General features: G+C 68.2%; 39 protein-coding genes (1 of these 39 running past the window's edge). 18 read left to right on the forward strand and 21 right to left on the reverse strand.

What is annotated here, in order from left to right; translation table 11 throughout:
• The 5 genes from ACIBI9_RS41670 to dnaB form a co-directional block, all read right to left on the reverse strand.
• On the reverse strand, nt 1–1,678 hold the 5' portion of the coding sequence (locus ACIBI9_RS41670; protein WP_397230951.1) for a TniQ family protein. It extends 1,070 nt beyond the left edge of the window; 1,678 of the gene's 2,748 nt are visible here — the first part of the coding sequence; it begins with the start codon at nt 1,676–1,678; the stop codon falls past the left edge of the window.
• Complete coding sequence (locus tag ACIBI9_RS41675) at nt 1,675–2,826, reverse strand: ATP-binding protein (RefSeq protein ID WP_397230953.1); 1,152 nt, start codon at nt 2,824–2,826, stop codon at nt 1,675–1,677. Before ACIBI9_RS41675 ends, ACIBI9_RS41670 begins: the two co-directional genes overlap by 4 nt.
• On the reverse strand, nt 2,823–4,973 hold the full coding sequence (locus ACIBI9_RS41680) for a helix-turn-helix domain-containing protein (RefSeq protein ID WP_397230955.1): 2,151 nt from the start codon (nt 4,971–4,973) through the stop codon (nt 2,823–2,825). The genes ACIBI9_RS41675 and ACIBI9_RS41680 overlap by 4 nt, the downstream gene beginning before the upstream one ends.
• Nucleotides 4,970–5,749 carry a TnsA-like heteromeric transposase endonuclease subunit gene (locus tag ACIBI9_RS41685; RefSeq protein ID WP_397230957.1) on the reverse strand — a complete coding sequence of 260 codons (780 nt, stop codon included), beginning with the start codon at nt 5,747–5,749 and terminating at the stop codon, nt 4,970–4,972. The genes ACIBI9_RS41680 and ACIBI9_RS41685 overlap by 4 nt, the downstream gene beginning before the upstream one ends.
• A gap of 134 nt (nt 5,750–5,883) precedes the next feature.
• On the reverse strand, nt 5,884–7,239 hold the full coding sequence (gene dnaB, locus ACIBI9_RS41690) for a replicative DNA helicase (RefSeq protein ID WP_397230959.1): 1,356 nt from the start codon (nt 7,237–7,239) through the stop codon (nt 5,884–5,886).
• Between the two features lie 282 nt (nt 7,240–7,521).
• On the opposite strand from dnaB, the gene ACIBI9_RS41695 reads away from it, so the two are divergent.
• Both ACIBI9_RS41695 and ACIBI9_RS41700 read left to right on the forward strand, forming a co-directional pair.
• Nucleotides 7,522–8,823 carry an MATE family efflux transporter gene (locus tag ACIBI9_RS41695; RefSeq protein ID WP_397230961.1) on the forward strand — a complete coding sequence of 434 codons (1,302 nt, stop codon included), beginning with the start codon at nt 7,522–7,524 and terminating at the stop codon, nt 8,821–8,823.
• 125 nt (nt 8,824–8,948) lie between these two features.
• Complete coding sequence (locus ACIBI9_RS41700) at nt 8,949–10,421, forward strand: APC family permease (protein WP_397230963.1); 1,473 nt, start codon at nt 8,949–8,951, stop codon at nt 10,419–10,421.
• Here ACIBI9_RS41700 and ACIBI9_RS41705 read toward each other — a convergent pair.
• The 7 genes from ACIBI9_RS41705 to rpsF form a co-directional block, all read right to left on the reverse strand.
• A complete protein-coding gene (locus tag ACIBI9_RS41705) occupies nt 10,418–11,161 on the reverse strand; it encodes an amino acid ABC transporter ATP-binding protein (RefSeq protein ID WP_397230965.1) in 744 nt (247 codons plus the stop codon). The two genes, ACIBI9_RS41700 and ACIBI9_RS41705, sit on opposite strands and share 4 nt — an antisense overlap.
• A 67-nt stretch (nt 11,162–11,228) precedes the next feature.
• Complete coding sequence (locus tag ACIBI9_RS41710) at nt 11,229–12,101, reverse strand: amino acid ABC transporter permease (protein WP_397230967.1); 873 nt, start codon at nt 12,099–12,101, stop codon at nt 11,229–11,231.
• Entirely contained in the window at nt 12,098–12,955 is an 858-nt protein-coding gene (locus tag ACIBI9_RS41715) for an ABC transporter substrate-binding protein (RefSeq protein ID WP_397230969.1), read from the reverse strand. Before ACIBI9_RS41715 ends, ACIBI9_RS41710 begins: the two co-directional genes overlap by 4 nt.
• A gap of 277 nt (nt 12,956–13,232) precedes the next feature.
• A complete protein-coding gene (gene rplI, locus ACIBI9_RS41720) occupies nt 13,233–13,679 on the reverse strand; it encodes a 50S ribosomal protein L9 (RefSeq protein ID WP_185069541.1) in 447 nt (148 codons plus the stop codon).
• Between the two features lie 14 nt (nt 13,680–13,693).
• Nucleotides 13,694–13,930: a 30S ribosomal protein S18 gene (gene rpsR, locus ACIBI9_RS41725; RefSeq protein ID WP_020543048.1), complete on the reverse strand. Its 237-nt coding sequence runs from the start codon at nt 13,928–13,930 to the stop codon at nt 13,694–13,696.
• A gap of 63 nt (nt 13,931–13,993) precedes the next feature.
• On the reverse strand, nt 13,994–14,557 hold the full coding sequence (locus ACIBI9_RS41730) for a single-stranded DNA-binding protein (RefSeq protein ID WP_397230971.1): 564 nt from the start codon (nt 14,555–14,557) through the stop codon (nt 13,994–13,996).
• 78 nt (nt 14,558–14,635) lie between these two features.
• Entirely contained in the window at nt 14,636–14,926 is a 291-nt protein-coding gene (rpsF, locus tag ACIBI9_RS41735) for a 30S ribosomal protein S6 (protein ID WP_080044189.1), read from the reverse strand.
• A 189-nt stretch (nt 14,927–15,115) separates the two neighbouring features.
• On the opposite strand from rpsF, the gene ACIBI9_RS41740 reads away from it, so the two are divergent.
• The gene (locus ACIBI9_RS41740) at nt 15,116–15,430 is read left to right on the forward strand and encodes a hypothetical protein (protein ID WP_397230973.1); all 315 of its coding nucleotides are present in this window, start codon (nt 15,116–15,118) and stop codon (nt 15,428–15,430) included.
• 56 nt (nt 15,431–15,486) lie between these two features.
• Here the strand turns inward: ACIBI9_RS41740 and ACIBI9_RS41745 are convergent, their stop codons facing one another.
• The gene (locus tag ACIBI9_RS41745) at nt 15,487–15,666 is read right to left on the reverse strand and encodes a hypothetical protein (RefSeq protein ID WP_397230975.1); all 180 of its coding nucleotides are present in this window, start codon (nt 15,664–15,666) and stop codon (nt 15,487–15,489) included.
• A 107-nt stretch (nt 15,667–15,773) separates the two neighbouring features.
• Here ACIBI9_RS41745 and ACIBI9_RS41750 point away from each other — a divergent pair, with 107 nt between their 5' ends.
• Nucleotides 15,774–16,517, forward strand: a complete 744-nt coding sequence (locus ACIBI9_RS41750; RefSeq protein WP_397230977.1) for a deoxyribonuclease IV — start codon at nt 15,774–15,776, stop codon at nt 16,515–16,517.
• Between the two features lie 63 nt (nt 16,518–16,580).
• Here ACIBI9_RS41750 and ACIBI9_RS41755 read toward each other — a convergent pair whose 3' ends face one another.
• The 4 genes from ACIBI9_RS41755 to ACIBI9_RS41770 form a co-directional block, all read right to left on the reverse strand.
• Nucleotides 16,581–17,657: a mannosyltransferase family protein gene (locus tag ACIBI9_RS41755; protein ID WP_397230979.1), complete on the reverse strand. Its 1,077-nt coding sequence runs from the start codon at nt 17,655–17,657 to the stop codon at nt 16,581–16,583.
• Nucleotides 17,654–18,976: a glycosyltransferase family 87 protein gene (locus ACIBI9_RS41760; protein ID WP_397230981.1), complete on the reverse strand. Its 1,323-nt coding sequence runs from the start codon at nt 18,974–18,976 to the stop codon at nt 17,654–17,656. Before ACIBI9_RS41760 ends, ACIBI9_RS41755 begins: the two co-directional genes overlap by 4 nt.
• Nucleotides 18,973–21,378 carry a transglycosylase domain-containing protein gene (locus ACIBI9_RS41765; RefSeq protein WP_397230983.1) on the reverse strand — a complete coding sequence of 802 codons (2,406 nt, stop codon included), beginning with the start codon at nt 21,376–21,378 and terminating at the stop codon, nt 18,973–18,975. Before ACIBI9_RS41765 ends, ACIBI9_RS41760 begins: the two co-directional genes overlap by 4 nt.
• A gap of 392 nt (nt 21,379–21,770) precedes the next feature.
• Entirely contained in the window at nt 21,771–22,157 is a 387-nt protein-coding gene (locus ACIBI9_RS41770; RefSeq protein ID WP_397230985.1) for a DUF5318 family protein, read from the reverse strand.
• Between the two features lie 134 nt (nt 22,158–22,291).
• Between ACIBI9_RS41770 and ACIBI9_RS41775 the strand changes: the two genes are divergently transcribed.
• Both ACIBI9_RS41775 and ACIBI9_RS41780 read left to right on the forward strand, forming a co-directional pair.
• A complete protein-coding gene (locus ACIBI9_RS41775) occupies nt 22,292–22,882 on the forward strand; it encodes a helix-turn-helix transcriptional regulator (protein WP_394493909.1) in 591 nt (196 codons plus the stop codon).
• Nucleotides 22,883–22,895: 13 nt separating this feature from the next.
• Nucleotides 22,896–23,975 carry an inositol-3-phosphate synthase gene (locus tag ACIBI9_RS41780; protein ID WP_397230987.1) on the forward strand — a complete coding sequence of 360 codons (1,080 nt, stop codon included), beginning with the start codon at nt 22,896–22,898 and terminating at the stop codon, nt 23,973–23,975.
• A 59-nt stretch (nt 23,976–24,034) separates the two neighbouring features.
• On the opposite strand, the gene idi is transcribed toward ACIBI9_RS41780, so the two are convergent.
• Entirely contained in the window at nt 24,035–24,619 is a 585-nt protein-coding gene (idi, locus tag ACIBI9_RS41785) for an isopentenyl-diphosphate Delta-isomerase (protein ID WP_397230989.1), read from the reverse strand.
• A 106-nt stretch (nt 24,620–24,725) separates the two neighbouring features.
• On the opposite strand from idi, the gene ACIBI9_RS41790 reads away from it, so the two are divergent.
• Nucleotides 24,726–26,030, forward strand: coding sequence for an MFS transporter (locus ACIBI9_RS41790; RefSeq protein WP_397230991.1), 1,305 nt, complete (start codon nt 24,726–24,728; stop codon nt 26,028–26,030).
• Here ACIBI9_RS41790 and ACIBI9_RS41795 read toward each other — a convergent pair.
• Entirely contained in the window at nt 25,981–27,381 is a 1,401-nt protein-coding gene (locus ACIBI9_RS41795) for a CCA tRNA nucleotidyltransferase (protein WP_397230993.1), read from the reverse strand. The two genes, ACIBI9_RS41790 and ACIBI9_RS41795, sit on opposite strands and share 50 nt — an antisense overlap.
• 231 nt (nt 27,382–27,612) lie before the next feature.
• On the opposite strand from ACIBI9_RS41795, the gene ACIBI9_RS41800 reads away from it, so the two are divergent.
• The 8 genes from ACIBI9_RS41800 (at nt 27,613) to trxA (ending at nt 36,455) form a co-directional block, all read left to right on the forward strand.
• The gene (locus ACIBI9_RS41800) at nt 27,613–28,062 is read left to right on the forward strand and encodes a YbaK/EbsC family protein (protein WP_397231019.1); all 450 of its coding nucleotides are present in this window, start codon (nt 27,613–27,615) and stop codon (nt 28,060–28,062) included.
• 50 nt (nt 28,063–28,112) lie between these two features.
• A complete protein-coding gene (locus ACIBI9_RS41805) occupies nt 28,113–30,239 on the forward strand; it encodes a DUF6049 family protein (RefSeq protein WP_397230995.1) in 2,127 nt (708 codons plus the stop codon).
• Complete coding sequence (gene murJ / locus ACIBI9_RS41810; RefSeq protein ID WP_397230997.1) at nt 30,236–31,843, forward strand: murein biosynthesis integral membrane protein MurJ; 1,608 nt, start codon at nt 30,236–30,238, stop codon at nt 31,841–31,843. Before ACIBI9_RS41805 ends, murJ begins: the two co-directional genes overlap by 4 nt.
• Nucleotides 31,844–32,009: 166 nt before the next feature.
• Nucleotides 32,010–33,521, forward strand: coding sequence for a protein kinase family protein (locus tag ACIBI9_RS41815; protein WP_397230998.1), 1,512 nt, complete (start codon nt 32,010–32,012; stop codon nt 33,519–33,521).
• 15 nt (nt 33,522–33,536) lie between these two features.
• Nucleotides 33,537–34,172 (forward strand): RNA polymerase sigma factor SigM, encoded by a 636-nt coding sequence (sigM, locus tag ACIBI9_RS41820; protein ID WP_394493924.1) that lies wholly within the window; start codon nt 33,537–33,539, stop codon nt 34,170–34,172.
• Nucleotides 34,162–35,061, forward strand: a complete 900-nt coding sequence (locus ACIBI9_RS41825; protein ID WP_397231000.1) for an anti-sigma factor family protein — start codon at nt 34,162–34,164, stop codon at nt 35,059–35,061. The genes sigM and ACIBI9_RS41825 overlap by 11 nt, the downstream gene beginning before the upstream one ends.
• A 132-nt stretch (nt 35,062–35,193) precedes the next feature.
• Entirely contained in the window at nt 35,194–36,126 is a 933-nt protein-coding gene (gene trxB, locus ACIBI9_RS41830; protein ID WP_397231002.1) for a thioredoxin-disulfide reductase, read from the forward strand.
• Nucleotides 36,127–36,140: 14 nt separating this feature from the next.
• A complete protein-coding gene (gene trxA / locus ACIBI9_RS41835; RefSeq protein WP_394493928.1) occupies nt 36,141–36,455 on the forward strand; it encodes a thioredoxin in 315 nt (104 codons plus the stop codon).
• A 109-nt stretch (nt 36,456–36,564) separates the two neighbouring features.
• Here the strand turns inward: trxA and ACIBI9_RS41840 are convergent, their stop codons facing one another.
• Entirely contained in the window at nt 36,565–37,182 is a 618-nt protein-coding gene (locus ACIBI9_RS41840; RefSeq protein WP_394493930.1) for a GNAT family N-acetyltransferase, read from the reverse strand.
• 155 nt (nt 37,183–37,337) lie between these two features.
• Between ACIBI9_RS41840 and ACIBI9_RS41845 the strand changes: the two genes are divergently transcribed.
• The 3 genes from ACIBI9_RS41845 (at nt 37,338) to ACIBI9_RS41855 (ending at nt 43,120) form a co-directional block, all read left to right on the forward strand.
• Nucleotides 37,338–38,684: a PLP-dependent aminotransferase family protein gene (locus ACIBI9_RS41845; protein WP_397231005.1), complete on the forward strand. Its 1,347-nt coding sequence runs from the start codon at nt 37,338–37,340 to the stop codon at nt 38,682–38,684.
• Nucleotides 38,685–40,008: 1,324 nt separating this feature from the next.
• A complete protein-coding gene (locus ACIBI9_RS41850) occupies nt 40,009–40,965 on the forward strand; it encodes a D-alanine--D-alanine ligase (RefSeq protein ID WP_397231007.1) in 957 nt (318 codons plus the stop codon).
• Nucleotides 40,966–42,073: 1,108 nt separating this feature from the next.
• A complete protein-coding gene (locus ACIBI9_RS41855; protein ID WP_397231009.1) occupies nt 42,074–43,120 on the forward strand; it encodes a threonine aldolase family protein in 1,047 nt (348 codons plus the stop codon).
• A gap of 422 nt (nt 43,121–43,542) precedes the next feature.
• Here the strand turns inward: ACIBI9_RS41855 and ACIBI9_RS41860 are convergent, their stop codons facing one another.
• Nucleotides 43,543–44,505 carry a ParB/RepB/Spo0J family partition protein gene (locus ACIBI9_RS41860; protein WP_397231011.1) on the reverse strand — a complete coding sequence of 321 codons (963 nt, stop codon included), beginning with the start codon at nt 44,503–44,505 and terminating at the stop codon, nt 43,543–43,545.
• Nucleotides 44,506–46,036 lie beyond the last annotated feature (1,531 nt).

The following is a 46,036-nucleotide window of genomic DNA, read 5'->3' on the forward strand; positions in this document are numbered from 1 at the left end:
AGGTGCGTGCCTGCCGGTGATCTATTGCGGGGCTGGTGGGGGTTGGCCGGTATTGCGGATGGTGGCCGGTGAGTATCTCGGCCACGCGTAGACGGTAATGACGGAGCATTCCCGGTGAGGGAAGACGCAGCCCGGTGAGGTTGAAGTGCTCGCGTAGCAGGTCGAGATCGAGGTCGACTGTGGTAAACAATGCGCGCCGCCGGGCGTAGTCGATCGGACTTCCGTGGGTGTCCAGGCCTGCGGCGAGGTGGCATAGCGCGGCGAGAAAGGCGTGCCTGCTCTCCTCGGTCGTGATGTCCTGCAGTAGCCACGACAGAGTCTTGGCACCCGTCGATTTGACCTTGGTTCTGCCCAAGGCCGCGTTGATCTGCTCGACGCTGGCGTCGCTGCCGATGAGGACGAGGGCGGTGCTCAGCGCCGCCCGGAAGGGCAGGCACTGTCCTTCATGCGTCCCGGTATTCAGGCGAAGAGCCCAGCCGGGCCAAAACAGGGCGGGAACGTGAGATGCCCGGTGAAGGTGGGCGTGTTCGGTTGGTGCTCCTGGCGCTGGTCCGTCGATGCGGAAGCGCAGCCGGTCCATGGCCCGTGTGCGGGGTGCGGCAGCGAGCAGTATGGCCTGCTGAACCGTGGGCTCGGCGCTGGCCCAGCGTTTCAGGATCACGGCCGGATTGGCGTGTGTGCTGGCCCGGCTCTCATGCCGGGCCAGCCAGGTCGCGATGACCGGATCGAGGCCCGTGCCGTGCGCGGTCAGAGCATGGCAGGCGAGGGTGACCGCGAAGGCGATCGTGGGTGCGTGGTGGTCGCGCGGCCCGAAGCGCGTCGGCGGGCGTTCGAGCGGCCCGGCGAAATCGACACCCAGCTCGGCGAGGATGTCGAGGACCACGCCGGGAAGCTCTTCCGGCGTGCTGCGGTCGTAGGCGTTCAGGCAGGAACGCGCGATCGCATGCAGATTGTCCAACAAGGTGATCGGGTCGGTATTCGGCTGGCCGGTGGTGGCATCGCCGATGCTGGATTCCAGCAGGCGCGCCGCCGACAAGACCCGTCCGCCGGCGGGAAGTCGTCTGGAGGTGATCTGCGAGAGCTGCCGGCCGCACATCTTGGCGTCGTCGGCTGCCAGCGTGATGGGGAGATCTTCGGCGGGTCGCGGTGAGCGGCAGCGGTCGGGAGGTCCGCCGGATGGTCTTTGACCCGCCCAGGTGCCGCGAGGCCGTCGCCCGCATGAATCACACAGGTCTGCGAGAAGCCGCTGATGGACCAGGCAGGCGAACGTCCACGGCAACCTCCAGGTCAACATCCACCGTCCTGTTGTTTCACCCAGACAGTCGGGGCAAAAGCGCGAGCCGCTCAGATGCCGCCACCACCTCACCGGCCCGTGACGGCGCGCGGTGGGTGCCAGCGTCACCAGTGATCCGTTGAAACGACCCCAGGTCATCGCGTCCAGATCTGTGACTGGCACCCCGGTCAGCGCGCTGATCGCCGCGAAGTCGCTGGAATGGCTCGCCGCGGTCCACGGCCTGCTCGCCCATGCAGCGCGGGTCGGGGCGGGTACTCCTGCCAGTGCCAGAAGTTCGCCGACCTTGCACCGCAGGCGCCGGGCGTATGCCTCCAGCCAGCTGTCGATCGCCTCGCCGGGCAACGGCGGGACCCGGATGGGGACGGTGTCGAGGATCGGCGTCATGTCGTCGTCCCGGCCGGTTGTCCGGAAACGCTGCGTCGGCCACGGGGAGTTGTCGGGCGGCTGGACAGGCGGCCAGCCGCGATGGCCGCCTCCAGTTCCAGGCGAGCGCGTTCGGCTGCCGCGTCGTTCTTGGTCCTGGCGAGGATGTCGCCGGTCAGCCGTTCGGCACCTTCGGTGATGCTCTTGTGGCAGCTGCGCTTGATCAGCGTCATCAAAGACGCGAAGTGGCCGGTGGATCTGGCGAACAGCACGTCAGATAGATCATCGGCGATCATGCCGGGGTACTTGTCGGCGAGCACAACCGCTTTCTCGATCGTGAGTAGCAGGTTGCGCCAGGTCTGGCGGCCGGGCTCGTCGTCGATGGTGAACGGCGGGACTGCGAGCGGGGTCCATCGCCGGCTGTTTTGGGCGAGTTCCTCCTGTCCCGGGGCGAGACCCTCATCGAGCAGACCGCGCTGGTCGAGTCCCACCCCAACGTAGAGGAAGGTGACCGGGAAGTCGTTGGTCAACGCCTTGAAGTGGTTGGCGACGGCTCGCCCGTTCTTGCGCCTCATGTCCAGGAAGTGCACGTCGTCCACGATGATCAGGGTGCTGCCGCAGGAGATGATCGCGTCGGCGGCCTTGTGGCCGAGCTGGTTGGCGTTGCCCCTGTCGCAACCGGGCAAGTTGAAGAACCGGCAGAGCATCGAGTTGAAGTCGCGGCGGGTGGTCTCATCGGTCAGCTGGATGCGCACGACCGGGATGTGCTCGTGGCCCTCCAGGGTCTGTGCGCCGTAGAGGTCGACCTGGTGGCGCTGGTAGTCGCGGCCGAAGGCGTTGGCGATTGTGCTCTTGCCCAGCCCGGGGAAAGCGTCGATCACCGCGGGGAAGCGCGGCTTGTCGCCATCCTCTCGATTGCTGGCCAGGATGTTCCACAGATCTCGATGGACATCCAGCAACTGCGGGGTCCGGATAGGGCCGAGGTTGGCGTGCCAGACCGCACGGTACTCGTCGTACTCGGCCCTGGCCTGGGTGGACAGCGTGGCCAACCGGGTGCGGTCAAGCACTTCGGGACGCTCACGAACTGGGCTCTCGGCGTACTGACGCCAGCCGCGCTTGGTCGAGAGGCTGTAGCGCCGTTCCTGATTGCGCAGCTGGCCGCGACTCATGCGATGTCCATGGCGTCGGCGTAGAAGTCGTCATCGCCGCCATCGGCTTCCATCGGTTCACCGGGGAAACCTGCGTCGAGCTCGTCCTCGCTATCGTCGTCGCACTCCTGCGCAACCTCCGCCGGTTTCTCAGGTTCCCGGGCGCCCTCTCCTCGCGGGAGAGTGGAGGGAATCGAGGGCAGCGGCACGTCGGTTTCCTCGCCGAGCGCGTCAGCCGGCACCAGCCGCAGCCGCTGCTCCGACAGGCGGATGGCCATGCGCCGCTCGACAGGACTGCGGGTCAGTCCCGCGTCCCACTGCTCCAGGATCTCGATCAACGCGCGTTTGGTGTCGGGGAAGCGATGGCTGGCCAAGGCCAGGCGGCGCGCGTAGGCGAGCGCTTCGCCGCTGAACGGGCCTTGGCAGGCGTCGGCGTGTTCCCAGCGCAGCATGTGCCAGGCGCGAGAGGTCGGGTGTTGGAAGTAGAGGCGGCTGACATCGCCGCTGTCTACCCGAAACGGCCACTTGCCGCTATTGGGCCCCGTATACGGGCTGATCGTGTCCCCGAAGTCAGCAAGGACTCGGCCGTTGTAGCGCAGCCCGCCGTATTCGACACCGTAGTGCTGCACGGTGCGCCAGACGACCTTGAGGAAGTCGAAGGCCAGATCGGCACGGGCGGGGATCTGGAGATAACCGGCCCGGCTGACGCCATGCCCATACATATCCAGCGGAGACATCGGCAAGCCTGGCAACTCCGCAACGCACAACCCTTCATGGGCCTGCCGATGATAGACCGTCGCGATCCACTGCCGGATGATCGCTTCGAGTTCGTCGAGGAAGAAGAACGCCTGCTGCTCCACGTCCAGACCCCGGCTGTGGACATCGGGACCCTTGTAGCCGGGAAGTGCGACCAGCAGCCCTTCCCGCAGGGTCCGGAAGAACCGCTCCAGCGCGGCCTTGTCACTGCCTTGGAATGGCCTGGCCGGTTGCACCGAGATCCCCAGCCGCTGACATGCCGACAGCAACTGCTCGGACAGGTAGATCTTGCCGTGGTCCACCACGATCGTCTCGGCCGCGACCGACGGCAGCAACGCGACACCGTCGGCATCAACAAGCTTGTCGGCGTCGATCACGATTCCGCGCGGCAGACCGTGGTAGGACTGCGGGTAGGTGATGCCGTTGCGTACGGTGTCCGGCAGCGGGCGCACCGTCTCGAACAACACGCCCGCGGCGTCGACGGCCTTGGTGGACACCGGGGTCAGGCGCAGACCGGTGATGCACCGGTCGTAGAGATCCATCGCAATCGTCAACTCAGCCTTCACCCAGCGCAAGGTGAGGGGATCCATCGCGAACACGTCGAGTGGCGTGGTGTCCAGCAGGACGTACTCACCTGGCCTGGTCGCGCGCAGCCGACCGTAGGGCGCCGAGGGACGGCTGGCGATCGAACGCTTGGTCTTCGTGCCGCCGAACGCGTGGGTTCCCCGTGACAGCTCGCGCAACAGCTGCCGCGCCCGCGTCGTACTGGGATCGGCCACGACACCGGCGCCGTGCTCGTCATCGAGCCTCGCACGGATACGCAGCAACACGATGTTCTGAGTGGGGCGGCTGGCCTCGGTGTGCTCGCCCAGCACGGTGCGGGCCATGTCCAGCCAGAGCGGATCGACTCCACCGAGAAGATCACGCCGCCGCCCGCGGCGCTGATCGATCAGCGCTTCCGGACCGTCGCTTTCGAAGCTCGCGACCCACCGGCGGATCGTGGAAACTCCGACACCGAGTTCGGCCGCCTTGGCCTCATACCGCTCCAGCTTCCCCACACCTGGGGCGTAGGACTCGCGTGGTTCCCCAGGCAGCGCCAACACCTGGTGCCCGCGCCGGTAACCGGTGCGCACCTCTTGCACATGCCCGATCCGCGTGCGCAGGTCCGCCAGCTCGGCACCGACCAGGTTCGACAAGGTGATGCCGACTCCATCGAGCGGATCGGCTGCCCCCTTGACCATCAATCGGGCCTGAGGCGAGGCGAGTAGATGCCCGATGGAGACCTGTCGGATCGCGGTTCCGACCCGATCCGACAGCAGCACGCTCGGCGGTTCGATCTCCACGATCTCCCACGCCCGGCCGTCGTACTCGACGCTCAGACCGACCCGTAAGGCGACGCTCCATCCGGTCATGCGGCACCTCGCAAAACGCTGTCTTCGTCGACAACCCGCCCCATGTCAGTGGTCAGGCGATGTCGCCAAAGCAGCGACAACACCACCGGTTTGACCTGATCCGGAGCCAGGACTCCAGCCAGCCGGAAAGTGAGGGTGCGAACGGTGTCGCCGGGAACCAGCGCCGACAACACCTTCGATTCCGCCTCGGCGGAAACGAGCTCCGGACGGCGGGCGGCGGCCAGGAACCGCACGTTGGCCAGCAGCGTCTCCTGACCCTCACCGGTCCAGATCTCGTGCGCCCACCCGTGACCTTCAATCAGTTGCGCAGGCCAGGACAGCGCCTCCACGATCTTCGGGTCGGACAACTTCGACGTCGGCTTGACGTTGACCACGGTGACCGACCCATCCTCATACACGAGAAGGAAATCTGGGACATGTCGTCGCAGTCGGCCATCGACACGAGCGTGGATACGAAACGGCTGCGCGGCGATGGCGACTACCGTCGGGTCGAAGTCCGCCAGCAACAGCCGCGCCAACTCCAGGCGACTCTCGTAGACCACGTGCCCGCTGGTAGTCGCCGACCAGTACAAACCGGAGAAATGACGCTGGCCGCGGCGAGAACGCACGACGCGCCATGGCTTGCCCGCGAGCACCTGATCAGCGCGCAACATCGCCAGGGGCCGATGGACTTCCGTGCCGTCCTTGCAGCGCACCGAAGTGGTTGCCCCGGTCAGGGGGAAAGGACCACGATCATCAACAGACACGGGCTCCTCCAAAAGCTCGTCCCTGATCACCTCAGAGGACTCACTCAAACCAGCCGTAACAACAATCGTCGACCTGGCACTGCTCACTTGTCAGCGTTACTGCTCATTCGGTGCTCATGTATCGGGGTCATTGCTCATCCAAAACGGCCCCCTACAGCCCGACCTCAGTGCTGCGCCATGTCCACGAACCGGCTGTAGTGGCCCTGGAACGCCACCGTCACCGTGGCCGTGGGGCCGTTACGGTGCTTGGCCACGATCAGGTCGGCCTCACCCGCCCGCGGCGACTCCCGCTCGTAGGCGTCCTCGCGGTGCAGCAGGATGACCATGTCGGCGTCCTGCTCGATGGATCCGGACTCGCGCAGGTCGCTCACCGCGGGGCGCTTGTCGGTGCGCTGCTCCGGGCCACGGTTGAGCTGGGAGATCGCGATGACCGGCACCTCCAGCTCCTTGGCCAGCAGCTTGATCGCACGGGAGATCTCCGAGACCTCGTTCTGCCGGCTCTCGGTCTTCTTCGGCGAGCTCATCAGCTGGAGGTAGTCGATGACCACGAACCGCAGGTCGTTACGCTGCTTGAGCCGCCGGCACTTGGCCCGGATCTCCATCATCGACATGTTGGGCGAGTCGTCGATGAACAGCGGCGCCTCCGCCACCTCGCTCATCCGCCGGGCCAGGCGCGTCCAGTCGTCGTCGCCCATCATGCCCGAGCGCATGGCGTGGAGTGCGACCCGGGCCTCGGCGGACAGCAGTCGCATGGTGATCTCGTTGCGCGACATTTCCAGCGAGAAGATGACCGTGGTCATCCCATGCTTGATAGCCGCAGAACGGGCGAAATCCAGCCCTAGCGTACTTTTCCCGATGGCGGGGCGGGCGGCCACGACGATCATCTGACCCGGGTGGAGGCCGTTGGTGAGCTGGTCGAGGTCCTGGAAGCCGGTCGGCACGCCGACCATCTGGCCGCCGCGGCTGCCGATGGCCTCCAGCTCGTCGAGGGCGCCGGGCATGATGTCGGCCAGCGGCGCGTAGTCCTCCGAGGTGCGGCGCTCGGTGACCTTGTAGATCTCCGCCTGGGCGCGGTCGACGAGGTCGTCGACCTCTTCGTTCTGGCCGCCGTAGCCGAAGGAGACGATGCGGGTGCCGGCCTCGATGAGGCGGCGGAGGATGGCCTGCTCCCTGACGATCTTGGCGTAGTAGCCCGCGTTGGCCGCGGTGGGGACGACGGCCGTGAGGGTGTGGAGGTAGGCGGCCCCGCCCACCCTGGCCATCTCGCCGCGCTTCTGCAGCTCGTCGAAGACGGTGACCGCGTCGGCGGGCTCGCCCCGTCCGTAGAGGTCGGTGATGACTTCGTAGACCATCTGGTGGGCGGGCCGGTAGAAGTCGTCGGACCGCAGGATCTCGACGACGTCGGCGATGGCGTCCTTGGACAGCAGCATGCCGCCCAGGACGGACTGCTCCGCCTCGATGTTGTGTGGGGGGGTGCGCTCGAAGCCAGGGCCTGCACCCGTCTCGTCGTCAATGCTCACCGCGCCCCCTCAACACTTGCAGGCGGTCGCACCACCCCCACTTGTAGCCGACCGGTCTGACAGTTTCTCGGAGTCGCGAGCAGACGGCAACGCGACCTGTGGACAACCCTGTGGCCAAGCTGTGCACTACCGTGCCCAGGATGTGAAAGGCCTGTGGACAGCACCTGTGGATAACTCTTTCGGATATCCATCGAAGGGCCTCTGAACTGGGCGAACGGTATCCACCGGCTGTGGAGAAAAGAAAGTTTCGCCGACACGCCGTGTAATGGCCATAATGGACAAATGCTCATTACCCCCCGGGATCGGGAGATACTCCGGCTGGCCGTTCCGGCGTTCGGCGCGCTGGTGGCCGAGCCGCTCTTCCTTCTCGCCGACTACGCCATCGTGGGGCACGGGCTGGGCACCACGGCGGTGGGGGCCCTGGGCGTGGCGGGCACGGTCCTCGCGACCCTGGTGAACCTGTGCGTCTTCCTCGCGTACGGCACCACGGCCTCCGTGGCACGGCAGACCGGCGCCGGGAACCACGCGCGGGCCATGCGCAGCGGTGTGGACGGGATCTGGCTGGCCCTGGCGATCGGCGCGCTCCTGATCGCCGTGTGCTGGCCGCTGGCCCCCGCCATTGTGGAGTTGTTCGGGGCGGGCGAGGGACAGGGCGAGCAGGCCGTGACGTACCTGCGGATCAGCCTGCTCGGCGCGCCCGGCATGCTGGTCGTGCTGGCCGGGACGGGGGTGCTGCGCGGCCTGCAGGACACCGTCACGCCGCTGGCGGTCGCCATCGGCTCGTTCGTGCTGAACGCTGCCCTGAACGCCTGGTTCGTGCTGGGGCTGGGGTGGGGCATCGCCGGGTCGGCCTGGGGCACGGTGATCGCGCAGACCCTGGGCGCGGCCGTCTACCTCGCCGTCGTGGCGCGGGGCGCGCTGAGGCTGGGGACACCGCTCACGCCCGGTCTGGCAGGGGTCAAGGAGGCGGGCACGGCCGGGTTCGCGCTGCTCGTCCGTACCCTCTGCCTGCGGGTGGTGCTGCTCGCGGCCACCGTGATCGCCACCAGGATGGGCGAGGCGGAGCTGGCCGCGTACGCCATCGCCACCCAGGTGTGGACGCTGCTCGCGTTCGCGCTGGACGCCATCGCCATCGCCGGGCAGGCCATCACGGGACGCTCGCTCGGCGCGGGGGACGTCGTGTCCACCAGGGCCGCGACCAGGCGGATGGTGCAGTGGGGCATCTGGTCGGGCGTGCTGCTCGGCCTCCTGGTCGTGGCCGCCAGGCCACTGCTGCCCGGGCTGTTCGACACGGACCCGCAGGTCACCGAACTGCTGCTGGCGCTGATGTGGCCGGTGGCGGCGTTCCAGCCGGTGTGCGGGGTCGTGTTCGTGCTCGACGGCGTGCTGATCGGCGCGGGCGACCAGCGCTATCTGGCGTGGGCGGGGGTGTGGACGACGCTGGCGTACCTGCCCGCCGCCCTCCTCGCCTCCGGCTTCGGGGTCGTCGCCCTGTGGTGCGCGCTCGGGGTGTGGATGCTCGCCCGTCTGGTCAGCCTCGTACGCCGGGCCGTCGGCACCGCCTGGCTGGTGACCGGAGCGTAGGCGCTCTTACTTTGGGCACAGGCCCCGCTACCTGCAGTGATCTGCGGAAACACTGTGACCGTCCTGTGCTTGCTGTTGTCCGAGTGGTGAGACATTGTGGGCGCGTTCCCTGAGCGGGGTGTTCCTTGTCCACGATTCTGCGGCGACTGCCGCCCTCCGAGGCGACCGGATTGCGCACGGGCGCCCGCCACAGCCTGGCCGAGCTCTACCGTCCGGCCGACCTGGTGGTGCTCGGACTCGGTGTGATCATCGGCGCCGGCATCTTCTCCATCGCCGGGCAGCAGGCGGCCACCACGGCGGGCCCCGGCGTCATCCTGTCCTTCATGATCGCGGGCATCGCCTGCCTGCTCGCCTGCCTGTGCTACGCCGAGCTGTCGTCCACGATGCCGACCTCGGGGAGCGCCTACACCTTCACGTACGTCATCTTCGGCGAGGTCTGGGCGTGGATCATCGGCTGGGCGCTGATCCTGGAGCTGCAGTTCGCCGCCGCCGTCGTGGCCAGGGCGTGGGCGGCGATCACGGTCGGGGCGATCTCCAACTTCGGGGTACGCGTGCCGAACCAGGAGCTCGTCGGCGACGTCCTCGTGTTCGTGATCCTGGTGCTGCTCACCGGCATGGTGGCGCTCAGCGCGCGGATCGGGCTGCGGGCACTGTGGATCATGGTGGCGGCCAAGCTCCTGGCCATCGGGGCGGTCATCGTCGTCGGCCTGCCCCACATCGACGTGCGGAACTTCGGCGAGTTCCACGTGCCGTCCAAGATCCTGCCGAAGGCGCCCACGAACGTGCTGGAGATCCTGTTCGGGCAGAGCCACGCGTTCGGCTGGTTCGGGATCTTCGCGGCGGCCTCGGCCATCGCGTTCGCGTACATCGGGTTCGACATCGTGGCCACCTCCGCCGAGGAGACCGCGAACGCGCCCACCGCCGTGCCCAAGGGCATGATCCGCAGCCTGATCATCGCCACCGTCCTCTACATCGCGGTGGCGCTGGTCATGGTGGGCATGGTCCCGTACACGAAGATCTCCGAGGACGCGCCGCTGACCGGGGCGTTCAGGGCGGTCGGCGTGGACTGGATGGTGCACGTCATCGACGTGGGCGCGGTGCTCGGGCTGACGACGGTGATCCTGGTGCTGATCGTGGGGCAGACGCGGGTGCTGTTCTCGATGGCCCGTGACGGGCTGATCCCTCGCGGGCTGGCCACGGTCAGCCGGAAATATCACACTCCGACCCGGGTGACGCTGCTGATCGGGTTCGTGGCGATCGTGCTGGCCGAGTTCGTGCCGGTGCTCACGATGCAGGAGCTCGTGGTGATCGGGACGCTGTTCGCTTTCGCGTTCGTGGCGGCCGGGGTGATCGTGATGCGGCGGCGCATGCCGCACCTGGAGCGGGGGTTCAGGGTGCCGCTCTCGCCGCTGCTGCCCGGGCTGTCGCTGGTGGCCACGCTCTGGCTGATGGTGAACCTGCAGTTGCTCACCTGGGCGTGGTTCGCCCTGTGGATGGCCTTCGGCCTGCTGGTCTACCTCGTGTACGGCCGGCGCCACAGCCTGCTGGCCCGCCCGCGCACCCCGATCGAGCCGGCACGCGGACGCCACCGCCGCTAGAGCCGGCCCGACTCCAGCACGCTGCGCAGGAATTCCCTGGTACGGGGGTTCTCCGGCTCGGTGAAGATCTGCTCCGCGGGGCCCTTCTCCAGGAGCACGCCGCCGTCAAGGAAGCACACCGTGTCCGAAATATCGCGACAAAAGCTCATCTCGTGGGTCGTGAGGATCATCGTCATGCCCGACTCCTTGAGCTCCCTGATGACCCCCAGCACCTCCAGCACCAGCTCGGGGTCCAGCGCCGAGGTGACCTCGTCCAGCAGCATCAGCCTGGGCTGCGTGGCCAGCGCTCTGATGATGGCCACGCGCTGCTGCTGACCGCCGGAGAGCTGGTCGGGGTAGGCCCGCGCCTTGTCCGCCAGCCCGAACCTGGCCAGCAGGCCGTGCGCCTGCTCCTCGGCCTCCCTCTTGGCCACCTTGTGCACCTGGCGCGGCGCGAGCGTGACGTTGTCCAGCACGGTCATGTGCGGGAACAGGTTGAACGCCTGGAACACGATGCCCAGCCGCTTGCGCACGTCGTCCACGTTCACGCGCGGGTCGGTGATGTCCTCGCCGTCGAGGAGGATCACGCCGTCGTCCACGGTCTCCAGCAGGTTGACGCAGCGCAGGAGCGTGGACTTGCCCGAGCCGGAGGCCCCGATGAGGCTCACCACCTCGTGCGGGCGCACCTCCAGGTCGATGCCCCGCAGCACGCTGTGGCCGTGGAAGTTCTTCCACACCCCGTCAATGGTGAGAAGACTCATGTGCCCTCCTTCGTCGGGCGCATGAGCCTGACCGGGCTGTGTCTAATTGGTCGCTCGCTACGCTCGCTCATGCGCCACGCCTCCTGCGCGTGCGGGCCGCCAGGTGGTCGGTGAGCCTGGCCATGGGGATGGTGAGCAGGATGAACAGCAGCGCCGACGCCAGGTAGGGCGTGTAGTTGAACGTACTGGCCGCGTGGATCTGCGCCTGCCTGAGTGAATCGAGCGGCCCGATGGTGGCCACGAGCGCGGTGTCCTTCTGCAGCGAGGCGAAGTCGTTGAGCAGCGGCGGCACGACCCTGCGGGTGGCCTGCGGCAGCACCACGAACCGCATGGTCTTGACGTGGCTCAGCCCCAGCGAGCGGGCCGCCGCGATCTGGCTCGGGTGGATGGACTCGATGCCCGAGCGGAACACCTCGGCCACGTAGGCGCCGTACGAGAGCGTCAGCGCGATGATGGCCAGCGTCGCCAGGTCGGTCGGGATGCCCTGCAACCGGAGCGCGGGCAGCCCGAACCCGATCAGGTAGATCACCAGGATCGTCGGCACGCCGCGGAAGACGTCGGTGTAGAGGGTGGCCAGCGCCCGGATCGGGAAGAACGCGGGCTTCCTGATCCCCCTGGCCAGCGCCACCAGCAGCCCGACGACCAGGATCAGCAGCTCGGCGATGAGGAAGATCTTGATGTTGAGCAGGAAGCCGCTCAGCACGTCGGGCAGCGCCTTGGCGAACTGGCCGGAGTCGAAGAACGTCTCCTGCACCCGGGGCCAGCCGGGTGAGCTCGTGACGATCCAGACGACCAGCACGATGAAGACGATCGTCGAAACCGTCGCGATCGAGGCCGAGCGGCGGCCGTGCGACCGGCGTACCCGCTCCCGCTCGACCTGCCGCTCCGACTTGACCCATTCGCCCGCCGCGCCCTTGCCGGATCCGCTGAACTCGCTCATTGCAGCTCTGGCGCGCCCGCCGCCGAGCCGAGCCACTGCTGCTCGATCTTGGCCAGCTCGCCCTTCGACTTCAGCGCCTCAACGGCCTTGTCGACGCACGGCTTGAGCGCGCTGCCCTTCTCCATGACCAGCCCGAACTCCTCGGGCGTGCCACCCGTCGAGCTGAACTGCCCCACGATCTTGGACTTCTCGACCTGCGCGGCCGTCACGTAGAACGCCGTCGGCAGGTCGACGACCAGCGCGTCCACTTGCTTGTTCTTCAGCGCGTTGACGGCGTCGATCTGCTCGTTGTAGACGTTGGGGTCGTCGGCGGGCTTGATGACGTTCTTGACCGCGTCGAGCGAGGTCGTGCCCACCTGCACGCCGATCTTCGCGTTCTGCAGCTCGGCCAGGCTCTTCGCCCCGGCGAACTTGCTCCCGTCGATCGCCACGATGGCCTGCTTGACGGTGTAGTAGCCCTTGCTGAAGTCGACCGCCTTGGCCCTGTCGGGCGTGATGGACACCTGGTTGACGTCGAAGTCGAACTGCTTGACCCCAGGTGCGAACGCCGAGTCGAACTTGACCGTGCTCCACTGCACCTCGGTGCGGTCGAAGCCGAGCTCCCCCGCCACGGCGAAGGCCACCGCGCTCTCGAAGCCCTGCCCGTTGCTCGGGTCGTCGTCCTTGAACCAGGGCTCGTAGGCGGGCTTGTCGGTGCCGATGGTCAGCTTGCCCGCGTTGACCAGCTTGAGCTGGTCCTTGGTGCACGCGGTGGACGCGGACGCGACGGGGCTTGCCGAGCTCGACGTGTTGTCGACCGGCGCGCAGCCGACGAGCGCCACGGCCAGCGCGAGCAGCATGAGGGGACGGGCCATGGCCATGCCTCCAGGGGGAACACGCGAAAGAACTAAGGCATTCTACGCTGACCGAATAGGAAATTACGCCCGGCGGTGCCCCTGACCACGGAGTTGGCCAAGATGGGCTCGCGTGACGGCGGCCCGCCGGTGAAGGGTCAGCGGGCGTTTCCTGGAGGGCGCTCAGCCGGAGTACGGCGGGTGGGCTGCCCGTGCGCAGCCGTACAGTATGGGGTTTCTCACAGCGGCACGAAACGCGAAAGCCCCCTCCGGACGGAGGGGGCTTTCGCAGCAGGACTCAGCCCGCGACGACCTCGACATCCACCGAGGCCGAAACCTCGGGGTGGAGCTTGATGGTGACGCGGTGCGAGCCGACGCTCTTGATCGGGTTGACGATCTCGATGCGGCGGCGGTCGACGATCGGGCCACCGGCGGCCTTGACGGCGTCGGCGATGTCGCCCGTCGTGATCGAGCCGAACAGGCGGCCCGACTCGCCAGCGCGCGTGGTCAGGCGGACGCGCAGCGCGCCGATCTGACCGGCGACCTCCTTGGCGGTGCCGAGGTCGCGGATCTCGCGAGCGTCGCGAGCCTTCCTGATCGTCTCGATCTGCTTCTCGGCGCCCCGCGTCCAGCGCATGGCGTAGCCGCGCGGGATGAGGTAGTTACGGCCGTAGCCGTCCTTGACCTCGACGACGTCGCCAGGGGTGCCGAGGCCGGAGACCTCGTTGGTGAGGATGAGCTTCATATCGACAGGCCTCCTTAGCGCGCGGTGCTCGTGTAAGGCAGCAGGGCCACCTCACGCGCGTTCTTGATCGCGGTCGCCACGTCGCGCTGGTGCTGGGTGCAGTTGCCCGTCACCCGGCGGGCACGGATCTTGCCGCGGTCGGAGATGAACTTCCGCAGCAGCGCCGTGTCCTTGTAGTCGACGTAGGAGATCTTGTCGTGGCAGAACAGGCAAACCTTCTTCTTCGGCTTGCGCAGTGCCGGCTTAGCCATCGTGGTGCTCCTTTCAGAGCCCCGCCTTCCGGGCGGGAATGGACTCGGGCTTGTGGACAGGTTTTAGAAAGGCGGTTCGTCGCTGAAGTCGCCACCGCCGCCGCCGCCGAAGCCGCCGCCGCCCTGCTGGCCGCCGCCGCCGTAACCGCCGCCGCCGCCACCGCCGAAGCCGCCGCCACCCTGGGGCGGGGCGGGCGAGGCAGAGGCCCACGGGTCGTCGGCCGGGCCGCCGAAGCCGCCGCCACCGCCCCCACCCTGACGGGAGGTGCGGTTGACCTTGGCTGTGGCGTTACGCAGGGACGGGCCGACCTCGTCGACCTCGACCTCGTAAACGGTGCGCTTCTCGCCTTCCTTGGTCTCGTAGGACCGCTGCTTGAGCCGCCCCTGCACGATGACCCGCATGCCGCGCTGCAGGCTCTCGGCGGCGTTCTCCGCCGCCTGCCGCCACACGTTGCAGGTCAGGAAAAGGCTTTCGCCATCCTTCCACTCGTTGGTCTGACGATCCATGAACCGCGGAGTGGACGCGATGCGGAATCGAGCCACCGCTTGCCCCGTCGGGGTGAAGCGCAGCTCCGGGTCGTCGACCAGGTTGCCGACGATGGTGATTACGGTGTCGCCTGCTGCCATGGCTAGCGCTCGCCTTCCTGCACGCCTTCGCTTGGATTACGGCTCAGAGTACGGGGCTTCCCCGACAAAAACCGGGGGTTAGTGCACGTCCGGACGCAGGACCTTGGTGCGCAGGATGCCCTCGTTGAGGTTCATCTGCCGGTCGAGCTCCTTGACCGTCGCGGGCTCCGCGGACAGGTCGATGACGGCGTAGATGCCTTCGGACTTCTTGTCGATGTCGTAGGCGAGACGGCGACGGCCCCAGACGTCGACCTTCTCCACGGTGCCGCCGTCGTTGCGGACCACGGAGAGGAACTGGTCGAGGGACGGCGCGACAGTGCGCTCATCGAGCGAAGGGTCCAGGATGACCATTACTTCGTAACGACGCATGCGGACTCCAACCTCCTCTGGACTCTTGCGGTCACGACACTCTGCCGTGACAGGAGGACGCTGACGTCTGTGCCCGGGCGCCCCTTTCGGCGCCCCGGGGCGATGGTTCATCCATCACAACGCAGCTTGCCCAGGTTACCAGCAGCGGGAAGGTGGGAAGGCCTTTAGGAAACCTAGGGGGTGGTGGCCGTGCCACATGTGCTTCAGCCTTCCCAGAGGGAGCGGCTCAGGCTCACACTCAACAGCGACGGGCATGCGCACCCGGTGGAGAACGCCCTGGCGGTGGCGGCGCTCGTTTGCGGTCTCGTTGCCTTCGTCTCGACGTTCTGGGTCTCCGCGCACGCGATCTCCTCGTGGGCCGGCACGCTGGGCTTCGGGGTCGGGCTGTATTCCCAGTACATCTCGGCGACCACGCCGCAGCGCGCGATCAACATCGTCGGCATCGTGGGGTCGTTCGTGGGAGCCGCGCTGGGCATCGCCCACGGGGGTTTCCTCCCTCACTGAGCCTCACTGAGCTATGAGGAACGGCCCCGTCGCCCGGGGCCGTTCCGGCATGCCGCTCACCCACCGATGTGCAGGTCTATACCGAGCAGGACCAGGAACCAGAGGAACACCGCGAGCAGCGCTTCCGCGAGGTCCCTGAGCAGTCCGGGGGTGATGTAGTGGTAGACCCAGCCCACGTAGATCCCGATCACGACGTAAACCAATAAGATCAGCGCTCGTAAGCGCCAGCGTGTCATATCACTTCTCCTCGATTAGGGGGCGCAAGGCGACTTCCCGAGCGCGCGTCCGGCAAACCGATCGGCCCCGCGGTCGCGGCCCTCTCTCCGGCGTAAGCTCGGGAGTTATGGTGCGCATCGGAGCTCATGTCGATCAGGACGATCCCGCCGCCCACGCCGAGGCGGTGGGGGCCGAGGTGGTGCAGTTCTTCCTCGGCGACCCGCAGGGTTACGACAAGCCCGTGCTGCCCGCCAAACCGGTCGAGGGCGTCGACATCTACATCCACGCCCCCTACCTGGTCAACGTCGCCACCACGAACAACCGCATCAGGATCCCCAGCCGCAAGCTGCTGGAACAGCACCTCAAGGCCGCCGCCGGACTCGGCGCCAAGGGCCTGATCGTGCACGGCGGCCACGTCAACAAGAACGACGACCCGCAGGCCGGCTTCGACAACTGGCGCAAGGTGTTCGAGCGCATGGAGTGCCCCATCCCCGTGCTGATCGAGAACACCGCGGGCGGCGGCAACGCGATGGCGCGCAAGCTCGAGCGCATCGCCCGGCTGTGGGACGCGCTCGACGGGTTCGACGTGGGCTTCTGCCTCGACACCTGCCACGCCCACGCGGGCGGCGAGGAGCTGGTCGACCTGGTCGAGAGGGTCAAGGCCATCACCGGCCGGATCGACCTCGTCCACTGCAACGACTCGCGCGACGACTTCGACTCCGGCGCCGACCGCCACGCCAACCTGGGCAAGGGGAAGATCGACCCCGAGCTGATCCTGGCGGTCTGCCGCGCGGCCGACGCGCCGATCGTGGTGGAGACGCCCGCCGACGGTCAGGCGGACGACATCGCGTTCCTGCGCAAGAACCTCTAGGAAATACACACAGCCTGTGGATAACTTCCCTGGATTACCAAGACGAAGGAGTGGGTAGAGAGGTCACCCCGCCCACGCGCCACTCAGGAAGCGCTCCGCGTTGAGCAGCATGAGCGGCCCGAAGATCAGGGCGTACACGACCATCACCCACGGCCTCCTGGTCGCGACCTTCGCGACCAGGATCCACAGGGGGAACCACAGCAGCAGCGAGCGCGGGATCGACAGGTAGTACGCCGAGGTCATCAGCGCCGCCGCCTGCAGCCCCGTGTAGACGAGCTCGCTCCACCGGCGCAGCGCGAGCAGCCAGATCAGCACCCCCAGCGCCACGACCACCCCGATGATCTCCATCCGGAAGGCCACCGCGAAGTCGTCGGAGCCCATGGCCGAGCGCCAGGTCGTCTTCCACGCTTCCCACGGCCAGGCGAAGTCCCGCCCCCACCCGGCCTCCTGCGCGTGCTTCCACGCCAGCCAGTCGCCCGACCTGCTGTAGTGGTAGTACGAGTACGCCACCAGCGGCACGAAGGGCACGGCCAGCCACCCCGCCTGCCGCAAGCGCGGCCGGATCGGCTCGCGCCGGGTGAAGAACTCCACGACGAGCGCGATCGCGAGGAACAGCCCCGTGATCCGCACGCACGAGGCACCCGCGGCGAGCGACGCCGCTAAGGACCATTGCCCCTGCCGGGCGGCCAGCCAGGCCGGGATCGCGAAGGCCAGGAAGAGGGACTCGCTGTAGCCCGCCGCCAGGAACACCGCCATCGGGTAGAGCAGCAGCGCCAGCACCGCCATCCAGCCGGAGGCGCCTTCCAGCTCGGCCAGCCGGGCCAGCGCCACCACGGCCACCGCCCCGGCGGCGAGCGAGATCAGCAGCCCGGCCGCCGACCAGTCCGGCACGATGAGGTGCGCCACCCGCAGCAGCATCGGGAGGCCGGGGAAGAACGCGGGCAGCCCGTCGTCCACAGGCTTGCCGGGCTCGCCGTCGTAGCCGTACTGGGCGATGGTGATGAACAGCCCGGCATCCCACTTGCGCCACTTGTCGGCGTACGCGCCGAGGGCCGTCCCCAACAGCGTCACCACCAGCAGCCCCGCCCGCGAGCCGAACCAGAGCAGCAGCGCGTCCCGGTCGGCCGAGCGAGTGATCATCGAACGGCTGGTGTCAGAGTGAACCGGTCGTGGGCGTCGTCGAAGACGCCGCCGCCCTGGTCGTCGACGTCGGCCTGGCGCACCACGTCCTTGTCGGGACGGAGGATGTCCCGCACCACGAACGCCATCATGATCCCGATCGTGATGACCCGCCCCCAGACGGCGGTGAAGTACGTGTCGTCACCGATGCCCAGGTCGTTCCTGCTGAAGGGCGCCTGCGCGACCAGGTAGAGCCAGATGGCGACGAAGTACCAGATCTCGGCGAGCTGCCACAACACCAGCGGCTTCCAGTTGGGCCTGGCCAGCACGGCGAACGGCACGAGCCAGAGCACGAACTGCGGCGACCACACCTTGTTCGTCATCATGAACGCGGCCAGCGCCAGGAAGCAGATCTGCGCCAGCCTGGGCCGCCGCGGCGCGGCCAGCGCGAGCACGGCGATGCCCAGGCACATGATGGCCAGGGACGCCATGCCCAGCTTGCTGACGTCGCCGTCGCCCAGGACGGGCCACCCCTTGTTCTGGAAGAACAGCCACGGCGAGCCCCAGTCGACCCCGCGTTCCTGGGAGAAGACGTAGAACCTGCGCCAACCCTCCCACGCGAAGATCATGAACGGCGCGTTGACCACGATCCACGCGCCGGCCGTGGAACCCAGGGTGACCAGGAACGGCCGCCATCGCGCGGTGCGCAACGTGAGCAGGAACAGCGCCCCCAGGAACATCAGCGGATAGAACTTGGTCGCGATGGCCAGCCCCAGCAGCACCCCGGCCAGCACCTGCCGGCGCCGCGCCCAGGCCAGCAGCATGCCCATCGACAGCGCGCCGGCGACCAGGTCCCAGTTGATGTACGCGGCCAGCACGACGGCGGGCGAGATGGCGTACCAGAGCGCGTCCCACCGTCGCGTGGGCCCGGCCACCGCGGCCATCAGCAGGACGCCGACGACCAGGCAGATGCCGAGCAGGATGACCGTCAGGTCGTAGAACCTGACGGCCTGCGCGCCCACGTCGGCTCCGACCGCCCTGGCGAACCAGCTGATCACCTGCATGACCTCGCCCAGCACGACCGGGTATTCGACCTGCTTGTCGAACGGCACGTTGGCGAAGTAGGGGTTCTGGGTCGACAGTGCCCTGTCGAAGTACAGGGGGTAGATGTCGGTGTAGCAGAAGTTGGTGTACGTCGTGACCTGGTCGTTCCAGCCGCCGGTGCGGCAGGGCAGGCGCACGACGTACGCGAGGGTCGCCCCCAGGGCCGCGATCAGCCCCAGGGGAAGGTACGGAACGGCACGCGCCACGAAGGGGACGCGTACCTCCGTGCTCGTCACCGGTCCTCAGGCCTGGACATCGGCGCCCAGCCCGAAGGTCTCGGGTCGGGCGCCCGCCCGCCGCCGACCCCGTCACCGTCCGCGGTCTGCGGGACCCCCTGGTCACCGCCGTCGCCGTTGTCGCCGTTGTTCCCGTTGTTGCCGTTGCCGTTGTTGCCCGGGTCGTCGATGGTGACGTCGTCGTCGGGGGTGACATTGTCGTCACACGGGTTGACCAGGCAGTCCTGGTTGCCCTGGTCGTCGAAGGGGTTGTCCCCGCTGTCGAACGGGTTGTCGGGGGTCTTCGACACCGTGGGCTGCGGGCTCGGCACGATGTTCTCGGCCAGGCCGACCTCGGCCCTCTTGGGGAACTGCTCGATCGGCAGGCCCTCGTGGGCGAGCTGCATGAACTTCTGCCAGGTGAGCGTGGGCGGACCGGCACCCTCGAAGTTCAGGGAGACCTCGTAGGGCTTCGTGTAGGGGTTTTCGTTGCTGTACTTCGCGTGCGGCTTGCCGCCGGGAGTCACCGGGCAGTTGGAGTGAATGGGCTGAACGATCTTGCCCGACTTCGTCCTGCACTCCTCGCGGTAGAACCCGACCGCGGCGGAGATCTGCGGCGTGTAACCGACGAACCAGGCTTCCTTCTCGTCGTTGTTCGTGCCGGTCTTGCCGGCGGCCGGCCGGCTGCCCAGGCCCTTGCCCCGCGCGGTGCCGGTGCGCAGCACCTCCTGCATGGCCACCGTGGCGTCGGCGGCGACGCCCGGATCGACGACCCGCTTGGAGGCAAGCTGCTCGCCGTAGACGATCTGCTTGCCCAGCTTGACTTCCTGCACCACGTGGTACTTGGTGTACTTGCCGCCGTTGGCGAAGATCGAGTAGCCGGCGGCCTGCTCGACCGGCGTCACCAGGGCGCTGCCGATGGCGAACTGGTAGCTGTGCTGGTCGACGTCGTCTTCCATGCGCTGCGGGTTGAAGCCGGCCGACTCGACCAGGTTCTTCACGTCATCGAGCTGTCCTGGCAGCTTGAACGCCATCGACACGTACGCCGTGTTGACCGAGTCGGCAGTGGCCTTGACCACGTCGACGGCCTTGCCGACGTTGTGGCTGTTCTTGAAGCCGCCCGCGGCCTGGCCGGGAAGCTCCTTCGGCACCGTCTGGTTGCCCGGCACGTAGCTCTTGAGCGAGTAGCCGGCCTGCAGCCAGGCCGCCAGCACGTACGGCTTGAACGCGGACGCGGCCTGCTTCTTGGCGTCGAACGGCTCGTTGAACGGGTCGGTGATGTAGTTGGTGCCGCCGTAGAACGCCAGGATGCGGCCGTTCTTCGGGTTGACGGCGGCCAGCCCCGCGTGGAACTCCTTGCTCATGCTGGACATCGTGGACTTCACCGCGGTCTGCGCGGCCAGCATCAGCTTCTTGTCGAAGGTCGAGACGATGTGGTAGCCACCGCTCCTGACCGCGTCGGGGGTGAGGCCGCGCTGCTTCAGCTCCTCGAGGACCTGGACCACCATGTAGCCCCTGATGCCGCCGAGCTCGTTGACGTTGTCGTTCTTGCGGAGCTTGGGGAACTTCGCGGTCTGCGGGAGCTGGCCGTACTTGTCGGGCCACTGCTCGGCCATGTACTGGATGACGGTCTTCCAGCGGCTCTTGAGCGCGGCCGCGTCAGCATCCCAGTTGGGCTGCTGGATCCGCGCCGCCAGGTAGGCGCCCTGCTCGGGCGTCAGCTTCGCGGCGGTGGCCTTCTCCCCGAAATACGCCTTCGCGGCGGCCTGGACACCGTAGGCGCGGCCGAAGTTGACGGTGTTCAGGTAGTTTTCCAGGATCTGGTCCTTGGTCAGCTCCTCGTCGAGCTTGACCGCGACGAAGACCTCCATGACCTTGCGCTTGATGGACACTTCCTGGCTGAGGCCGTCGTAGTAGTTACGGGCCATCTGCTGGGTGATCGTCGAGGCGCCCTGCAGCTGCTGACCGGTCGCCGTCATCCAGACCGAGCGGAACATGCCGGAGATGGAGATGCCGGAGTCCTCGTAGAACGTCTTGTTCTCGATGGCCACCGCGGCGTCCCTGACCGTCAGGTCCATCTTCGAGATCGGGACGATCTCGCGCGGCGTGCCGAGCTTGGCGATCTCGGTCTTGCCGTCCCGGTAGTAGATGGTGCTCTGCTGCGCGAGCGCGTCGGACTTGGCCTGGTCGGCGGTCGGCACCGGCGTGTTGGCGTACGCGACCATGATCATGCCGAAGAGGCCGGCCGCGAGCACCACGAACCCGGCCACGAGGATCTTCCAGCTGGGCACGAACCTGCGCCAGCCGCCCTTGCCGCCGCCGCCCTTCTTGGTCGGCGGCCCGGGAGGTTCGGGTGGCCCGCCCTCGCCCTTCCTGCGCGAGCGCCGCGGCGCGTCGCTGACGATCGTCTCCTGGTTGCTCATCGCCCGCGCCTCCTGCCGGGCCCGCGAGCGCGGCCCCGGCTGGTCACCGCGCGTAGGCGGTCCGTCGCCACGCGTCGGAGGCCCGTCGCCGCGCGTGGGCGGGCCGTCACCGCGCCTGGGAGGCTCGTCGTACGGCTGCGCGGCCATGGCGCCGGTCTGCTCGTAAGCGGCTTCCGGACGACGCTGCGTCTGCGGCGACTGCGGCGGACCGCCCCAGCTCGACTCACCGGTTTGCGGAGGAGAACCCTGGGGCACAGAACGGGATGAGCTGGAGCGACGGCGCCTTCCTGGGCGGGCCGTCCCCTCATTCATGCTGTTACTCACACGTCCTCGCATCGTCGTCGGAAACATAAACGGCGGTTGGGCGTGCGGTTTCTCGCCGCCCTCGGTCTTCACACTTGGCTGACGAGGTCAGGCGGTCCGTTTCCGAGGACGTATGAAACCGTCAGGTGGTTCCAGGAACAACCTTGGCAGACCTCGACAACGTACACGCGGAACTCATCGTAATCATGAGCCATTGTGACGAGTTCCGATGTGACCTTTGCCTGTCCGGCATGCCTGCCGAGCGAATCGCCGTAGACGTAGGTCACATTGGTGACGTTCTCCCGTTCGCATACCGGGCAGAGGCGTTCGGTCGGCTCGCCGAAGTGGCGCGCCGCGCGAAGGAGGTAGGGCTGTGCGTCGCATACGTCGCCCCGCGAGGTGCGCCCCATGCGCAGGGAGCGGACCACCGCCCGTTTCGCAAGGCCGTAATCCACCACCCTTCGCTGTGACCACATGGGCGCCAGACTACGGCGTTTTGCGGCTCCGTCCCAACGACTTGGCAGATTCACAGATTGCCGCCATATAGCGACCCGACGTATCCTGAGGATGTATCGGCTCGATACATCGACACGAGAGGGGGCGGGTTCCGATGGCCGGCGGACAGGGCAGGGTCTTGGAACTGGCCGTGCTCGGGTCGCTGCACGAGACGCCACTACACGGCTATGAGCTGCGCAAACGGCTCAACGCCCTGCTGGGGATGTTCCGCGCGTTCTCCTACGGGTCGCTGTACCCCTGTCTGCGATCACTCCTGGCTCAGGGCCTCATCGCGGAGGAGCAGCCCGCTCCCACCACGATCGTCGGCGGCAGATCGAAGATCGTTTACAAGCTGACGGCCGAGGGCAAGGAACGGCTACAGGACATGCTGACGCAGGCCGGCCCCTCCGCTTGGGAGGACGAGAGCTTCGGCGTGCACTTCGCGTTCTTCCGCCATACCGAGGCGGAAGTGCGGCTGCGCATTCTCGAAGGCCGTCGTAGCCGGCTGGAGGAGCGGCTCGACGCGGTGCGCACGGCTCTGGCGCGCACCAGGGAGCGCCTCGACAGTTACACGCTCGAGCTGCAGCGGCATGGGCTCGAGTCGGTCGAGCGCGAGGTGCGCTGGCTCAACGAGCTGATCGCGACAGAGCGTCGGGCCTCGTCGGAAGAGGGGCCCGCAAGAGATACCACGTCAACTGATGAGTAAGGGAGCGAGTGCGATGGGTTCGGTTCGCGTGGCCATTGTCGGTGTCGGAAACTGCGCGTCGTCGCTGGTCCAGGGCGTCCACTACTACAAGGATGCCGACCCGGACATTCGGGTCCCGGGCCTCATGCACGTGAAGTTCGGCGAATATCACGTCGGTGACATCGAGTTCGTCGCGGCGTTCGACGTCGACGCCAAGAAGGTCGGTCGCGACCTGTCGGAGGCGATCGTCGCCAGCGAGAACAACACGATCAAGATCTGTGACGTGCCGCCCACGGGGGTGACCGTCCAGCGCGGCCATACCTTCGACGGGCTGGGTGAGTATTACCGGGAGATCATCGAGGAGTCCGACGAGACGCCCGTCGATGTCGTCCAGGTGCTCCGTGACAACCAGGTCGACGTCCTGGTCTCCTACCTGCCGGTGGGCTCGGAGGACGCCGACCGCTTCTACGCCCAGTGCGCCATCGACGCCGGCGTGGCGTTCGTGAACGCGCTGCCGGTCTTCATCGCCTCCGACCCGGTGTGGGCGGAGAAGTTCACCGAGGCCGGCGTGCCGATCGTCGGCGACGACATCAAGTCGCAGGTCGGCGCCACCATCACGCACCGCGTGCTGGCCAAGCTGTTCGAGGACCGCGGGGTGGAGCTGCTGCGCACGTACCAGCTCAACTTCGGCGGCAACATGGACTTCATGAACATGCTGGAGCGTAAGCGGCTCCAGTCCAAGAAGATCTCGAAGACGCAGTCGGTCACCTCGCAGATCCCGCACGAGATGGGCAAGGCCGACGTGCACATCGGGCCGTCGGACCACGTGCCGTGGCTGGACGACCGCAAGTGGGCCTACGTGCGGCTCGAGGGCCGCTCGTTCGGCGACACGCCGCTCAACCTCGAGTACAAGCTGGAGGTCTGGGACTCGCCGAACTCGGCGGGCATCATCATCGACGCGGTACGGGCCGCCAAGATCGCCCTCGACCGCGGGGTCGGGGGGCCGATCCTGTCGGCGTCCTCGTACTTCATGAAGTCGCCGCCGAAGCAGTTCTCGGACGACGAGGCTCGGGAGTACGTCGAGAAGTTCATCCGGGGCGAGGTCGAGCGCTGACCCCTGACCGGCGCCGCCGCACCCGTGGACACGGGTGCGGCGCCGTGCCGTCTTCACGTCTACAGGCGGGCCGCCGGGGGCAGCTCGGCGGGCGAGGCGGGATGCCAGGTCAGCGGGTCGGCGCCGAGGTCGGCCAGCAGCGGCACCTGCTCCTGGCACCAGGGCGAAACGGCCAGCAGCCCGTTGCGCACTCCCTCGGCGAACTCCTTCCACGGCATCCACATCGTCTCCCCCACCTCGGCGGGGTTGGGGACGACCGGCGAGGTCACGGTGACGCGGTAGACCGGGCAGAGCTCGTGCTCGACGATCCCGTTGGCCATGGCGGCGCGGTAGGAGAAGGCCGGCAGCATGAGGTCGACGCGGTCCACCGTGAGCCCCAGCTCGTAGGAGAGCCGGCGCTCGACGGCGCGGTCCACCGGCTCGCCCGGCAGCGGGTGGCCGCAGCAGCTGTTGGTCCAGACCCCCGGCCACGTGAGCTTGCTGTCCGCTCTCCTGGTCAGCAGCACCCGGCCTTCGTGGTCGAAGACATAGCTGGAGAACGCCAGGTGAAGGGGTGTCTCGCGACCGTGCACCACCAGCTTGGGCGCTGTGCCGAGTGCGTGGCCGTCGCGGTCGACCAGCACAACGTGTTCCTCAGTCGTCACGCTATGAAGCGTACGAGACACCGTGACCGTTCGGAACCCACGGCCCACCTGCCGCATCGCGACTCTCGCGCATCCTAGGCGATGGGTGGAGGGCTAGGCTGGCCGCGTGTCATTTGTGGCCGACCTACGCGTGGTCCTGCGGGGCGAGGATTTCCGGCGCTTGTTCGCCACCCGGCTGATCTCCCAGTTCTCCGACGGGATCTTCCAGTTCGGGGTGGCCGGGTTCGCCTTCTTCAGCCCCGAGAGCCAGACGACGGCGCTCGCGGTGGCCGCCGGGCTGGCCGTGCTGCTGCTGCCGTACAGCGTGCTCGGGCCTTTCGTGGGCGTGTTCATCGACCGCTGGTCACGGCGGCAGATCCTGGTGGTCGCGCCGATCGTGCGGGGTACGCTCCTGCTGGTCGCGGCGGCGCTGGTCGCCGCTGACGTGCCGGACCCGGTGTTCTACGGGGCGGCGCTGGCCGTGCTGGGCGTCAACAGGTTCTTCCTGGCCGCGCTCGGCGCCTCGCTGCCACACGTGGTGCCGGCCGACCGGCTGATGGCCGCCAACGCGGTCGTCCCCACGTCGGGCACCGTGGTCACGTTCGTGGGCGTAGGGCTCGGTTATCTGCTGCGCAAGGTGTTCGGCGCCGAGGACCACGGCGTGGCGCTGCTCCTGGTCGTCTCGGGCGTGGTGTTCGGCCTGAGCGCGCTGGTCGCGCGGACGATGGAGCGCGGCCTGCTCGGCCCGGTGTCCGACCCGAGCCGGCCGCAGGCGCGCGAGGCTCTGCGCAACGTGGTCGGCGGCCTCGCGGACGGCGCCAAGCACCTGGTCAAGCACCGCGTCGCGGCCTCCACCATGGGCGCGATGGCCGCCCACCGCTTCTTCTACGGCATGGCCACCGCGCTCGGCATCATCCTCTACCGCTACTACTTCTACAACGGCGACGCCGACGCCGCGCTGAGCGGGGTCAGCCTGGTCGTGGCGACCTCCGGCGTCGGCTACGCCATCGCCGTGGTCATCACCCCGTACGCCACCGAGCGGTTCACGATCGAGCGCTGGGTGCCGATCGCGCTGACCACGGCCGGGCTGCTGACCGCGGTGCTGGTGCTGCCGTTCCAGGAGTGGGGGCTGCCGGTGGCGGGGTTCGTGCTGGGCGTGGCCGGGCAGAGCGTCAAGATCTGCGCCGACACCACGGTCCAGCGCGACGTCGAGGACATCTACCTGGGCCGGGCGTTCTCGATCTACGACATGCTCTTCAACGGCATGTACGTCCTCGCCGCGGCCCTGTCGGCGGCCATCCTGCCCGCCGACGGCAAGTCCTACACGGCCGTCGTGATCATCGCCGTCGGCTATCCCCTGGCCGCGCTCGCGTACCGGATGATCACGCGCCCACGTCGTTCGACCTCGCCCACTCCAACAACGCCTCGGTAGCCGCTTCCTTGCCGATCACGCCCTTGTCGAGCCTGATCTCGAGCAGGAACTTGTAGGCCCGCCCCACCACCGGCCCCGGCCCGATGCCGAGGATCCGCTGGATCTCGTTGCCGTCGAGCTCGGGGCGGATCTTGGCCAGCTCCTCCTCGTCGGCGAGCTTGGCGATGCGCTCCTCGAGCTGGTCGTAGGTCCGCGACAGCGCAGCGGCCTTGCGCTTGTTGCGCGTGGTGCAGTCGGCCCTGGTCAGCTTGTGGAGCCGGTCCAGCAAGTGGCCGGCGTCGCGCACGTAACGGCGTACGGCGCTGTCGGTCCACTCCCCCGTGCCGTAGCCGTGGAAGCGCAGGTGCAGCTCCACCAGCCGCGCCACGTCCGACACCACGTCCTTGGGGAACTTCAGCTCCGCCATCCGCTTCTTGGTCATCTGCGCGCCGACCACCTCGTGGTGGTGGAACGACACCCGCCCGCCCGACTCGTGCCGGCGCGTCTTCGGCTTGCCGATGTCGTGCATGAGCGCGGCCCAGCGCAGGATCCGGTCGGCCTTGCCGTCCTCCTCCTGCGCGATGGCCTGGTCGAGCACGGTCAGCGTGTGCTCGTAGACGTCCTTGTGCCGGTGGTGCTCGTCGATCTCCAGCCGCAGCTTGGGCAGCTCCGGCAGCACGTGCGCGGCCAGCCCGGTCTCGACCAGCAGCCGCAGGCCCTCGCGCGGGTTGGCGCCGCAGACGAGCTTGTCGAGCTCCTCGCGGATGCGCTCGGCCGAGACGATCTCGATGCGCCCGGCCATCGCGGTCATCGCCGCCACGGCCCCATCGTCCACTTCGAACCCGAGCTGCGAGGCGAACCTGGCGGCCCGCAGCATGCGCAGCGGGTCGTCGCCGAAGGACCGCTCGGGGGTGCCCGGCGTGCGCAGCACCCTGGCCTTCAGGTCGTCGAGGCCGCCGTACGGGTCGACGAACTCGTGGCCGGGCAGCCGCACCGCCATCGCGTTGACCGCGAAGTCGCGCCGCTCCAGGTCCTCGTCGAGCGTCTCGCCGTACATGACCTCGGGCTTGCGCGACTTCGGGTCGTACGACTCGCTCCGGTACGTCGTGATCTCGATCAGCCAGCTGCCCTTGCGCAGGCCCACCGTGCCGAAGTCGATGCCGATGGTCCACACGGAGTCGGCCCAGTCCCTGACGAGCTCCAGCACCCGCTCGGGGCGGGCGTCGGTGGTCAGGTCGAGGTCGTTGCCGATGCGGCCGAGCAGCAGATCGCGTACGGGGCCGCCGACGAGGGCCAGCTCGTGGCCCTGCGCGGCGAACAGGCGGCCGAGCTCGTCGGCCACCGGGGCGATCTTGCGGAACAGGTCCGTCATGGCCCGCCGTTGGCTGTCAGTCAGAGTTGAGTCGGACAAGCGGGTAGGTCCTTCTGGGAGCATTCCGGAACATATCCCCCGAGCCACACCAGGTCCGGGTTACCGTCGGTCCAAGGACCGTCGGGGGCCAGGGAACGAGGCAAGGAGGACTATATGAAGGACGCCCTCGCGATCCACCGCTGGCTCCTCGCCCACCAGGTCCATCATGAGATCGTACGCCTTCCGCGTCCTATGACTTGCGCGGAAGATCTGCCTGAGGCGGTCTCCGCGGCGCCGAGCAGGTGCCTGATGGTCACAGTGCTCGAGGTCGCCACGAGGGTCGGCCGCGAGGTCGTCATCGCGGTCACCACCCCCGTGTCGGCGCCGCCACCGGTGGGAGCCGTCGGCGGAGTGCTGGGCGTACGCCGGGTGCGACCGGCCCCGGTCCACGTGGTCAACTCGGCCACCGACTACGCGAGCGGGCTGGTGTGCCCGCTGCTCCTGCCCGAGCCGCTGCCCAAGTTCATCGACGACCGGCTGCCGGCCGACTTCCTGGCCGACGACGGGCCGGTCTTCACCGCGACCGGCGAACGGCATACCGCCCTGACCCTGCGCGCACTCGACCTGATGGCACTTCTGCCAGGCAAGATGGTCGACCTCAGGGCGAAAGGATCACGTGAGGCGGTCGCGCGGCGGCACTGAGCCCGTACCATTGCGGGCGTGCGTCGTCGTACTCCAGCTCGGGCATTCGCGTGATCCGTAAGGCCACGCTGCTCGCCGCGCTGCTCGCCCTCACCGTGGTGGCGACCGCGCCCGGCGCGGCTGCCACGAAGTCCGCGAAGGCGAGCAGGCAGACCCTGGCCGTGTCGATCTCGTCGATCTCGCGCCAGGTGCCGACCGCGCAGACCGATGTGATCAAGTTCACCGGGACGCTCCGCAACGACAGCGGCGCGCCGCAGAGCGGCCTGCGCGTACGCCTGCGCTACACGCCGCAGAAGTTCCCCGACCGCGTCATCATGGCCGCCTACCAGAGCGACCAGAACCCCGCGACGCTGCCGGGCATCGGCTCCCAGAGCTCGTTCATGGACATCCCGGCGCTGGCCGCCGGCGCCCAGGCGCGATGGGAGTTCACCGCCACGCCCGTGCAGCTCGGCTACCGCTCGTTCGGGGTCTACCCGGTGGCCGTGGAGGTGCTCCAGAACGGCCTGCAGGTCATGACGCAGCGCACGTACCTCACCTACGCGCCGCCCACGGTGCCGAAGGTGCCACGCAACCAGCTGGCCATCGCCCTGCCCGTCATCGACCAGCCGCACCGCGGGACCGACGTCGACCCGAAGACCCGCGAGCCCCTGTTCGTGGACGACAAGCTGAGCCAGTCGATCACCGGCAAGGGGCGCCTGGCCGACCTGGCGCGCATCGCGCAGTCCGCGCCCAAGAGCGTCACCTGGTTCGTCGAGCCCTCGCTGCTCGACGACCTCGACGCGATGAAGAACAAGTACCGGGTCAAGGTCAAGAAGGACGAGACGCAGGAGAGGCCCGCCAACCCCGAGGCCGCGAGCTGGCTGACGGCCATGCGCACCGCGCTGGCCGCCTCTCCCGTGGTCGCGGTCCCGTACGCCGATCCCGACGTTGCCGCGCTCGCGCACCAGGGGCTGGACACGCAGACCGGCCGGGCGCTCGAGCTGGGCAGGCAGAAGGCCGCCGCGCTGCTCCAACGCGAGGTCAAGACCAACATCAACTGGCCTCCCGCGGGCATGCTCGACGCGGACGCGCTCGACCTGCTCTCGGTCAGCAAGGACAAGGTCGACACGGTCCTGCTCAACTCCACCAACCTGCCGCCGCAGCCGCCCGTGCCGTTCACTCCCGACGCCGCCGGCACGCTCGACTCGGTGAGCGGGCCCGTCACCTCGCTGGTCGCGGACGCCGAGCTGAGCAAGCTCTTCGAGCCCGCGGCGCCCACGTCCGTGCTGCTCAGCACGCAGCGTTTCATCGCCGAGACCGCCATGATCGCCGCGGAGGCCGGCCAGACCTCGCCCAGGTCCATCGTCATCGCCCCGTCGCGCCGGTGGGACCCCAACCCCACGCTCGTCAACGCGCTGATGAAGACCGCGAAAAAGCTGCCGTGGCTGGAGCTGACGGCGCTGGAGTCGATCAAGCCGACCAAGCTGTCGGTCCCGCGCGCCGGGCTGACCTACACCGACCAGGACCGCAAGGAAGAGCTGACCGCGAAATACCTCGACCCGGTCAAGGACGTCGCGTCGAAGGCGCAGCTCACCTCCCTGATCACGGAGGCGAAGACGCCGTCGAGCTTCGACGCGGCGGTCCTCCGGCTGACCTCCTCGGCCTGGCGCAACAGCACCCGTGCGGGCCGCGCGGTGACCAAGCTGGTCAGCGCGGCGGTGACGGAGCAGACCGAGAAGATCGAGATCACCGGGTCGGGCCCCAACCGGACGCGCACGCTTGCGGGCAGCAGCGGCCAGGTCCCGATCAGCGTCAAGAACGAGCTGGGCGTGCCGATCTCCCTCTACATCGACGTCACGTCCAACAACCCCGAGCTGTTGCAGGTCGACTTCCCGCAGGACAAGCCGATGACGATCGGCCCCCGGCAGAGCGGCATGGTCCAGGTGAAGATGAACGCCGCCCCCGGCACCAGCGGCGACGCGACGGTGACCGTGCAGCTCAAGACCTCCGACAACCAGCCGTACGGCAAGCCCCAGCGGCTGACCATCCGCACCACCGGCTACACCGGGATCGCCTCGGTGATCGTGGGCGCCGCCCTGACCGTGATGCTCGCCGCCGTGGTGATGCGAGTGCTGCGGCGCAGGTCGGAGCGGAAGCTCGCGCACGCGGCCAAGACCCGGGAGAATGAGATCGTATGAGCCGCATGCTTCGGGCCAGCGCCATCATGGCGGCGGGCACGATGGTGTCGAGGGTCACGGGGTTCGTGCGGACCATGGTGCTGGCCTACGCCATCGGCACGAGAGCGCTGGGCGACGCCTACAACGCGGCGTACGCGATCCCGTACAGCATCCTCGACCTGCTGCTGCTCGGCGTGCTGAGCAGCGTCGTGGTGCCGATGATCGTCCGGGCCCAGCAGCACGACGCCGACGGCGGCCGGGCGTACGAGCAGCGGCTGCTGACGATCTCCGCGGCGGCGCTGGTCGTGGTCGCGGTGGTGGCGGTGTTCGGCGCGCCGCTGCTGATCGACCTCTACACCGACTGGGCGCCGGGCAGCCCCAAGTTCGAGGTCGCGGTCATGCTGGCCCGCTTCATCCTGCCGCAGCTCGCCTTCTTCGGCGTGGGCGCGGTGGCGGGCGCCATCCTCAACACCCGCGACCGCTACGGCGCGCCCATGTGGGCGCCGGTGGTCAACAACCTGGTCGTCATCTGCGTGTTCCTGGCGTACGCCATGATGGGCGGCGAGCGCGACAACATCCAGCAGATCAGCACCGGCGAGATGGCGCTGCTCGGGCTGGGCACCACGGCGGGCATCGTGGCCCAGGCGGTCATCCTGATCGTGGCGCTCAAGCGGGTCGGGTTCGACTTCGTGCCCAGGTTCGACGTGCGCAACGCGCGGCTGGGCGAGATGGGCAGGGCGGGCGTCTGGACGATCGGCTACGTGATCGTCACCCAGCTCGGCTTCATGCTGACCACCAACCTGGCCAGCGCGGCGGGCGACGTGGTCGACGGGCACGGCATCAGCCCGTACACGCTGGCCTTCCAGCTCTTCCAGCTCCCGTACGGCGTCATCGGCGTCTCGGTGATCACCGCGATGCTGCCCAGGATGAGCCGGGCCGTCGGCGAGGGGCGCTTCCACGACGTGCGGAGCGAGTTCGGGTCGAGCGTGCGGCTGATCTGCTCGCTGATGGTGCCGGTGTCGCTGCTGCTCATGGTGCTCGGGCCGGCGATCACCGTGCCCATCTACGGCCACGGCGCCAACAGCGTCGCGGACGCCGTCTACATCGGCAACGTGCTGCAGGTCTACGGGCTCGCGCTGGTGCCGTTCGCGCTGTTCCAGCTGTTGCTGCGGGTCTTCTACAGCTTCGGCGACACCCGTACGCCGGTGTTCGTCGGCGCCGCCACCACGGCGGCCAACGCGGCGCTCATGCTGGTGTTCAACGCGTTGCTGCCGGCCCGGTACCTGGTGATGGGGCTGGCGCTCGCGTACGCCATCGCGTACGCGCTGGGCGCCGTCGGGGCGTGGTTGCTGGCCAGCCGCCGTGTCAGAGGGCTGGGTGGCTGGACGATCGGCATGGCACTGACCAGGATGTATCTGGCGGCTCTGCCCACCGCTGTGTTGGCGCTCGCGGCGGTTTGGGTAGTCACGGGGCTGTTTGCCGGGCTAGGGTTCGTCAATTCGCTGATCGTGCTCGCGGTCGGCGGGGGCCTCGGGTTGCTGCTCTATCTAGGCGTCGCGCACAGAATGCGCATCCCCGAGGTCAATTCCATCGTTGGGATGGTCGCTGGGCGGGTAGGCCGGTAAAGAACGCGGGCCGAATCCACTCGGCACTACCATGGAGCCCGACACGCGCGAATGGAAGCAGGAGGGGCGTGGGCGGATCCACCCGGCATAGCGTGCCTTCGTGGGACACCACCACGCAGGTGAGTCGAGTCATGAACACGCCCGATCGGCCAAGCGGAGTGAACCTGTGAGCACGTCGGCCGTCGAACCCGGCACCCGTCTGGCCGAGCGCTTCCGGCTCGAGGACCGCGTCAGCGAGTCCGACGGAGCCACGCTCTGGAAGGCCATCGATGAGATCCTCGCGCGTCCCGTGGCCGTCCACACCTTCGCGCCCGACTTCCCCCGCGTCCACGAGGTGGTCACGGCCGCCCGCGCCGCGAGCAGGCTGACCGACCCGCGCCTGACGCAGGTGTTCGACGCCGCGGAGGACGACAAGGCCGCCTACGTCGTCAGCGAGTGGGTCACCGGCGAGTCGCTGACCGACCTGCTCGCCTCCGGCCCGCTGGAGCCCGAACGCGCCGCGGGGCTGGTGGCCGAGGCCGCCGAGGCGCTCGCGCACGCCCATGAGGCGCAGCTCTACCACCTGTGCCTGCGCCCCGCCCACCTGGTGTGGACGACGGGCAACACGGTCAAGGTGCTCGGCGTGGCCGTCGACGCGGCCCTGTCCGGGCTCACCACCGACCAGCCTGCGCTCGACGACGCCGAGGGGCTGGGCCGGCTGCTGTACGCCGGGCTGACCGGCCACTGGCCGGGCGACGAGGAAGAGGGCGGCCTGCCCGCGGCCCCCATGACCGACGGCCACTTCTGCACGCCCCGCCAGGTCACCGCCGGCGTGCCGAGCTACCTCGACACGGTGACCGTGCGCGCGTGCCTGCCCGAGTCCCGCAGGGGCCAGGGCGCGCTGGCCAGCCCGTCCGACGTGGCCGAGGCGCTGTCCGGCGTGGCCAGGCCCATGCCGATCCCGATCGCCTACCCCTCGACCCCCGCGGTGGCCTCCGCCTCCCACACCGAGGGCCTGGACCTCGTCCACCGCCAGCAGCTCACCGTCCCGCCGAGCCCGCCCCCGCCGCCGCGCCGCCCCTCGGGCGGCGGCAGCACGCTCAACCGCGTGCTGATGACGCTGGTCGTGCTGCTCGTCATCGCGGCCGTCGGCGTCGGCGCCTGGACGATCGGCCGCAGCCTGGGCAGCCCGACCAAGCCCGAGGCGTCGGGCTCCAGCCCGAGCACCTCCACGTCCGCCTCGGCCGAGGCCCAGGTCGTCAAGCCGAAGAAGGCCCAGGGCTTCGACCCGCTCGGCGACAACAACGAGAAGCCCGAAATGGCCGACCTGGCCATCGACGGCAAGCCCGGCACCCTGTGGAAGACGGAGCGCTACACCAGCGCCGACCTGGGTAATCTCAAGAAGGGCGTCGGCCTGCTGCTCGACATGGGCAAGTCCATGCAGATCAGCGACGTGGTCGCTACGCTGTCCGATGCTCCCGGCGCGACCGTCGAGCTCAAGGTGGGCGACTCGCCCGATCTTTCCTCGCTGAAGACGGTGGCGACCGAGAAGAACGCCGCGGGCAAGACCACTCTTACCCCTGATCAACCGGCAACTGGACAGTACGTTTTGATCTGGTTTACCCGGGTTCCGATGGATGGGGGCGAGTTTCATGGCACCATCTATGAGGTAGTGGTGCACTCTCCCGGATCGGCATAACCAGGAATCCCTCTTGTGAACTCCCCACCCGAGACACCCTCAGCAGCGGAGCGGCCGGCGGTTACAGACGCCGAGCTGCTGACCGCGCACATCAACGGGGATCCACACGCCTTCAGCGAAATCGTCAAACGGCACCGCGACCGCATGTGGGCGGTCGCCCTGCGTACGCTCGGTGACCCCGACGAGGCCGCCGACGCCGTGCAGGATGCCTTCGTCTCCGCATATCGCAAGGCCTCCACGTTTCGCGGCGAGGCGGCCGTCACGACCTGGCTCCACCGGATCGTGGTCAACGCCTGCCTCGACAGGATGCGCCGTAAATCGGTCAGGCCCGTCGCCGACGACGAGCTGATCGAGGCCGCTGAACGCGAGACCCCCCTGCCTGACCAGACCGTCGAACGCGAAGTCTCCATGGAGGTTTCGGCCGCGTTGAAACTCCTGCCCAGCGACCAGCGGGCGGCTCTCGTCCTCGTCGACATGATGGGTTATTCGGTCGAAGACGCAGCTCAGGTGCTCCAGGTGCCGAGCGGCACGGTCAAGAGCCGGTGCGCTCGAGGGCGCGCGAAACTTGCCCCAATTCTTTCCCATCTGCGGAACCGATCGGACCTCAATCGCGTCTCATCCGCGAAGGGAGCAGAACTTCGTGACGGGTGATACGCACTACGATCTGGAAATCCTGGCCGAGCTGGCCGAGGGTCTCCTAGACGTCGACACGGCGCGCCGGGTCCGCGAGCATCTCGCGGTCTGTGACCCATGCGGGGAGCTACTGGCCGACCTGGCGGCGGTTCGCGAGGTGCTCGCGGCGACCCCCACACCGGCCATGCCGATGGGCGTCGCACTGCGCATCGACAAGGCCTTGGCCGCCGAGGCGGAGTCCCGGCGGGGAGGTGTCGGCCTCGTGGAGACTCCCGACTGGGACGAGCTCATGCGGGACGCCCCGTGGGAACGACCGGTCGAGGTGGCCGCTGAGGCGGCCCCCGAGCCGGTACGCCTGGGAGTCGTCTCCGACGACGGCACGATCGTCCCGGCCAGGCCCTCTCGCAGACGCCGGTGGGCGATGCCCGCGATCGCGGCCGCGGCGGCGGTCGCCGTGGTGGGCACCGCGGTGGCCTCGACCGGCCTGCTCGCGAGCGGCGGAGGCGGAGGCAGCGGCGTCGAGGTGATGGCCGGTGGCGTCACCGAGACCTCCGCGGTCCCCTCGTCCCCGGCCAAGGTCCCCACGATGGCCAGGTCCTACGGGCTGACCGACAGCGGTCACAACTACAGCGACCAGGACCTGCGCCAGCCGCTCGAAGGCATGTTCGGCTTCCAGCGCATGGTGGGCGGCGGCTCCGACGACGACGGCAAGGTCGACAAGTGCGTGAAGCGGGTCTCGAGCCGCTCCAGGCTGCCGGCGTACGCGGTCGACCAGGGCCAGTACAACGGCCAGGAGGCCCTGATCGTGGCCTCGTGGAAGGACAAGGCCAGCCAGAGGCTGCGCATCGACATCGTCGACCCGTTCAACTGCAAGAACCTGCGTAAGCCCACACTGGGCCGCTGGTAAAGGACCTACGCGTCAGAGCCCGCCTCGGCGGGCTCTTTCGCTTTGTGTGAGCGTTGTGTGTAGGGCAGGGAATCAGGGCGGCCTAGGATCTGTTGACGCCGGTGCAACAGCAGACGAGGAAGGCGTGGAGCGTTGAGCGACGTTCGTAACGTGATCATTATTGGATCCGGCCCAGCTGGCTACACCGCGGCCGTCTACTCCGCGCGCGCCGAGCTCAAGCCGCTGGTCTTCGAGGGCTCCGTGACAGCCGGTGGTGCCCTCATGAACACCACCGACGTGGAGAACTTCCCGGGTTTCCCCGACGGCATCATGGGCCCCGACCTCATGGACAACCTGCGCAAGCAGGCCGAGCGGTTCGGCGCCGAGCTGGTCACCGACGACGTGGTCGAGGTGGACCTGGAGGCGAACCCCAAGGTCGTCAAGACCCACACCGACACCTACTACGCCAAGTCGGTCATCCTGACGATGGGCTCCGGCTACCGCGAGCTCGGCCTGGAGAACGAGAAGCGCCTGTCCGGGCATGGCGTGTCCTGGTGTGCGACCTGTGACGGCTTCTTCTTCCGCAACAAGGACATCGTGGTCGTCGGCGGCGGCGACACGGCGATGGAGGAGGCCACGTTCCTCACCAGGTTCGGCCGCATGGTGACGGTGGTGCACCGCCGCGACGAGCTGCGCGCCAGCAAGATCATGCAGGAGCGGGCGCTCGCGAACGACAAGATCCGGTTCGTCTGGGACTCCGAGGTCGTCGACGTGCTCGGCGACACCCACGTCGAGGCCGTGCGGCTGCGTAACGTCAAGACCGGCGAGGAATGCGAGCTGGCCACCGACGCGTTGTTCATCGCGATCGGGCACGACCCGCGGACCGACCTGGTCAAGGGGCAGATCGACCTCGACGAGGACGGTTACATCAAGGTGGCCTCGCCGTCCACGGCGACCAACATCGACGGTGTGTTCGCCGCGGGAGACGTTGTCGACCACACCTACCGTCAGGCCATCACCGCCGCCGGCACCGGCTGCTCGGCCTCGCTCGACTCCGAGCGCTGGCTGGCGAACAACGAGAAGTGAGTAAGGAGCGCACCGTGAAGGCTGTCACCGACGCCTCTTTCGAAGCCGACGTCCTCAAGAGCGACAAGCCCGTGCTGGTCGATTTCTGGGCCGAGTGGTGCGGGCCGTGCCGTCAGGTCGCCCCCATCCTGCAGGAGATCGCCAACGAGCACGGCGACAAGCTGGAGATCGTCAAGCTCAACATTGACGAGAACCCCGACGTTCCGCGCCAGTACGGTGTGCTCCAGATCCCCACGATGAACGTCTACAAGAACGGCGAGGTCGTGAAGCAGATCATCGGCGCCAAGCCGAAGGCGATGCTGCTGCGCGAGCTCGACGGCATCATCTAGCCCGCTCTCCCGCGGCGCGCGCCCGGCCCCCCGCCTCTGGCGGGGGGCTTTCGCGTTCTCCTGGTCTTGTACGGCCCCGTGCGGCCGCTTGTACGGCCCTGTGCGGTCGTCAGACGGGACGTAGCGCCCGTTCCGGACTCATGGAGCCCAGGAGCCGCTCCAAAGCCACCTCGACGTCCTCACGCCACGAAACGGCGGTCTTGAGCTCCAGCCGAAGCCGCGGAAAACGCAAATGCGGACGAACCGTCTTAAACCCCACAGAAAGGAAGTATTCCGCCGGAACTACGCAACTAGGCTCTTCCCACTTGAGGTCGCCAAAAGCTTCAATGGCTTTCACGCCGCGCCTGGTCAGGTCTTTGGCCACGCCCTGGATCAGCATCCGCCCCAGCCCGCCACCCGAGAACTCCGGAATGATGTGCGCGGTCATCAGCAGCACGGCGTCGGCGCTGACCGGAGAGGTGGGGAAGGCCACGGACCGGGGGCTGTAGAGCGGCGGGCTGTAGAGCACGAACCCGGCAGGCACCCCGTCGACATAGGCGATTTTCCCGCAACTGCCCCACTCGAGCAGCGTGCCGGAGATCCAGGCCTCCTTCTCCAGCCCCGGATCCCCCGACCGGACCGCCCGCTCCCCGCTCATGGGGTCAAGCTCCCAGAACACGCACCGCCTGCAGCGATGGGGCAGATCTTCAAGATTGTCCAGGGTTATGTTGACCAGCCGGCGCGACAACTACGGCCCCCTGTCGTTGACCCGGAAAAGCGCGCGAAAACCGCGTCCACAGGTGGCATCGTAGCCCAGTGAAGATACCGCCAGCGGACACCACGACGGTCGAGCCCGTCACGGGCGACATGTCCGGTTAGCGTAATCTGGTATTTCAGTCCGATATGACACCTAGGAGGTGGGCCGTGACAGGAGAGCTGGATCACGGTCAGACACCCGCGACCCAAGGGTCGCGCATCGACGCTTACGTCGATCGGTACGCCGCGCGAGCTACCGGGATGGTCGCCTCCGAGATCCGAGCTCTTTTCGCCGTCGCGTCGAGGCCCGAGGTGGTCTCGCTCGCGGGCGGCATGCCGTACGTCACGGCTCTTCCCCTCGACATGGTCGGCGAGCTGGTCTCCGACCTCGTCACCAAGCGCGGCCCCGTCGCGCTGCAGTACGGTTCCGGCCAGGGCGACCCGCATCTGCGTGAGCAGATCTGCGAGGTCATGCGGCTGGAGGGGATCCACGCCGGGGCGGACGACGTGGTCGTCACCGTCGGTTCGCAACAGGCCCTCGACCTGATCACCCGGATCTTCATCGACCCGGGCGACGTGGTGCTCGCCGAGGGGCCCTCGTACGTGGGCGCGCTGGGTACGTTCGCCGCCTATCAGGCCAAGGTCGTGCACATCGCCATGGACGATCAGGGCATCGTGCCCGAATCCCTGGCCCAGACCATCTACGCGCTGGAGACGGCCGGGGCGCCCATCAAGTTCCTCTACACGATCCCGACCTTCCACAACCCGGGCGGTGTCACCCTGAACATCGCCCGGCGGCAGCAGGTGCTCGACATCTGCCAGCGGGCCGGGGTTCTGATCATCGAGGACAACCCGTACGGACTGCTCGGCTTCGACGGGGAGCCCATGCGCGCCCTGCGGGCCGACAACCCGGACGGCGTGGTCTACCTGGGGTCGTTCTCCAAGACGCTCGCCCCGGGCTTCCGCGTCGGCTGGGCGCTGGCGCCGCACGCCATCCGCGACAAACTCGTGCTGGCCATGGAGTCGGCTGTGCTGTCGCACTCCTCGTTCACCCAGCTCGCCGTGGGCCAGTACCTCACCACGCAGCCGTGGCGGGAGCAGATCAAAACGTTCAGGGAGCTCTACCGCGAGCGCCGCGACGCGCTCCTGGACGCGCTCGAATCCCTGATGCCGCCCGAGGTCACCTGGACCCGACCCGCGGGCGGCTTTTTCGTGTGGGCGACCCTTCCCGAGGGGCTCGACTCGAAGGCCATCCTGCCGCGGGCGGTGGCCGAGCGGGTGGCGTTCGTACCGGGGACCGGGTTCTTCTCGGACGGGAGCGGGGCACGGCACATGCGGCTCTCGTACTGCTTCCCTGAGCCGGACCGGATCCGGGAGGGGGTGCGGCGGCTGGCCGGCGTGATCGACCAGGAGATGCAGCTTCGGGACACGTTCGGCACCAGCTCGGCCCGCGACCACCAGGGCGTCGACACCCCCGGCCCCGACCTGGCCTAACCACCTTCCTTAACGGGGCCGGCCCAACCAGGTCAAACCACCATCACCACCGGGACTAACCCCAACCAGGCCTAACCACCATCACCACGGGGCTGACCGGGTCTAGCCGCCACCACCACTAGGGCCAGCCCCCGCCCTGACCTAACCGCCATCACCACGGGGGCCGGCGCTGCCTCACCGCCCGGCCGGCCCCCCGCATGCAACCGAGCCCTCTCACCAAGGCCCGGCCTCGTGGTGGCCAACCCCTCATCGCCATCAAGGGCTGCCCCGCCTCACCACTCCGTCAGCCCCACCTTTCATCCCACTGAGCTCCCCTCCCGACTCAGCCATCCCCTGCCCCACCCGCTCGCCCTCTTCAGACCCCAGCCATCCCCTGGCCCCGCCCACCCCGCTCGCCCTCTTCAGGCCCCAGCCATCTCCTGGCCCAGCCCACCCCGCTCTCTGGGCCTAGCCACTACGGCCGCACCCACAACCCAACAGAGCACCGCGCCCTTTTGGCATTCAGCTTCCCCCGCCACCGCAGCCCTGCGTCACCCGCCCCGTTTTCCGGGGCGCACCCATCCCGTGGACCCCACCCCGGCAAAACGCCACGCTTTTGCCCTTCGCCGAACCAGGTACCGCGGCCCTGCCCCACCCACCGTCTCCAGACACAGCCACCCCTTGGGCCCCACCCCAGCAAAATCCACGCCCCCTTGGCCTTCCCCCTTCCTGTCACCGCCCCCTGCCCTCGCGTCCACCAGCCCCCGATCGTGCGGACACCCGCGCCGCCATCCGCCTGGCCCCGCGCCCAACCGCGCGCCGCCACCAGCCCGGCCTTACGCCCACCCGTGAACTGCCACTCCCCGCCCTCGCACTCTCATGGACATCGCCGCAGCCTTAGCCCGGCTTCCCTCCCCGACCACCGTCCCCAGCCCCTCCCCCACCCGCGCCTTCCCGGAGCCCGTCCCACCACCGTCGGCCTCCGTCCCTTCCGGGCGCTCTCACCCCCGACCTGCCCCATTCATGCACCATCGCCGCCCACCCCAAAAACGGTGCTCTGGATCTGACCCCAAACCCTTCCCAAAGCACCGCCACCACCCAGCTCCCTAACGCACCCGACACCGACCGCCAGCCCGGGCCCCGCAAGACCCCTGTCCCGTAGCGGCGTCGGCGAGCATGCCGGGCGTGATCCAGTCGCGGCGTGATCCAGCCACAGCATGATTGGGGCGCAGCACCATCCGGGCGCAGCACCATCCGGGCGCGCCAAGTGCTGGTGGCGTGCCGGGCCTCGGCAGCTTGGCGGTACGGTTGGACAGCGGCGCGTGCGATCAGCGGAGGAGATGTAATGAGCGATCTGGGCCACGTGCTCGTGCTGGCCGGAGGTCTCTCCTATGAGCGAGAGGTGTCCCTGCGCTCCGGTCGCCGAGTCAGCGAGGTGCTGCGTGCGGCGGGCGTCGACGTGGAGGCCCGCGACACCGACGCGTCCCTCGTGCCCTCCATCCTCGCGGACCCGCCGGACGCGGTCTTCGTGACCCTCCACGGCGGCGCGGGCGAGGACGGCGCGATCCGTTCTGTCCTCGAGCTTCTCAACGTCCCGTACGTGGGCGCCGACCCGGACGCGTGCCGGGTGGCCTTCGACAAGCCCACGGCCAAGGCCGTCGTGCGCTCGGTCGGCCTGCAGACGCCGCAGTCCGTCACACTGCCGAAGGAGACGTTCCACGACCTCGGCGCCACGGTGGTGCTGGGGCGCATCATTGAGCGCCTCGGCCTGCCTCTCTTCGTCAAGCCCGCCCGGGGCGGCTCAGCGCTGGGCGCCTCGATCGTCCGCACGGCAGAGGAACTCCCCGCCGCGATGGTCGGCTGCTTCGCGTATGGCGACACGGCGCTGATCGAGCGGTACGTGGAGGGCGTGGAGGTGGCGGTCTCCGTCGTAGACCTCGGCAACGGCCCGGAAGCACTGCCCGCCGTGGAGATCGTCCCGGACGAGGGCGTCTACGACTACGCGGCTCGCTACACGGCCGGACACACCGAGTTCTTCGCCCCTGCCCGTCTCTCCGCCCAGGCTGCCGCAGCGTGCGCCGAGACCGCGGTGATCGCCCACACGGCCCTCGGCCTCCGCGACATCTCCCGTACGGACCTGATCGTCGACGCCGACGGCATCCCGCACTTCCTGGAAGTCAACGTGGCCCCAGGAATGACGGAGACTTCTCTCCTCCCGATGGCCGCCGAAGCCGCCGGCCAAGACCTGGGCGACCTCTGCCGCACCCTCCTCCAAAACGCCGCCACCCGCGCCCACTCCTGACCCCCACCTCCTCAACAGCCGACTCGTAAGCGCGCGCCTGCCCCATACTCCCAGGCGCGCCACCCCACTCGTAACTGCACCTGCGCTCCCATTCACCACGAGCGCCCCATCGTCCAACTCAGAAATCAGCTCGAGTCCGCGCCCGCCCCCCGCAGTCCTTCCGAAAGCCGAAGTCGAAGACCGGCGGAAGCGAGCGCCCAACGGCAAGCCAACTGGAGCACGAGCGACCACCCCGGAAGCAAGCGCCCAACGGCAAGCCAACTCGAGGACGGGCGACCCCGGCGGCGAACAACCAGCAACAACCACACTCGGAAACGAGCCCGGAGCAGCGCGACCAACGCACCGCAAGCACCCGACAGCACGCCGCCCAGCGAACGCTCAACACCACAGCCAACACACAGATGGCATGAGACACCCGCGGCAACCCGGCCGCGGACAACCGCCAGTACGACCGCCCCTTGGCGCGAACAATCTGCACCACAGCTAACGCAGAGACGGACATCACCGCAGCCGACGCACAGATGACATCCGGCACCACCGCCAACCCGGACGCGGGCAACCGCCAGCGCGACCCCCGGCGCGAACAGTCAGCACGGCAGCCAACCCAGAAACGGACATCCGACACCACAACCAACTCAGACGTGAGCGACCGGCTAGCACGACCACCCCCAGAAGACGAACGACCGTCACCACAGCCAACTCTGAGGTGACCATCCGACAGCATCGCCAGTTCCAGGGTCTGTGTCCGGCAGCGTGGCTGAGTCCTTTAGGCAGCACGCGACTCAGATCGGGTTTCCTTCCGAAAAGGGCAGCCGCGGCGCGACGCTATCCGAAGCGAAGCACCAAGCGCCGCCAACCCCACCTTCACGCCCTGAGCCATCGCGGACACCATGCAGGGGCAGAGCGCGCGCCTGCCGGCGCCTCCGATGTCTAAGCGACACCTCACTCATTCATCACCCGCCCACCGGCCCAGCACCCGTCCATTCAAGAACGCGCTGAACAACGAACGCGGGGACCAACCTCCACCGGATCCGCAACCCCTGCGGGACGGAACCGATAGACGGGATGCCCGAGCACCGGACAGAGGGCAGCTAAGTAGCCTTACCGTGTGCTGATCGATTCGATGTACCCCAAGAGCTTCGCCAGCGACAACCACGCTGGCGTGCACCCGACCATCCTCGAAGCCATCGCCTCAGCCAACCACGGAGACGCGCCCGCCTACGGCGGCGACAGTTGGACCTCGGCGTTCGAGGAAAAGGCCAAGGAAGTGTTCGGCGCGGGTGCCGAGGGCTTCCCGGTGCTCAACGGTGCGGGCGCCAACATGGTCGGGCTGGCCCTCATGCTCGGCCGCTATGACGCGATCCTCTGCGCCGACAGCGCCCACATCGCCACGCACGAAGCTGGAGCCTCGGAACGTCTCCTTGGCGTCAAGCTGATGACGATCTCCACCGAGGACGGCAAGCTCCGCCCGGAAGACATCAAGTCCCGCCTGGGCGGGATCGGCAACCCCCACGAGTCCCAACCCACGGTGGTCTCCATCTCCCAAGTCACGGAGCTCGGCACCTGCTACTCCCCCACCGAGATCGCCGCCGTGGCGGAGGCGGCACACGAGTCGGGTCTACGGCTCCATGTGGACGGCGCCAGACTCGCGAACGCCGCCGCCCACCTCGACTGCGACCTGAAGGCCATCACGATGGACGTCGGTGTGGACGTTTTCAGCTTCGGTGGCACCAAGAACGGCGCGCTGGCGGCCGAGGCGGTCGTCGTCCTCGACTCCTCACTCGCGTCCGCTGTGCCGTTCCTCCGCCGCCAGTCACTGCAACTCGCCTCGAAGATGCGCTTCATCTCGGCCCAGCTTTCAGCACTTCTGACGGACGACCTGTGGCGCGAGAACGCTTCTCATGCCAACAAGATGGCCGCCCGGCTGGCGGACGGCCTGACGGATGTGCCCGGCGTGTCGTTGGCGTACCCGGTCCAATCCAACGCCATCTTCGCCGTCATCCCGCCCGCCGTCGCGAAGACCCTCAGTGGACGCTATCTGTTCCACTACTGGGACGAGCGCGCCAGCATCGTCCGCTGGATGACCGCCTTCGACACGACGCCGGAGAACGTGGACGACTTCCTCGACGACCTCCGGAAGGCCGCCGCCGCGTAGTCTCGCGCCCACGCTGTCCGCTGTTTCACGTGAAACACGCCGCCCTCTCGACCTCGCGACGCAGTTCCATGTTTCACGTGAAACGCTCCCCAAGAACCACTCGACCCAAGAGCGTCGCCCACAAGACGACCTACCAAAGCAGATCTCTCGGCCAAGCACCTCGTTTCACGTGAAACATCGACCGTCCGGAGCCGGGGCTTGGCGTCGGTTTCACGTGAAACAGCGGCCCGAAGAACCGGCGGCGACGGTTCATGTGAGCCACCGAACCTGAACCGGAGGCGGCGGCCGTTCATCGTTCGCCACTGCCGCGACGCCTGCGCGGGAGGACGAAAGTGGCGGGAGCGATGGGCTGGCGACTACGGTCTCACGTGAAACATCGACCGTCCGGGAGCGGAGCTTGGCGTCGGTTTCACGTAACAGCGTCAGTCTTCGGACTCCCGCATCGCGCGGACAGCTTCCGGCGCCATGGTGCCGATGATTCGCTCAAGGTCGTCGATCGTGGCGAACTCAACGACGATGCGTCCCTTGCGGCGACCCAGATCCACCTTCACCTTGGTCTCGAAGTGGTCCGAGAGGCGGTCGGCGAGGTGGGTCAGACCGGGGGCGGTGGGCTTGGGTGCCTGGCGCTCGCGCGCGGGCTTCGTGGCGGCCTTGGCGCTGCCCATCGCGACGATCTCCTCAACCGCCCGGACCGACAGGAGCTCCGCCACGATTCGCTTGGCCAGTTCGATCTGCTCTTCAGCGCTGGGGAGGCCAAGGAGAGCTCGAGCGTGGCCGGCGCTGATGACCCCGGCGGCCACCTTCTGCTGAACCTCGGGAGGGAGGTTCAAGAGGCGGAGGGTGTTGGTGATGTGGGAGCGAGAGCGGCCGACCTTCTGCGCCAACTGATCGTGCGTCGCCTGAAAGTCGTCGAGGAGTTGCTGATAGGCGGCGGCCTCTTCAAGAGCGTTCAGCTGCTCGCGCTGAAGGTTCTCGATCAAGGCGTCCCGGAGGAGATCGGTGTCCTGCGTGTTGCGGACGATCGCCGGGACCGGGTCCAAGCCGACCTGCTGGCACGCCCGCCAGCGCCGCTCCCCCATGATCAGCTCGTACTGACCACCACCGACCGATCGGACCACGATCGGCTGGAGGAGACCGACCTCCCGGATGGACGCCGCCAACTCATCGAGGCGCTCTCCGTCGAAGATCTCACGCGGCTGGCGCGGGTTGGGGACGATCGCGTCCAGCGCGACCTCCTTGAAGTACGCTCCAGCGATCGGCCTTGGGCCGGTCTCCCCCGTTGAACCGTTCGACGGGGGAGACACCGTTCCCGTTCCGTCAACGATGGGACCGGTCGGGATGAGCGCCCCGAGCCCCTTGCCCAATCCCCGCCGCTGCTGACTCACTGCGTCTCCTCATCACCCGGCCGATTCCGGTCACTCCAGGAGAGGTTACCGTCGTGCGCGCGACGGGGCGCCCCCTCGCCACACACCACCCGGGTTCTATTTACACCGACACGATCACAAACCAACCCAACGACTGGCTTGAGCCCCTCTCACGCTCGAGCCAATCGCCCCCATCACACGATCCGACGCCACGACCGAGGGCCCCTCGCCGCGCCCGACCACCGTCCCGCTGCCCCGCCGCCTCGCCGTCCCGCTGCCCCGCCGCCTCGCCGTCCCGCTGCCCCGCCGCCTCGCCGTCCCGCTGCCCCGCCGCCTCGCCGTCCCGCTGCCCCGCGGTCTCCCCGCCTCGCCGTCCCGCTGCCCTGCCGTCCCGCTGCCCCGCCGCCTCGCCGTCCCGCTGCCCCGCCGTCCCGCCGTCCCGCTGCCCTGCCGTCCCGCTGCCCCGCCGCCTCGCCGTCCCGCTGCCCCGCCGCCTCGCCGTCCCGCTGCCCCGCCGCCTCGCCGTCCCGCTGCCCCGCCGTCCCGCCGTCCCGCCGCCCCGCCGTCTCGCCGCCTCGCCACGCCTCGCCGTCTCACCGCCTCACCGCCTCGCCGCTTCGGTGCTTTCGCCGTCCCACCGCCTTGCTGCTTCGCCGTCCCGCCGCCCGCCGCCTCGCTGCCTTGTCTCCTTGCCACAGCGCGGCATCGGGCCAGTGGGCATCTCCGCTCGACGTGAGGTTCCCACCGCATCGCCGCATCGTCATAACCTCGAGACGCCGAGGCGACTGTAGAACGACGGGATCGTGGGCCCCTTCGTCCGCGGGGCCGGGCGCTTAGAAGTCGCGGCTTCAGGGCGGCGGTGATCGGGGGGCGCCTTCTTCCATCCATGGCGCGCTTAGGTGCCGCTGGTTGACGCCAGTGGTGCTGGTGGTCGGCAGCCCGCTAGAAGAGCGGTCGTGGAGGGACGGACGCGTCGGCGCATCGTGAGGCGGCGAGGCAGCGAGGCGGTGGGGTAGCGGCGGGGCGGTGGGACGGGACTGCGGCACAGTGACCGCCGTCGCTGGCGGATGCATCGGCGGGATCATGGCGGCGCTGGACTCTGGACTGTGACGCGTGATCCGTGGGACAGCGAGCCTCGGACAGCCAGCGCGGTTGCGGGCTGGCGATGGGGAGTAACGGGCCGCTGTCCTACAACTGCGCCACCGTCTTGCCGCATTGGCATCTCGCGTCCCGACTGGCCCGCCTTTTGTCGTCCCGTCGCATCGCGGTCTTGCTGGATTGCTCGTCCTCTGGAGGCCTCTGTCTCCTTGCGCCGCTGGGACGCCGTGACGCTGCCTCACGGTGGCTCGCTGTGGGGGGAGCTTGCCGTTTGCGCTGATTTGTCGTCTCGGTGTGCCTGGGGAAGCGGTGCAGGCCGCCCTGCCTCCATGGCGGTCGTGCGAGGGCATGGTGGTATGGAGCTTGTCACCTGAAGTGTGTAAAGTCCTACTCTGAGTAACGAAGAGTGCTCTTTATCTGATTTACTTGATCCTTCCCGGATAAGCGATCTCGA

It is taken from the genome of Nonomuraea sp. NPDC050451 (genome assembly GCF_044458585.1).

Excerpts from the sequence above, each read along its gene's own strand:
- rplI (WP_185069541.1), bottom strand. The coding sequence starts at position 13,679 with ATGAAGCTCATCCTCACCAACGAGGTCTCCGGCCTCGGCACCCCTGGC.
- rpsF (WP_080044189.1), bottom strand. The coding sequence starts at position 14,926 with ATGCGTCGTTACGAAGTAATGGTCATCCTGGACCCTTCGCTCGATGAG.
- ACIBI9_RS41755 (WP_397230979.1), bottom strand. The coding sequence starts at position 17,657 with ATGATCACTCGCTCGGCCGACCGGGACGCGCTGCTGCTCTGGTTCGGC.
- ACIBI9_RS41850 (WP_397231007.1), top strand. The coding sequence starts at position 40,009 with ATGAGCGATCTGGGCCACGTGCTCGTGCTGGCCGGAGGTCTCTCCTAT.
- ACIBI9_RS41775 (WP_394493909.1), top strand. The coding sequence starts at position 22,292 with ATGGCCGGCGGACAGGGCAGGGTCTTGGAACTGGCCGTGCTCGGGTCG.
- ACIBI9_RS41710 (WP_397230967.1), bottom strand. The coding sequence starts at position 12,101 with ATGAGCGAGTTCAGCGGATCCGGCAAGGGCGCGGCGGGCGAATGGGTC.
- ACIBI9_RS41800 (WP_397231019.1), top strand. The coding sequence starts at position 27,613 with ATGACTTGCGCGGAAGATCTGCCTGAGGCGGTCTCCGCGGCGCCGAGC.
- ACIBI9_RS41750 (WP_397230977.1), top strand. The coding sequence starts at position 15,774 with ATGGTGCGCATCGGAGCTCATGTCGATCAGGACGATCCCGCCGCCCAC.
- ACIBI9_RS41765 (WP_397230983.1), bottom strand. The coding sequence starts at position 21,378 with ATGAGCAACCAGGAGACGATCGTCAGCGACGCGCCGCGGCGCTCGCGC.
- ACIBI9_RS41680 (WP_397230955.1), bottom strand. The coding sequence starts at position 4,973 with ATGACCGGATGGAGCGTCGCCTTACGGGTCGGTCTGAGCGTCGAGTAC.
- ACIBI9_RS41730 (WP_397230971.1), bottom strand. The coding sequence starts at position 14,557 with ATGGCAGCAGGCGACACCGTAATCACCATCGTCGGCAACCTGGTCGAC.
- ACIBI9_RS41705 (WP_397230965.1), bottom strand. The coding sequence starts at position 11,161 with ATGAGTCTTCTCACCATTGACGGGGTGTGGAAGAACTTCCACGGCCAC.
- ACIBI9_RS41695 (WP_397230961.1), top strand. The coding sequence starts at position 7,522 with ATGCTCATTACCCCCCGGGATCGGGAGATACTCCGGCTGGCCGTTCCG.
- ACIBI9_RS41745 (WP_397230975.1), bottom strand. The coding sequence starts at position 15,666 with ATGACACGCTGGCGCTTACGAGCGCTGATCTTATTGGTTTACGTCGTG.
- ACIBI9_RS41715 (WP_397230969.1), bottom strand. The coding sequence starts at position 12,955 with ATGGCCCGTCCCCTCATGCTGCTCGCGCTGGCCGTGGCGCTCGTCGGC.
- ACIBI9_RS41795 (WP_397230993.1), bottom strand. The coding sequence starts at position 27,381 with ATGACGGACCTGTTCCGCAAGATCGCCCCGGTGGCCGACGAGCTCGGC.
- ACIBI9_RS41780 (WP_397230987.1), top strand. The coding sequence starts at position 22,896 with ATGGGTTCGGTTCGCGTGGCCATTGTCGGTGTCGGAAACTGCGCGTCG.
- rpsR (WP_020543048.1), bottom strand. The coding sequence starts at position 13,930 with ATGGCTAAGCCGGCACTGCGCAAGCCGAAGAAGAAGGTTTGCCTGTTC.
- murJ (WP_397230997.1), top strand. The coding sequence starts at position 30,236 with ATGAGCCGCATGCTTCGGGCCAGCGCCATCATGGCGGCGGGCACGATG.
- ACIBI9_RS41770 (WP_397230985.1), bottom strand. The coding sequence starts at position 22,157 with ATGTGGTCACAGCGAAGGGTGGTGGATTACGGCCTTGCGAAACGGGCG.
- ACIBI9_RS41675 (WP_397230953.1), bottom strand. The coding sequence starts at position 2,826 with ATGAGTCGCGGCCAGCTGCGCAATCAGGAACGGCGCTACAGCCTCTCG.
- ACIBI9_RS41845 (WP_397231005.1), top strand. The coding sequence starts at position 37,338 with ATGACACCTAGGAGGTGGGCCGTGACAGGAGAGCTGGATCACGGTCAG.